Here is a 56,184-nt window from a genome sequence, read left to right on the forward strand (position 1 = left end):
CGCTGGTCACCGCCGACGCCGCGGGGGAGACGGTGGAGACCGGCTCGAAGATGACGCACGCCTGGCTGTTCACCGGCCCGCCGGGCTCCGGGCGTTCCACCGCCGCCCGCGCCTTCGCCGCCGCCCTCCAGTGCACCAGCCCGGACCGCGCCCTGGGCGGGGCGCCCGGCTGCGGCTTCTGCGACGGCTGCCACACCGCCCTCATCGGTACGCACGCCGATGTCGACGTGATCCGTACCGACCTGCTCTCCATCGGTGTGAAGGAGACCCGTGAGCTGGTGCGCCGCGCCCAGCTCTCGCCGGCCGTCGGGCGCTGGCAGGTCATCGTCCTGGAGGACGCCGACCGCCTCACCGAGGGCGCGGGCAACGTCCTCCTGAAGGCGGTCGAGGAACCCGCGCCGCGCACGGTGTGGCTGCTGTGCGCGCCCTCGCTGGAGGATGTGCTGCCGACGATCCGCTCCCGGTGCCGCCACCTCACGCTGCGTACGCCGCCGGTCGACGCGGTCGCCGATGTCCTGATCCGGCGGGACGGCATCGATCCGGAGCGGGCCGAGGCCGCCGCCCGCGCCACGCAGGGGCACATCGGCAGGGCGCGCCGCCTCGCCACCGACGAACGGGCCAGGGCGCGCCGGGCCGCCGTGCTGAAGCTTCCGCTGCGTGTCGAGGACATCGGGGGCTGCCTCAAGGCGGCGCAGGAGCTCATCGACACGGCGACCGACGATGCGAAGCAGGCGTCCGAGGAGACCGATGCGAAGGAGACGGAGGACATGAAGGCGGCGCTGGGCGCCGTCGCGGGTGGCCGCATGCCGCGCGGTACGGCGGGGGTGATGAAGGAGCTGGAGGACAAGCAGAAGCGCCGCAAGACCCGTACCCAGCGCGACAGTCTCGATCTGGCGCTCACCGAGCTGACCGGCTTCTACCGTGACGTGCTCGCCCTGCAGTTCGGCTCGCGGATCGCCATAGCCAACGCCGACGCCCAGGACTCCCTGGACCGGGTCGCCCGCTCGTCCACGCCCGAGCGCACGCTGCGCCGGATCGAGGCGGTGTCCGCCTGCCGCCGGGCCCTGGACCGCAATGTGGCACCGCTGCTGGCGGTGGAGGCGATGACGATGGCCCTGCGCGCGGGCTGAGGCAGGGACGGAGCGGGGGGCCACTCCACTCCCGTCCGATCTGCCGTCGAATCACCCGAAAGAGCGTGGAATCGGGCGGACGGCGGAGCGGCGGCTACGCTCCGGGCATGCACACCAGGCGCCCGTTCCGCACTCTCGCCCTCGCGCTCGGCACTGCCGGCCTGCTCATCTCCGGGTGCAGTAGTGGAAGCTCGTCATCAGGTGCCTCGTCCCCCGCGCAGGCGGCCTCCGTCTCCCCCTCGCCCGTGCCGGCGGCCCTGAAGTCGTACTACGCCCAGCACCTCAGCTGGCGGGACTGCGGGGTGAGCGGATTCCAGTGCACGACGATGAAGGCGCCGCTCGACTACGCGAAGCCGGACGGCGGGGAGATCAAGCTGGCCGTCTCGCGGAAGAAGGCGACCGGCCCCGGCAAGCGGATCGGCTCACTCCTGGTGAACCCGGGCGGCCCCGGCGGATCGGCCATCGGCTATCTCCAGGGCTATGCGGCGATCGGCTATCCCGCCCAGGTGCGCGCCCGCTACGACATGGTGGCCATCGACCCGCGCGGCGTGGCGCGCAGCGAGCCCGTCGAATGCCTGACCGGTCCGCAGATGGACGCCTATACGCAGGTCGACCAGACACCGGACGACGACGCCGAGGTCACAAAGTTGAGCGGGGCCTTCAAGAAGTTCGCCACGGGTTGCGAGAAGCGTTCCGGTGAGGTCCTGCCGCACGTCTCGACGGAGGAGACGGCCCGGGACATGGACATGCTGCGCGCCCTGCTCGGGGACGAGCACCTGAACTACGTCGGGGCGTCGTACGGGACGTTCCTGGGCGCGACGTACGCGGAGCTGTTCCCCGGCCGGACCGGCCGCCTGGTCCTCGACGGGGCGATGGACCCCTCGCTCTCGTCCATCGAGCTGAACCGGGACCAGACGGCGGGGTTCGAGACGGCGTTCCAGTCCTTCGCGCAGGACTGCGTGCGGAAGTCGGACTGCCCGCTCGGCACCACGTCCGCCGACGAAGCGGCGACCCGGCTGAAGAAGCTGTTCACGGAGCTGGACGCCAAGCCGATCCCCACGGGTGAGTCCCGCGACCTCGGTGAGTCCCTCGCTACCACGGGCGTCATCGCAGCCATGTACGACGAGTCGGCCTGGCCCCAGCTCCGCGAGGCCCTGACCGCGGCCGACGCGGGCGACGGCTCCGGCCTGCTCGCCCTGGCGGACAGCTACTACGAACGCGAGCCGAGCGGTGAGTACGCCAACCTGATGTACGCCAACGCCGCGGTGAACTGCCTCGACCTCCCGCCCGCCTTCGCCACCCCCCAGGACGTCACCAAGGCCCTCCCCTCCTTCGAGGAGGCCTCCCCGGTCTTCGGCGAGGGCTTCGCCTGGGCGGCCCTGAACTGCGCCTACTGGCCCGTCCCCGCCACCGGCACCGCCCACCGCATCGAGGCCGAGGGCGCCGCCCCCATCGTCGTGGTCGGCACCACCCGCGACCCGGCGACCCCGTACCACTGGGCCGAGTCCCTGGCCGACCAGCTCTCCTCCGGCACCCTCCTCACCTACGAGGGCGACGGCCACACCGCGTACGGCCGGGGCAGCGACTGCATCGACACGGCCATCAACACGTACCTCCTGGAGGGCACCCCGCCGCCGGCCGGCAAGAAGTGCTCCTGACCCCCATCGGGCCCCTGACCTGCGCCTACGCCACCGCTGAGGGCTGGTGCGGAGCACCCCGGGAAACTGTGTAGACTTGGCTCCGCTGCTGATCGCATCATGGTGCGAACAGGGCGCGCCGCCTTAGCTCAGTTGGCCAGAGCAACGCACTCGTAATGCGTAGGTCTCGGGTTCGAATCCCGAAGGCGGCTCAGTTGAACCCCAGGTCACACACCTCGTGACCTGGGGTTTTCGCGTTCGGTCGATGTGGTCGGGGAAGGGTGGGGTTCCCCGGTTTCGCGGTGTGGCAGGGGCCTCAGGGCATGTCGTGGAGGAATTCCCACAGGGCGGACAGCAGTTCCGCCGGGGCGTCCTCCTGGACGAGGTGGCCGGCGTCGGGAATGGTGCGCAGTCGGGCGCCGGGCAGCGCGTCGGCCAGTTCGTATGCCTTGGTCACCGGGATCCAGGTGTCGTTCTCGCCCCAGCAGACCATAACCGGGATCTCGACGTTCGGGTACAGCGGCTGGACCTCGTCCGTGTACCGCTGGTCGGCCTGGGCGATCTGCCGGTAGAAGGCGGCCTGGCCCACTTCGGTCAGCCAGGGGGCCGCCAGCAGTTCGGCCGTGGCGGGGTGCAGGCCACGGCTGCTGGCCGAGCTCAGGTACTCCCGCAGTAGAGCGGCGTGCAGGGCCGGCGGGAGCTGTTCGAACACGTCGGCGTGCCGGCCGACCAGCCGGAAGAACGGCGAGCCCCATGGTGCCAGTGCGACCGGGTCGACGAGTGCCAGCCCCCCGTAGGGGACGTCGTGCAGCAGATGGGCGCGCAGGGCGACGGCCCCGCCGAAGTCATGGGCGACCACCGTAGGCGCGTCGAGCCCCCAATGCTCCATCAGTCCGGTGAACACCTGGCTCTGCGCGGCCAGTGAGACGTTCTGGCCCTCGTACTGCTCCGATGTCCCGTAGCCGGGCATGTCCCAGACGTACACGGGGTGTTGGTGGGACAGGGCCCGCGCGATGTCGCGCCAGACGAAGGAGGAGAACGGGGTGCCGTGCAGCAGTACCACCGGAATCCCGTGCTCCGGGCCCAGCCGGTCCCAGCGCACCTCGCCGATGTCGCTACGAAATGACTTGGTCAACTTCCAGTCGGTCACGGCTTTCTGATCCTTCATTCGTCCGAGTGCTCGCATCTCGGCAGGGCGGACATTCCGGCAGTCGGGAGCAGTGGGGCGGTGCGCGTGGTTCGGTGCGTTGTTATGGGGAATCCCGCTTGCGGCGGCGGTGTGCCGCCACCCGTGTGCGTGACGCGCAGGTGGTCGAGCAGTAGCGCTGTGCCGCGCCCGGTCCGGTGCCCAGGTAGAGGTTCGCGCAGTTGGGCGCGGCGCATTCGCCCCAGGTCGCGCGGCCGTTCTCACTGATGATCTGCGCGAGGGCCAAGGCGCTCGAAGCGGTGAACCAGTCGTCCCAGCCGGAATCCTCGCCCCGGTCGAGGTGCAGGTGCCAGGAGTGTCCGTCGTGGCGGGAGAGCCGCGGGCGGGCGTCGGAGCCGGCCAGCAACTCGTTGACGGTGAGGGCGGCCCGGTCCGTGTCGGTCAGGGTCAGGATGCGGGCGACTCGTAGGACGGCGGCCCTGAGCCGCTCGGCGTCGGCCGTGGAGAACGCCGTCGCCGTGAGATCCTCCGGGCGCTCCCCGTGCCGGGCCAGCAATTCGGCCAGAGCCTCACGAGGCAGTGCCGGGTCCCCGCGCAGGGCATTCGCCAGGTCGACCAGCCGCTGCGCCGGGTGGAAGCCCGGACGGATCGCCGTGCCGCTCACGGTTTGTCCTTTCCTCGCCTCGTTCACCGGATCCGAGTGGGGATCGATCCATGAAGTCACTGTAACGCGTTTGTATTCTAACCCGTTACGGCCTGGAGGGTGCGTACGCTCATCTCGACGACACCGCGAGGTTTGTTGCCAACACCGGTCTCCTCGTCGGGCTGGGCCCCGAGGCCCTGCTCATCGACGCGGGCTTCGGCCCCGGTCCGGTACCCGACGACCCGTCCGACCCCGCACCCGGCGCGGTGCACGGCGGCCGGCTGCCCGTCGGCCTCGCCCGCCTCGGCCGCCGTCCCGACGCCGCTGCCCGTCGGCGTCGCTCGCCTCGGCCGCCGCCCCGGGACCGTCGGCTTCGGCATCCACTTCGCGGACGTCGTCTTCGGGCGTGTGGTGGGCGACCTCCGGGTCCCCGTGTGAGCGACCGCTCAAGCGGTGTAGCCGAACCAGTCGAAGTGGACGGTGCCGCTCGCGGCGTACAGGCCGATGACGCGGCCGGTGAAGCCGCCGGTGACCTCGGTGGAGAGGTAACGGCCGTCCAGGGTGCCGAGCGTGGTGAAGGTGCCGTCCGGTTCCTCGAAGCCCAGGGCCACCGTGTCCGGTCCGGTGCAGGGGCCGTGGGGCGGTTCGGTACGGGTCACGTCGATGCCGAGGACCAGGGGGCCGGGCGGGGCGGGGTGGGAGGCGACCACGGTGCGCAGGGGGCCGATGCGGGCGATCAGGCGGACCTCGCCGCCGCCCGTCTCGATCGCGTAGTGGTGCAGTTCGTCCAGCCGGACCGCGAGGCCGCCGCAGCCGTCCGCCGCGTCGGCCAGGGTGCGGGCCCGGCACGACAGGTGCTGCTGGCGGCGGCCGACGAACACCGCGTCCGGGTCGTCCAGGGTGCCGCCCCGGCCGTGCAGCGTCAGCCAGCCGGGGCGCTCCTTCGTACCGCACCGGCCGGCCGTCGAGCGGCGGGGCGAGATCCAGTACGGGTACGGCTCGGCGAGGTCGAAGTCGTCCCGGGCGGGGGCGGCGGGCGCGGGGACCAGCGGCCACGGGGGCGCCGGCAGGTCCGGGGACAGCTCGCCGACGACGGGCCAGCCGTCCACCCAGGTCACCGGGGCCAGGAAGGTCTCCCGGCCGAGCACGTGCCAGCCGGGGGAGCCGCCGCCCGGACGCACGCCGAGCAGTACCAGCCACCACGAGCCGTCGGGGCCCTGCACCAGGTCGCCGTGGCCGGTGTTCTGGATGGGGTGTTCGCGGCCGCGGTGGGTGAGGACCGGGTTGTCCGGGCACGGCTCGAACGGGCCGGACGGTGAGGGGCCGCGCGCGATCGAGACGCCGTGGCCGCGTTCGGTGCCGCCTTCGGCGATGAGCAGGTACCAGTGGTCCCCGATCCGGTACAGGTGCGGCGCCTCCGGGGCCTTCGAGCCCGGTGTCCCGGACCAGATGCGGCGGGGTTCGCCCAGCGTCTGGCCGGTCCGCGGGTCGATGCGGACCTGGGAGACCCCCGCCACGGTGCACCAGCAGGTGCCGTCCTCGTCCCAGGCCAGGTCCGGATCGATGCCCGGGACGCCGGGCAGCGGGACCGGATCGGACCAGGGGCCGGCCGGGTCCGTGGCCGTGAACAGCAGGTTGCCTACGACGACGTTGGTGACGATCAGCCAGAAGCGGCCGTCGTGGTGGCGGAGCGTCGGCGCGTAGATGCCGCCGGACGACCGGGTGTCCGCCGGCAGGTGCAGCTGCTCGGGCCGGTCCAGGACGTTGCCGATCTGCGTCCAGTTGACCAGGTCGCGGCTGTGGAAGAGGGGGACGCCGGGGAAGTACTCGAAGCTGGAGCACGCCAGGTAGTAGTCCTCGCCCACGCGGCAGACGCTGGGATCGGGGTGGAACCCGGGGATGACGGGGTTGCTGACCGTCGTGCTCGTCTCGTCTCGGACTGGTGGCATGGCATGACATCCGTTCCTGTACGTCGAGCGCGTGCTGCCGGAGGAGGAGGCGAGCGGCCGAGCGTTGCCTATCGAAGCGCTTCGATCAGTGGCGACAGTAATGACCTCGTGGCTCTGCGACAAGGGGGCGGAAGCGCTTGCGTCCCGGTCCATCGAGACGTCACGCCGTACCTCCGTTGCTCTTGAGCAGCTGGCCGTTGACCCACTGGCCCTGCGGTGAGCAGAGGAAGTCGACCAGGTGCGCGGTGTCCCGTGGAGTGCCCAGGCGGCCGAGCGGGGTCTCGCGCGCGAGGGTGCCCGCCAGCTCCTCGGTCATCCAGCCGGTGTCCACCGGGCCCGGGTTGATGACGTTGGCGGTCACGCCCAGGTGGGCCAGTTCGTGCGCGGCGGCCAGGGTGATGCGGTCCAGGGCGCCCTTGCTCGCCCCGTACGGGAGGTTGCCGACCGTGTGGTCGCTGGTGAGCGCGATGATCCGGCCCGACCCGGCGGGGGAGCGGAAGCGGAGCCCGTACTCCCGGATCAGCAGCCAGGTGGCGCGGGCGTTCACCGCGAAGTGCCGGTCGAAACTCGCGAGGGTGGTGTCGAGCAGCCCCGAGTCCACCGACTCCGCATGGCTCAGTACGAGCGCGGTGACGGGTCCCATGCGGCGCTCCGCCTCGTCGAAGACCCGGGTCGGGGCGTCGGGGTCGATGAGGTCCGCCTCGATGGCCGCGGTGCGGGCACCGTGCTCGGCGAGGGACGCCTCGATGGCGGCTGTCGCGCCGCGCTCCTCGCCCCAGGTCATGCGCCGGTCGTACGGCGTCCAGTAGGTGAAGGCGATGTCCCAGCCGGAGGCGGCCAGTTGGCGCGCGATGCCCGCGCCGATGCCGACCGTGCGGCCGACCCCGGTGATCAGGGCGACCGGGCGGGGCGGGGCGGGCGCCGGGGTGGCGGCGGGGGCGGGCTGTGCGGCCGGCGTGGGTTGTCCGGGGGTGGGCTGTGCGGCTGTTGTGGGCTGTCCGGGTGTGGTCACGGGGGCTGATCCTGCTGGACGAACTCCCCTCCCGGCAACGGAATTCGGGCTGTTCTCCCTCAGGTCGTACGGCTCAGGAACGGCGGCGCAGGACCGCGGTGCGGGCCTTCAGCAGGTTCGGCACCAGGGAGTAGACGACGGCCGGCACGACGATCCCCGTGATGACCAGGGTGCGCAGGAGCACCGGGAAGCCCTTGACGTAGGGGCCGACCAGCAGTTGCACGACGGTCAGGGCGGCGAAGACCGCGATCCAGGTGAGCACGGCGCGCGTGTGCACGGAGGGCGGCGCGGGCGGCTGGGCGGTTGTGGTGGAGGTGATGGATGCGGTGGTGGGGCGGGTGGCGGTGGTCATGTGGAGTCCCATCCGGTGGGGTGGTGTGGAGGCGTGGAGGCGTGCGGAAGGTGGCGCCCGGCTGGTGCCGGGGGCGTCTGTGTGTCGCGATCCACTGTGCCAACCCATCGGTTGGGAGTCAACCATCTAGTTGGTTGGAACCTGTGCGAAGCCGTTCTACGCTGGTCCCATGACCCCGGACACGACCCACACCAAGGAACGGCTCCTCGCTGCGGCGAAGGAGGAATTCGCGGCATACGGAATCGCCGGAGCGCGCGTCGACCGCATCGCCGGACTCGCCGGCGTGAACAAGGAGCGGATCTACGGGTACTTCGGCAACAAGCAGAAGCTGTTCGACGCCGTCGTGGGGCGTGCGCTGGACGAGCTGGCCGAGGCCGTCCCGCTCAAGGGCGGCGACGATCCGGCGGAGTACGTGGGCCGGGTGTACGACTTCCACCGGGACAATCCGGTCCTCGTCCGGCTCTTCTTCTGGGAGGGCCTGCACTACCGCGACGGCGTACTGCCCAACGAGGAGCGGCGCCGCGGTCACTACGAGGAGAAGATCGCCGCCCTGGCCGAGAGCTTCGGGACCGAGGCGTCGCCGCAGGTCGCGGCCTGCCTGCTGAGCCTGATCGGGCTCGCCGCCTGGCCCAACGCGGTGCCGCAGCTCGCGCGCCTCGTCATCGGTACCGAAGCCGGGGCCGACGGTGCTCCCGACCTGCGCGCCCATGTCGTGGCCTTCGCCCGCCAGGCCCTGTCCGGAGTCCAGCCCGCCACGCCGACGGCCTGAGGCGAGCCGCGCGGGTGGGCGGCCCGAGGCGAGCCGCGCCCCGGCCGGGTGCAGGACCCGGACCGGGCGGCTGATGGTCCTGGTCATCGCCCTGGTGCATACGGGGATCGCGCCGGCCAACACGCAGGTGGTGGCGGCATCGGACCGGGTGCGCGACGTCGCCGTACTCCGCCTCGCCGGGGCGAGGGGGCCGCAGGTGCTCCGGCCGGCCGGAGCGGCGGCGCCGGCCGTGGTCGCCGTGGGGGCGCTGCTCGGCGGGGCGGTGGCCGCGCTGAACCTGCTCGGCGTACGCGGGGCGCTCGGCTTGCTCGGCCTGCGCTCCCCGGTCGTCGTCCCGTGGGACGTCATCGGCCCGGTAGTGACGGTGAGCGGGGTTCCGGCGGTGGCCTTCACCGTGCTGTCCGCCTCGCTCTCCCTGCGTACGCGGTCGGTCGGACCGGTGCTTCCCCGGCGGAGTCGGGGGGCTACGTGGCGAGTGAGGCGACCAGCTCCGCCGCCTCGGCGATGAGTCCCGTCTCCGCCGGGCTCATCGTCGGATTGAGGGTGCGGCGGGTGGCCGCGTCGGCGAGGTGGCGGGCCGGGATGCCGTCGTCGGCGGCGGCCAGGAGTGGGACCAGGGTGGTGACCAGCACCCGGGCGTCCACCGCCGCCGGATGGGCCGGATCGACGGCCACCTGCGCCAGGATCAGCGCCGACATGGCCCGGTCCAGGGCCGGCGGGCCCTCCTCGCTGTTGCTCCAGTCGATCACGACCGGGCCGTCCGCCGTCAGTATCACGTTGTCCGGGTGCAGATCGAGGTGCAGGACGCGGTCCTCGGGGTCGGGCGAGAGCCGGGCCGGCACCGTGTGCAGATCCGCGAGCAGACCGGCCAGCAGAGCGGCCCCCTCCTCGGCGCCGACCGCCCCGGACAGCAGCGACTCCAGCATCGTCGGACCGTGCAGGCGTTGCAGGACCAGGTCGCCGGGCCGGGCCGACGGGGGCTGCGGGCCGAGCCGGGGGACCGGGTAGCCGGAGGCCGAGAGGTAGGACATGACGGGCAGTTCGCGGGAGGCGTCCATCCCGGCGCGGTAGCGCCGCAGGACCCACGCCTCGTCCAGCTCGTACACGTCCGCATCGCGTCCGCTGCCCAGCAGTTGGCCTATTCGCATGACAGGAACCTACTTGGGCGCATCGCCCCGGGGGAGTGCGGGCCCGGACCCGTCACTTCGCGTCCGAGTAGCGCTCCACCACGGCCGTGGTGAACGGGAAACGGACCGGCGTCTCACCGAAGGCCGTCCGGCCGGCCAGCTCGGCGGCCTCCCGGATCGCCGTCACCACCGCCCCGGTCTCCTCCAGCGGGCAGTGCACGATCACCTCGTCGTGCTGGAAGAACACCAGCTCCGCCCGGAGCCCGGCGGCCGCCACCGACCGGCGCAGCGCCGCCAGGAGGAGCAGCGCCCAGTCGGCGGCGCTGCCCTGCACCACGAAGTTGCGGGTGAACCGGCCGCGCGCACGGGCGTCGGTGGAGGCGTAGCCCGGCAGGAAGCCGTAGCCCGTGGGCCGTTCGGACCCGGCCGGGTCCGACTCGGCTTCCTCCTGGGGGATTCCGGCTTCGCCGTCCTCCCCGTGGCCGGCCGCGGGCGGGCTGGTGCGGCCCAGCCAGGTGCGTACGAGACGGCCCTCCTCGCCGGCCTTCGCTGCGTCGTCCACATAGGACACCGCGCGCGGGAACCTGCGGCGCAGGGCCGCCAGATTCTTCAGGCCGTCGCCGGAGGTCTGGCCGTAGACGGCACCGAGGAGCGCGACCTTGGCGTGGTCGCGGTCGCCGTGGAAGGCGCGGTCGGACAGCGCGGTGTAGAGGTCGCCGTCGTGTCCCGCCACCTCCATGAGGCCGGGGTCGCGGGAGATCGCGGCCAGCACCCTCGGCTCCATCTGGTCGGCGTCCGCGACGACCAGGCGCCAGCCCGCGTCGGCGACGACGGCCCGCCGGATCACCTTGGGGATCTGGAGCGCCCCGCCGCCGTTGGTCGTCCACCGCCCGCTGACTGTGCCGCCCGGCTGGTACTCGGGGCGGAAGCGGCCGTCGCGGACCCAGTCCTGGAGCCAGCTCCAGCCGTGCGCGGTCCAGATCCGGTACAGCTTCTTGTAGGCGATGAGCGGCGCGACCGCCGGGTGATCCAGCGCCTCCAGCTCCCAGCGGCGCGTCGAGCGCACCTTGATACCGGCCTGCGCGAACGCCTTCACCACATCGGCGGGCAGGTCCGGGCGCACCCGGCGGCCGAACGCGGCGGACACCTCGTCGGCCAGCTCGGCCAGCCGGCGGGGCTCGCCGCCGCCCGCGTACCGCTCGCCGAGCATCTCGTGCAGCACCTCACGGTGGACGTCGGCCCGCCAGGGCAGGCCCGAGCGGTTCATCTCGGCGGCGACCAGCATGCCCGCCGACTCGGCGGCCGTCAGCAGGCGCATCCGGTCCGGCCGGTCCGTGGCGTCATGGCGGGCGAGCTGGGCCGCGTACACCTCGACCAGCGCGTCGAAGGGCAGCTCGGGGCCGGAGGACGGTTCGAACAGGGAGGACTGGGAGCCGGGCACCGCCGACCGGGGCGGCGGATCGGGCGGCACCGGGCCGCCGCGCAGCCGGGCCAGGGCGGCCGCGGCGGAGCGGGGCTCACCGAGCCTGCCCTCGTGGCCCAGCAGCAGGGACTCGGCGACCTCCACGTCGTAACAGCGCTCGACCCGCACCCCGGCGGCGAGCAGGCGCGGATAGACCTCGGGCGTCGAGCGCCACACCCAGCGGGTGACGTCGGGCCGGGAGCGGACGGCCGCGGCCACGTCGGGCTCGGCCAGGACCGGGCCCGCGGGCAGGCCCGCGCGGTCCAGCGGAGCGAGCCGCGCACCCCCGCCCTCCGTGACGGCCAGCGCCCAGCGTTCGGTCATACGGCCGAGTCTGGCACCCGCCACTGACAACGCCGGCCGGACACGGGCGCCGCTCGCGGTCCGCCCGCGCACCAGCCGTGGATCAGCCGCGCACCAGCCGTGGATCAGCCGCGCACCAGCCGGGCACCAGCCGCGCACCAGTCGTGGACCAGCGGTGGATCAGTCGTGCGCCGCCCGCGCGTTCGATATCCACAGGGTGTGGATGAATCCTGTGCATCCCGCCCCGCCTACCCTGACCTCATGGAACCGGTGATCGACCAGGCGTTCGCAGCCACCCTCTATACGGACGACGACGCCGGTCTCGACACCGGTGCCTCGCTGCTCGCCGCCGCCCCCACGGCCGACGCGGAGCTGGTGCGCCGGGGCGAGGAGTTCGTCCGGCGGGCCTGGGAGCGCGGCTGGCTGCCCGCCGATGTCGTCCGCGTCGTCCGCCGCGATCTGGACGAGCACGCGGCGGGGCTGGCAGCCGGGCTGATCGCCGCCGAGGTCCGGCGCTACCCGGAGCTGCCGCCGCGCTGGCGGTCCCAGCTGGACGAGCTGCCCGCCGCACCGCCCTGGGGCCGGCCCGACCGGTTCTCGTACGCCTCCGCACTGCTCGGGCTCTACCGGCTGCTGCTCGCGCTGCCCGTCATCGAACCCGTCGGGCCGCCGCCCGGTGCGGCGCGCGAGGCGCTGTACCGGCCGCCCGTCGCGGGCGAACCCCGCATGCTGACCCGTATCCGCGCGTTGCTGGCGAAGGCGGAGGCGACCGGGTTCCCCGAGGAGGCGGAGGCGCTCTCCGCGAAGGCGCAGGAGCTGATGGCCCGGCACAGCATCGACGAGGCCCTGCTCGCGGCCCGTACCCACGGCGACCGCACGCCGGGCGCGTGCCGGATCGGTGTGGACGCCCCGTACGAGACGGCCAAGGCGATCCTGCTCGACGCGGTGGCCTCGGCGAACCGCTGCCGGGCGGTGTGGAACAGCGACTTCGGCTTCACCACGGTCGTGGGATTCGAGGCGGACCTGGAGGCCGTGGAACTGCTCCACACCTCGCTGCTGGTGCAGGGCACCGCCGCGATGACCCGGGCCGAGGCCGGGCAGCGGGCCGGCGGACGCAAGCGGACCAAGACGTTCCGGCAGTCCTTCCTGATGGCGTACGCCCAGCGCGTCGGTGCCCGGCTGGCCGACGGCACCGCCCGCGCCACGGCCGAGGCCGACGCGGAGGGCGGCGCCGGGGGCGGCGCGGGCGCCGGATCCGGGCTGCTGCCCGTGCTCGCCGCGCGGGACCTTGCGGTCGGCGACACCGCCGAGAAGATGTTCCCCCGGACCACGACCACCCGGGTCAGGGGCGCCACCGACCTGGACGGCTGGAACCACGGCACCCGGGCGGCCGACCGGGCCCGGATGGGCGGGGGGACTCCGGAGATCCGGGGCTGAGCCGGGGGTCGGTGATCCGGGGCTGAACCGGGGGGCCGGAGATCCGGGGGTCGGAGATCCGCGACCGACCCGGGCGTCGGAGAGCCGGAACCGACCCGGGCGCCGGCCGGGAGCCCGGCGGATGTCCGACGGGTTCCTGGGGGTGGCTTCCTGGGCACTTCGGACGGGTTCCTGGAGTGGCTGCCCGGACAGCCCCGGACGGTTCCTGGGGTGGCTGCCTGGGCACCTCGGACGGTTCCCGTAGCGGCTGCCCGGACAGCCCCGGACGGTTCCCGGAGCGGCTGCCCGGAACCCCGGACGGGCCCCCGGGCCGATCGCCCGGACGTTCCTGACGGCCGCCCGGACATCCGGTCCGACAACTCGGGCAAAAGGTGAAATCCGGCTAGGCTCGGGTCATGAGCTGGCTCCGGGCGCTGAGGGAGACCGCCCGCTCCGGCCTGACGATCGAGCGGCGGCGCCTCGAACCGCTGATCGCGCTGCGCGGCGCGGCCGGGCTCGCCCTGGTCATCGGGGTGAGCCTCGCGCTCTTCGGACCCGTGGTCGCCGCCAGCTCCGCGTTCGGCGCGTTCCAGGCGGCCATCGCCACCTTCCAGCGCAGCTGGCGCCCCCGGCCCGTGCTCGCCCTGATCTCCGGCGTGAGCCTCGGCCTGTCCACCTTCATCGGCTACGTCACCGGCTCCCACCTGCCGCTCTTCCTGGTCCTCCTGGTGCTCTGGACCTTCCTCGCCGGGCTGGCCTGGGCGGCGGGCCCGACCGGCGGGATCATCGCCGCGTCCAACGTCGCGATCATGCTGGTCACCATCACCCTGCCCACCTCCGTGGGGCAGGCGGCCCTGCACGCCGCGATGATCATGTTCGGCGGGATCGTCCAGGCGGCCCTGATCGTGCTCCTCCCGATCCGGAGATGGGGCCCGCAGCGCGACGCGCTCGCCGACGCGTTGGCCGCCGAGGCCGACTACGCACGGCGGCTGCGCCACGACCCGGTCGCCCACTTCGACCCGGTGCCGCTGATGCACGCGCGCCGGGCCGCCGCCGTCACCCCGCGCGAGGCCCGGCGCCGCCCCGCCGAACTGCACGGCTCACGCGGGATCGCCGAACGCATCAGGCCGGTGCTCGCCTCGCTCGCCGATCCGGCCATGGGCGTGCCGTCCGAGGGCCCCGAGCGCGACCGCGTCCGCGAACTGCTGGCCGCCGCCGGATCGGTGCTCGACGCGGCGGCCCGCGCCATTCGCAACGGCGATCCGGTGAAACTGCCCGGACCCGCCGTCGCGGTGCTGCGGACCCCGGACACCGGGGCCCTGTTCACCGGCCCGCCGCTGCGCGCCGCCGACCGGCTGGCCGCCCTGCTCTCCGACGTGATCGAGGCGGCCGAGGGCGACGGCACGAGGGAGGAGCGGGCCGGGGCCGAGGAGGCCGCCGACGCGATCAACGCCGGCCGGCCGGCCGCCCCGCACCAGCAGCGCCCCACCCTGCTGCGTCTGGTCCCGGTCGTGATCGGGGCGATGCGCCGCGAGGTGCACCACGGGTCCCCGATCCTGCGGCACGCCGTCCGGATCGCCGCCGTCGCCGCGGTCGGCTATCTGCTGGGCCGCGCCCTGCCGTTCGGGCACGGCTACTGGGCGCCGCTGGCGGCCGTGATGGTGATGCGGCCGGAGTTCTCCCAGACGTACGCGCGCTCGGCCGCCCGGTTCGTCGGCACCGTCGTCGGGGTGTTCCTGGCCACCGCCATCGTCCAGGCCGCACACCCGGGCCCCGGTCTCTCCGCCGTCTTCGCCGTGGCCTGCGCCCTGTTGATGTACTTGCTCATGCGCACCGGCTACGCGGTCGGCCAGGCCTGCGTCGCCGCTTACGTCGTCTTCCTGCTCGGCATGGCCGGCGACGACTGGTCCCAGACCGTCTTCGAACGGGTCCTGCTCACCCTGGTCGGCGGGCTCCTCGCGATGATCTCGTACGCCGTCTATCCGGCCTGGGAGACCCCGCGGCTGCGCGGCCGGCTCAGCGACTGGCTGAAGGCGGGCGGCCGGTACGCCGCCGCGGTCGTCGACCAGTACGCCGACCCGGCCGAGCGTGGCAACGACGAGGTGCGCCGGACCCTGCTGGCCACCCGCGAGGCCCGGGTCGCCTGGCAGGAGGCGGTGGCGGCCGCCCAGCACGAACCGGTGCGCCACCGCGGCCTCTCGCGCGGCGCCGCCGACGCCACCCAGCACGCGCTGGCCCAGCTCGGCCGGGTCGCGATGCTGATGGAGGCGCATCTTCCGGGGCGCGGGGCCACACCCGTACCGGGGGCGGGACCGCTCGCCGAGGCGCTGCGCCGGGCCACCGACCGGGGCGCGAAGGCGGTGCGGGAGCGGCGGGTGCCGGACTGGACGCCGGTGCGCGAGGCGCTGGAGCGCTGGGAAGAGGAGAACCGGGTGGCGGCCGGGGAGTCCGGGGAGGCGGCACGGGAGGGAGGCGGGGCGGAACCGGAGCCTTCTGCCTCGCATGCCGGGGAGCCGAAGCCGCCCGCACCGCATGCCGCGGAACCGGAGCCTCCCGTCCCGCATGCCGCGGAACCGAAGCCTCCCGTCCCGCATGCCGCGGAACCGGAGCCCGCCGCACCGGAGCCCTCCGCCCCGTATCCGCCCGCCTCGCATGCGGCCGATCCCGTCCTGCGCAACAGCACGCGTCTGCTGCTCGAAGCGCTGGAGGACTTCTCCCGGGGGCTGACGCCGTGACGTCATGAGCCCCGTTCGGTCACGGCGTCGGCAGGTCCGGCAGGTCGGGGAGGTTCTTCAGGGCGTCGGCGTCGGTCTTGGCGAGCCGGTCCCGGGCGCCGCCGTCCCAGGAGATGACAACGGTCTTGCCGTCGTTGGACTCGACCGATCCCGCTGTCCGGGCGGTGTCCCCGTCGGCGCACTTCAGCTCCAGCTTCGGCTTGCCGGAATCCGAGACGTTGCCCGAGCAGACGTGGGACTCGGCGACGACGACGGCCTTTCCGGATGCGACGGAGAGCACCACCGCCTTGCCGTCGGTCTGCCCGGCCCACGCGCCCTCCAGGGCCTTGGCGCCGCCGGCGGAGTCGTCGCCGCCGTCCTCCGCGGAGGGCGAGGCGCTGCCGCCGCCCGCCGACGGGGTCGCGGCGGCCCTGGATTCCTTGCCGGATTCGCTCTTGTCGCCGTCGCTTCCGCAACCGGTGAGCGCGAGCGCGGTCAGCAGACCGGTGGCGAGGACTGCGCCGGTACGTGCGATTTTGTACATGTGCATTTCCCCCTGAAAGACGAATGGCCATCCAAGCTACCAGTGGGTCGCACGAGCCCCCGGTGAGTCAACTCCCGGAATCGGGAGCCGAAGAGGCCCTTCGTTCGTCTTCTTCTGACGGAAGCTGTAATCGCGGGAACACCCCGCGTGCACGTGCATCTGCTCATGCATCCGCTCATGCAGCAGAATTTGAACACAGCTATGATCCGAGACAGTTGACACTTGCACCTTGCAACTCGGGGAGCGTCCTGTGCACCACGTGTACAACGGCATGGCGGCCACAGAGCTTCGCGGAGTCGTCTGGCAGAAGAGCAGACACAGCAACTCCCAGGGTTCCTGCGTGGAGTTCGCGAAACTGCCCGACGGAGATGTTGCCATGCGCAATTCGCGCCATCCCGATGGGCCGGCGCTGGTCTACACACCGGCCGAGATAGAGGCGCTGCTGCTCGGCGTGAAGGACGGGGAGTTCGACCACCTCGTGGGCGGTGAGCTCGACCGCCTCGTGGCGGAGGGCTGAACACCACTGCCTCGCAGCGGTGTTCAGCCCTCGCGTGTCACTCCGTTACGGGTGTGCCGGTGCCGTCACACCGGGTCGGACAGCCGGAAGAGCGCCCAGACGACCTTGCCGCGCGGGGTACCGGCGTACGGCGTGCTCTCCGTACTCAGTACGGGGGACGGGTGCCAGCCCCAGCAGTCGCTGAAGGACTCCACGAGGAACAGGCCCCGGCCCGACTCCGCGGAGTCCGCCGCCTCGGAGGCGACCGGGCCCGCGTGGCTCGGGTCGCGCACCGCGCACACCAGGCGTGAGGTCCAGCGCATCAGGTGCAGCCGCACGGGCGGGTCCTGGGGCTCGCGCGCGGCGTCGGCCGGCAACGCGTGCCGCAGGGCGTTGGTGACCAGTTCGGAGACGACCAGCGCGACGTCGTCGAAACGCTCGCTCAGGTCCCAGCCCCCCAGAGTCGCCCGGGTGAACCTCCTGGCGCCGCCGACCGCTTCGTATCGGGCGGGCAGGGTGCAGGTGGCGGATCCGGAGACGGCAGAGGGATCGATGGGGGGAAGCCCCTGCCGTAACGGCTCGATGAGCATCGCCGATCCATTCGTCCCCATGCGAGGCACTCCCGGGAATCGCGGCTGTATCGGTACGGCGTACAGGTACAGCGGCACAACAACACGAACGAGCACGCAGGTGCGCGGGCTCCATGCTTCCGAATGCGCAGGGCAGATGCAAGGGCAGATGCACGTGCACGCGCCGGACCTGTCCGCTCCCGTGCCGGTTCTTGCTCATTTCTTCCCGCTGACAGTTCTGCCGTCATGGAGAAGTCTTCGCCTTTGCGTAATCGAATGAGTACGGGCTGAAGCATTTTGATGGCAGAATCCGGCACTTGGGGTTCAGGGGGGACCTCGGTGCCAGGAAACGATGGGGAGGGTTGGACCAGTGGCGGCAGGCGAGTCGAGTGGGTCCGTGGTGCGGCGCATCCTGCTGGGCTCTCAGCTCAGAAGACTGCGCGACTCGCGCGGTATCACGCGCGAGGCGGCCGGCTACTCGATCCGGGCCTCCGAATCGAAGATCAGCCGCATGGAGTTGGGACGGGTGAGCTTCAAGGCCAGGGACGTCGAGGATCTGCTCACGCTCTACGGCGTCACGGACGAGGCGGAGCGCGACTCCCTGCTCGGCCTGGCCCGTGAGGCCAATGTGGCGGGCTGGTGGCACAGTTACGGCGATGTGCTGCCCGGCTGGTTCCAGACGTACATCGGTCTGGAGGGGGCGGCCTCGCTCATCAGGATCTACGAAGTCCAGTTCGTGCACGGTCTGTTGCAGACCGAGGACTATGCCCACGCGGTCGTCTCGCGGGGCATGCGCGGCGCCCCCGCCGCCGAGATCGACCGCCGGGTCGCGCTGCGTCTGGAGCGGCAGAAGGCCCTCGTCTCCGAGCGCGCGCCCCGCTTCCACGCCGTACTGGACGAGGCGGCGCTGCGCCGGCCGTACGGCGGACGCGAAGTGATGCGTGCGCAACTGAGGCATCTGATCGATATGTCGGAGCAGCCGAACATCACGCTCCAGGTGATGCCGTTCAGTTTCGGCGGACACGCCGGTGAGAGCGGCTCCTTTACGATGCTGCGATTCCCGGAATCCGACCTGTCGGACATTGTCTATTTGGAGCAGCTGACAAGTGCGCTCTATCTGGACAAGGATGAAGAAGTCGCCCAGTACGAAAAGGTGATGACGCGGCTCCATGACGAGAGCCCCGGTCCCGAAGAGAGCCGTGACCTGCTTCGAGGACTTCTCCAACTCTCGTGAAATTTCAGTAGGATGGCGTTCCTACAGGAGTCTGCACCTGAGTTAAGGGATCGCATGTCCTTCTTCCAAGAGCTGGCCGACCAGTACATCGACGGCGAATGGCGGACGGGCACCGGCTCCTGGGACATCATCGATTTCAACCCGTACAACGGGGAGAAGCTCGCCGCGATCACCATCGCCACGGCGGCCGAGGTGGACCTCGCCTACCGCGCCGCCGAGCGCGCCCAGGGCGAGTGGGCCACCGCGAGCCCCTACCGGCGGCGCGATGTCCTGGAGCGGGCGCTGCGCGTCACCGAGGAGCTGGCCGACGAGATCGTCGAGGCGAGCATCGACGAGCTGGGCGGCACGCGTTCCAAGGCCGAGTACGAGCTGGCGCTGACCCAGGAGTTCCTGCGCGAGGCGGCCCGGCAGGCGCTGTCCCCGGACGGACGTATCCTGCCCTCCGCGGTGGACGGCAAGGAGAACCGCCTCTACCGGCTGCCCGTCGGGGTCGTCGGCGTCATCGGCCCGTTCAACTTCCCCTTCCTGGTGACGATGAAGTCGGTCGCACCGGCCCTGGCCCTCGGCAACGCGGTCGTCATCAAGCCCAACCAGAACGCCCCGGTCCTCGGCGGCGGCCTGATCGCGAAGATCTTCGAGGAGGCCGGGCTGCCGGCCGGTCTCGTCAACGTGGTCGTCACCGACATCGCCGAGATAGGTGACGCCTTCATCGTGCACCCCGTCCCCAAGGTGATCTCCTTCACCGGCTCGGACCGGGTGGGCCGCCATGTCGCGGCGACGGCGGGCGGCCTCTTCAAGCGCACCATCCTCGGACTCAGCGGCAACGGCGCCCTGGTGGTCCTGGACGACGCCGACATCGACTACGCGGTCGACGCCGCCGTCCACAGCCGGTTCGTCTACCAGGGCCAGGTCTGCATGGCCGCCAACCGCATCCTGGTGGACCGCAAGGTGGCCGCGGAGTTCACCGAGAGGTTCAGCGCCCGGGTGGCCGCCCTGAAGACCGGCGACCCGCGTGAGGCGGACACCTGTATCGGCCCCGTCATCAACACCTTCCACGCCGACTCGCTGGCCGCCCTGGTCGACCAGGCGCTCGCCGAGGGCGCGCGGGCGACGGTACGCGGACGGGTGCGCGGCAACCTGGTCGAGCCGACCGTGCTCACCGGCCTGCCCGACGACTCCCCGCTGCACGCGCAGGAGATCTTCGGCCCGGTGGCCCTGCTGGTCCCCTTCGACGGCGAGGACGACGCGGTGCGGATCGTCAACGAGAGCCCCTACGGGCTCAGCGGCGCCGTGCACACCGCGAGCACCGAGCGGGGCGTGCGGTTCGCCCAGCGGGTGCACAGCGGGATGTTCCACGTCAACGACTCCACCGTCCAGGACGACCCCGGCATCGCCTTCGGCGGCGAGAAGAACTCCGGCCTCGGCCGGCTCAACGGGGACGCGGCCGTGGAGGCGTTCACCACCCAGAAGTGGATCTCCGTGCAGCACGGCCGCAGCGTCTTCCCCTTCTGACCTCCGCAAACACCCGAGGGCACGTCCCGCTACTCTGGTCAAGCCGACCAGAGAGGTGGAGGGCATGTCCGCGATCCGGCTGCTGGTCCTCGGTGCCGTACGCCACCACGGCCGGGCCCACGGCTACCAGGTCCGCAACGACCTGGAGTTCTGGGGCGCCCACGAGTGGTCCAACGCCAAGCCCGGCTCCGTCTACCACGCGCTGAAGCAGCTGGCGAAGCAGGGCATGCTGCTCGCCCACGAGGTCGCGCCGAGCACCGCGGGCGGCCCGCCGCGCATCGAGTACGAGATCACCGAGCAGGGCACCGAGGAGTACCTCGCCCTGCTGCGCGCCTCGTTGACCTCGTACGACCAGAAGATGGACGTGCTCTCGGCGGGCATCGGCTTCATCGTGGACCTGGAGCGCTCCGAGGCGGTGGCGCTGCTGCGGGAGCGGCTGGCGCACCTGGCCGCCTGGCGCGCGGATGTCGTCGGACGCTATACGCCCGGTGCGGACGGGCACATCGGCGAGATCATGAACATGTGGATCCACTCGGCGGACGCCGGCGCGGAGTGGACGCGGGGGCTGATCGAGCGGATCGAGGGCGGGGCGTACGTCTTCGCGGGCGAGGGCGAGCCGTTCGTGGGAGTGCTCGCCGAGGGCGAGGCGAACCCGTACGCGACGGGCGCCCCGGACCCGGGGGACGCCCGCTGAGGAGCATCGCGCCTCAGTGGTGGAACGAGGTCGCCGCGTTCTCGTTCCGGGTCAGCGGGTGCGGCTGGGCGCGCAGTTCGGGCAGCAGCAGCCGCAGGTCCTCCAGCAGCAGCTCCGCCAGGTCCGACGAGAAGCCGTTGCGGCACACGATCCGGAGCACCGCCAGGTCCTCGCGGTGCGCGGGGAAGGTGTACGCGGGCACCAGCCAGCCGCGTTCGCGCAGCCGCCGCGAGACGTCGAAGACGTCGTACGCCGTCACCTCCGGCTTGGTGGTCAGCGCGAAGACCGGCAGCTGGTCGCCCCGGGTGAGCAGGCGGAAGTCGCCCAGCTCCTCGATCTTCGTCGCCAGTCCGCACGCCACGTCGCGGGCCGCCTGCTGCACGGCCCGGTAGCCGCGCCGGCCCAGCCGCAGGAAGGTGTAGTACTGCGCGACGACCTGGGCACCCGGCCGGGAGAAGTTCAGCGCGAAGGTGGGCATGTCGCCGCCCAGGTAGTTCACCCGGAAGACCAGCTCCTCGGGCAGGTTCTCGGGCGAGCGCCACAGCACCCAGCCGACGCCCGGGTAGACCAGGCCGTACTTGTGGCCCGAGGTGTTGATGGAGGCGACGCGGGGAAGCCGGAAGTCCCACACCAGGTCCTCGTCCAGGAACGGCGCCACCATCGCCCCGGAGGCCCCGTCCACGTGCACGGGGATGTCGAGTCCGGTGCGCTTCTGGAGGTCGTCCAGCGCCGCGCACAGCTCCTCGATGGGCTCGTAGCTGCCGTCGAAGGTGGAGCCGAGGATGCCGACCACACCGATGGTGTTCTCGTCGCAGAGCTCGACGGCGGCCTGCGGGTCGAGGTGGAAGCGGTCGCCCTCCATGGGCACGAGGCGCGGCTCGACCTCCCAGAACGTGCAGAACTTCTCCCAGCAGATCTGGACGTTGACGCCCATGACGAGATTGGGCCGGGCGGTGGCCGGGTAGCGGTCGGCGTTCCTGGCCGACCAGCGCCGTTTGAGGGCCAGCGCGGCGAGCATGCAGGCCTCGCTCGACCCGGTCGTGGAACAGCCCATGGCCGTCGCGGGGTCGGGGGCGTGCCACAGGTCGGCGAGCATCGACACGCAGCGCCGCTCCAGCTCGGCGGTGCGCGGGTACTCGTCCTTGTCGATCATGTTCTTGTCGAGGCACTCGCCCATCAGTACCCCGGCCTCGGGCTCCATCCAGGTGGTGACGAAGGTGGCGAGGTTGAGCCGCGCGTTGCCGTCGAGCATCAGCTCGTCGTGGACCAGCCCGTACGCGGTGTTGGGCGGCAGCGGCCCGTCCGGCATGCGGTGCCTGGGCGGGGCCGCCTCCATGCCGGCGACCGGGTCGGCCACCCCGTAGAAGGGGTTCAGCGCGAGCCTGCGCTGTTCGGGGGAGGGTTCCTTGCTGTGCGCCGAGCCCTGGTGGAGCGGCATCGCAGACCTGCCTTTCTCGGCCCGCGCCCGCGAGGCCGGACGAATCCGACGATACGGACGCCGGCCGGGCCTGCCACCCGTGCGGGGCCGTCCGGTTCAGCGCAGCGCCGTACCGTCCTCGCGCAGCTGCATCTGCGGGCGCCCCGTCACCAGCAGCCAGGCGGGCAGCGAGGCCACGCACAGCACCGGCAGCAGGGACATGTCGGCGGCGAGCACCGCGGCCGTGAACAGGCTCAGCCAGCCCTGCCCGGTGACGGCCAGCAGGACGCCGAGGACCGAGCAGGTCACCGCGAGTGCCACCGGCACCGCGTCGACGAGCGCGTGCGCGCACAGGCCGAGCGCGACACCGGTGAACACCGCGGGAAAGATCCGGCCGCCCCGGAAGCCGCAGGTCGCCGCGATCACCAGGGCCGCCGTCTTCACCACGGCCATCGCCCCGAATTCGGCGGCCGACCGCCCGTCCGGGTCGGCGGCGATCGTCTTCACCTCGTCCAGCCCCTTGAACAGGGTGAGATGCCCGCCCAGCGCCCCGAGCAGGCCGAGCAGCAGCCCGCCCAGGGTCAGCGCCAGGACGGGGTACGGCAGGGCCCGGAAGGCGCGGTGCGCCAGGGGGAAGGCGTACACCGCCGCGAGGCCGAGCACCGCTCCGGCGGACGCGATCACGAGGGCGGCGAGCAGGTCGCCCCAGTGCGGGGGCCCGTACGCGGGCAGGGACAGGTCGAAGCTGGGGTGGGCGGCCAGCGTCATGGTGAGGGACCCGGCGGCGCCGGCCGCGAGCGGTGCGAAGAGCTTGTCCCAGAGCGCGCCCCGGCCGGGGGCGGTGGCCAGTGACTCGGTGAGGATCAGCGCGGCGGCCACCGGGGTGCCGAACAGCGCGCCGATGGTGCCGGCGACGGCGAGCGCGAGCCACAGCTCACCGGGCGCGCCGGGCGCGAGGCGGCGGCCGGCCCAGGCGGCCAGCGCGATGTTGGCGGCGGTGATCGGGTTCTCCGGGCCCAGGCTGACCCCGCCCGCCAGCGCCAGGACGGTCACCACCAGGAGCCCCGGGACCACATGCGGCGGCAGCGGCGGGTCGACCAGCCCCGTGGTCGCCGGGTCCGGACCGGCGCGCCCGGGTACCGCCCGGATGACCAGACCGGTCACCAGGCCGGTCGCGGTGAGCATCACGATCATCCACAGCGAGGAGTACCGCCCGACCGAAAGCGCGTCGGGCAGTGTCTCCCAGAGCACGTCCTGCAACTTCTCCGCGAGCAGGCTGACGCCGAGCAGGACGAGCGCCGAGACCACGCCGACGGCCAGGGCGGGCACGATGAGCACGAGCAGCCGGCGCGCGGGAGCCGGCTCGGCGGCGACGGCGGTATCGGTGGACACGCGCACACCATAGCGACGCAAAAGCCGCAGAAGACTTCAAAAGGCGCGGTTCGTGCCGGCCTTCCGGCTTGCACCTCACGCGACGTCAGGACCCAGGCTCGGACGCGTATCCACACAGGAAGGAGCGGGGAGCCATGGAGCACTCCGTGGGACAGGTCGCCGGATTCGCCGGGGTCACGGTGCGCACGCTGCACCACTACGACTCCATCGGCCTGCTCTCACCGAGCGGGCGCAGCCATGCGGGCCACCGGCGCTACAACGACGCCGACCTCGACCGGTTGCAGCAGATCCTGTTCTACCGGGAGCTCGGCTTCCCGCTCGACGAGATCGCGGCCCTGCTCGACGACCCGGACGCGGACCCGCAGAAGCATCTGCGCAGGCAGCACGCGCTGCTGTCGCACCGGATCGCCGAACTCCAGCGGATGGCCGCCGCCGTCGAGACAGCCATGGAGGCACGCAGGATGGGCATCAACCTCACGCCCGAGGAGAAGTTCGAGGTCTTCGGGGACAAGGACCCGGAGCAGTACGCCGAGGAGGCCGAACGCCGCTGGGGCGGCACCGACACCTACGCCGAGTCGCAGCGCCGGGCCGCCGGTTACACCAAGGAGGACTGGCAGCGGATGAAGGCCGAGGTCGACTCCTGGGCCGAGCGCTACCGGGCGCTGATGGAGGCGGGTGAGCCGGCGACCGGTGAGCGCGCCATGGACATGGCCGAGGAGCACCGGCTCCACATCTCGGGCTGGTTCTACGAGTGCGGCTACGAGATGCACCGGTGCCTCGGCGAGATGTACGTCGCCGACCCGCGGTTCAAGGCGTTCTACGAGTCGATGCGGCCGGGCCTGGCCGAGCACCTGCGCGAGGCGATCGACGCCAACGCGCGGCGCCGGGAGTAGGCGGTACGGGTCTGTCACGGGGGCGGGGAGCCCCGCCCCCGTGGCGCGCGGCTCAGGAGCGGCTGATCACCGCGGCCGTGCCGTACGCGCAGACCTCCGTGCCCACGTCCGCCGCCTCGGTCACGTCGAACCGCATCATCAGCACCGCGTTGGCGCCGCGCGCCCTCGCCTGCTCGACCAGCCGTTCCATGGCCTGGTTGCGGGTCTCGACGAGCGTCTTGGTCAGCCCCTTCAGCTCGCCGCCGATCATGGACTTGAGACCGGCGCCGATCTGGCTGCCGAGGTGACGGGACCTGACCGTCAGGCCGAACACCTCACCGATGACCTGCGTCACCTGGTGGCCGGGGACGTCGTTCGTGGTGACGACCAGCACGTCGGCCTGGGCGGCCTGGCCGCCGCCGTAATCCTCGATACCCATGGATGGCACCTCCTGGGACCGAGTTTTGCCCCGGTTCATCCCCTGTGCATCTCCACAGGGGCCGGTGGAACCCGGAGGCGCCGCGCCGCGTTGATAGCTTTGGGCGGCCACGCAGCCGCTTATCGACCTCATCCTGGAGCCCGGACCCTTGAATACGCTTGCGCTCGGACCGAGCTGGCTGGACCCGGACTATCTCATCGGCCAGTTCGGCCTGGCCGGCGTGCTGGCCATCGTCTTCGCCGAGTCCGGGCTCCTGATCGGTTTCTTCCTGCCCGGCGACTCCCTGCTGTTCACCACGGGCCTGCTGGTGACGACGGACAAGCTGCACACCCCGCTGTGGCTGGTCTGCGTCCTGGTGGCGCTGGCGGCGATCATCGGCGACCAGGTGGGATACCTCTTCGGCCGCAAGGTGGGGCCCTCGCTCTTCAGCCGGCCCGACTCGCGCCTGTTCAAGCAGGAGAACGTCGAGAAGGCCCACGAGTTCTTCGAGAAGCACGGCCCGAAGTCGCTGATCCTGGCCCGCTTCGTGCCCATCGTGCGGACGTTCACCCCGATCATCGCCGGGGTCAGCCGGATGAACTACCGCTCGTTCATCGTGTTCAACGTCATCGGCGGCGTCCTGTGGGGCGTCGGAGTGACGCTCCTCGGCGCGGCCCTCGGCAACGTCGAGTTCGTGCACAAGAACATCGAGGCGATGCTCGTCCTGATCGTGCTGATCTCGGTCGTGCCGATCGCCATCGAGTTCCTGCGCGCCCGCGGCAAGGCGAAGAAGGAGGCGGCGGACGCCGGCGACGGCGAGCTGCCGCCCCAGGACCAGGCCGCCGGCCGCCGCGGCCGGCACGCCAAGCGCTGACCCCCGCCCCGGCCCCCGGCCGGGTCAGAAGCCGCGCGTCCGCTTGGCCGCGCGGCGGTTCGCGCCGCCGACCGCGCCCGGCACCCGCATGAACAGCCGGGAGATCTCGCTCCCCAGGTTCACCCCGATGGCGATGGCCAGGGCCGTCGCCACCGCGGTCGACAGCGAGGCCAGCCCCCGGTCCAGCTCGTTCTGCGCGACGCCCAGCAGCCCGAAGTACGTCGCCGAACCGGGCAGCAGCGGCCCGATCGCGGCCGTGATGAAGGGCAGCGACGAGGTGTAGCGGTAGCGCGAGAACAACTGCCCGAACAGCCCGACGAGCCCGGCGGCCGCAGCCGTCGCGGCCACCGCCGACAGATGGCCCGTCCGGGCCATCGCCCCGAAGACGATCCACGCCACCGCGCCGTTCAGGGTCACCGCGAGCACCGTCGCCCGCTCCTGCTGGAGCAGGATCGCGAACGACAGGGTCAGCACCATCGACGCCAGGATCTGGATCACCGGCCGGTCGTGCGTGATGAACCGCGCCTCCGGGTCCAGCTCCGCACCCAGCTGAAGGCCCCCGTAGAGCGCCAGCAGCACCCCGGTGACGATGGCGATGAAGAAGTACATGACTTCGAGCAGCCGCGCCGCCGCCGTGATGTAGTACCCGGTCAGCCCGTCCTGCACGCCCGCCACCAGCGCCCGCCCCGGCAGCAGGGCGAACAGCCCACCGGTGATCACCGCCGAAGGCCGTACGTCCGACCAGTGGGTCAGCGTCAGCGCCACCCCCATCGCGGCGGGCGGCATCGCCGCCACCACGAACTGGTAGAACTCCGGCAGCCCGCGGCCCGCACACAGCCAGGCCAGCCGGTCGCCGAGCATCGCGCCGAGCGCCGCGATCACGAACACCAGCGGGCCACCGCCGACCAGCACGGACGCCGCACCGGCCAGCCCGCCCGCGGCCAGCGTGAGCACCCAGCCGGGATACGGGTGCCGGTTGCGGCGGATCTCCGCGAGGCGCCGGTAGGCCTCTTCGAGGGAGACCTCGCCCTCGACCGTGGTGATGTCGTCGATGAGCCGGAAGACCGCCGCCAGCCGGGTGTAGTCGGTGCCCCGGCGGCGTACCGTACGGCTCGCCGTCACCGGGTCGTCCACCAGCGACGGCTGGTGCGAGATGGACAGCAGCGTGAACGTCACGGTCGGCTCGCAGCGGTCGAGGCCATAGCTGCGCGTCACCGCGAACATCGCCGCCTCGACGTCCTCGGCGCCCTCACCGCCCGCGAGCAGCAGCTCCCCGATACGCAGCGTCAGGTCGAGCACGCGCGGCACCGCGGGCCCCGCCTCGTCGTGCCGCTGGACCGGCTCCGGCGCCGGGCGCTCGGCGACCGGCATCCGCAGCATCGTGCGCATCCGGTCCTGCCAGGGCGCCTCCTTGGTCAGCCGCACCATCGGAATGCCGTGCGCCGGAGTGAACGCCGGCGGGGAGTCCCGCACGCTGTACGTGCTCGGCAGGGCGAACGCCGAACCGGTCGTCTCCGAACCGGAACCGGAGTCCGGGCCCTGGGGCTCGGGCGTCAGACCGGCCGGAAGCGCGAACTCCGACGTCGGGTGGTCCTCCTCCGACGGTGGCGCGGGACGGTCCGTCCCGGCGGGCACGGAGAAGGCACTGCGCGCCTCGTCGGACTGGGGCTTCTCGTCATCGGGCCCGCCCGGTTCCGCCACCACTCGCCCTCGCTCCTCATCGGCTGCGCGTCCTCGGCTGCGCTCCTGCCCAGTATGGCCACGCCCATGGGAGCGCACACGAAACGGGCGGCACACCCGTGAAGGTGTACCGCCCGTTCAGTGGTCCGTTTCCGCGAGCGGAACGTCAGTGCGCCGTTTCCGCGAGCGGGACGTCAGTGCGCGCCGTGGGACTCAAGACGCTTGCGGGAGGCCTCGATCTCGGCCTCCGCCTCGGCACGGCCGACCCAGTCGGCGCCCTCGACGGACTTGCCCGGCTCCAGGTCCTTGTAGACCTCGAAGAAGTGCTGGATCTCCAGGCGGTCGAACTCCGACACGTGCTGGATGTCCTGCAGGTGCTCCACCCGGGGGTCGGACGCCGGGACGCACAGCAGCTTGTCGTCGCCGCCGGCCTCGTCGGTCATCCGGAACATGCCGATCGCGCGGCACTTGATGAGGCAGCCCGGGAACGTCGGCTCCTCCAGGATGACCAGCGCGTCCAGCGGGTCGCCGTCCTCGCCGAGGGTGTTCTCGACGAAGCCGTAGTCCGCCGGGTAGCTGGTCGAGGTGAAGAGCCGACGGTCCAGACGAATCCGGCCGGTCTCGTGATCCACCTCGTACTTGTTGCGCGAACCCTTCGGGATCTCGATAACGACGTCGAACTCCACGGGTGGCTCCTCCATGATCAACACATACGACTGGTGGTTAAGTGTCCCTCACGCAGATGTGTGCTCGCGAAAGGGGCTGGTCAACGGTGGCCGAGCCGGTGGAAAGACCGTCGATCGACCCGTCCGGCGGGCCGGGCGGATCCCTCGCGGGCCGCCTGGGCGTGCGGGGCGGACTGAACAACTGGCAGTTCACGGCCGTCTCCGCCGTCGCCGGTCTGGCGCTCGCGGCCGGCGCGGTCCTCGCCGCCGGCCCCTGGGACTCGGGTCAGCGTAAGGCCGAGCAGGACTGGGCGGCCGCCCGCGCCCGTACAGGTGGCGCACATCACGTGCCCGGCGACTCCTCGGGCCCCGCCCCCGCCCCCAGCGCCCCGGCCGTCCTCGCCGCCCTCGGCACCACCGTCCAGGACGCCCCGGCCGGCGCGGTGCCCGACCTGCGCGCCGTCCTGGACCCGCTGCTGGAGAACGACGCGCTCGGCGACCGGCGCGCCGCCGTCGTCATCGACACCGCCACCGGCAAGCGGCTGTACGGCAAGGGGGCCGACGCCCCCATGACACCCGCGTCCACCGTCAAGATCGCCACCACCGTCGCCGCCCTGAGCGCGCTCGGCCCCGACCACCGCATCCCCACCACCGTCCGCGCCTCCGCCGACCTGCGCACCGTCACCCTCGTCGGCGGCGGCGACCCCACCCTCGACAAGGCCGCCCTGCGCACCCTGGCCGCCGGCACCGCCCGCGCCCTGAAGGCCGGCAAGGTCACCTCCGTACGGCTCCGCTACGACACCTCCCGCTACACGGGGCCCTCGCACCACCCGATCGGGCCCAACGAGAACATCGCTCCGATGAGCGCCCTGATGCTGAACGAGGGCCGCCAGGACGACTCCTCCAGCGGCCCCGCCCCGCGCAGCGAGGACCCGGCCGGGGACGCCGCCCGCACCTTCGCCGCGCTCCTGGACGACGCCGGGATCACCACCAAGGCCGACCCCGCCGCCGGCCGCGCCGCCAAGACCTCCCGTACGGTCGCCACGCATCTGTCCGCCCCGCTCTCCGGGCTGGTCGAACGGGCACTCACCAACAGCGACAACGACATCGCCGAGGCACTCGCCCGGCAGACCGCCGTCGCCGCCGGCGAACCCGCCGACTTCGACGGCGGCCGACGGGCCGTCACCGCCCAGCTCAAGAAGCTCCGGCTGCCCCTCACGGGCGTGAACGTCGCCGACGGCAGCGGGCTCAACCGCAAGGACAAGGTCACCGCCGCCCTGCTGGCCGGTCTCCTCGCCCGCGCGGCCGATCCCGGCCACCCCGAACTGCGCCCCGTCCTCACCGGCCTCCCGGTGGCCGGATTCAGCGGCACGCTCAGCGGCCGTTACACCACGAAGGCCGGAGGCACCGGCTTCATCCGCGCCAAGACCGGCACCCTGACCGGCGTCAACAGCCTCGCCGGCACGGTGGTCGACACCCGCGGCAGGCTCCTCGCCTTCGCCTTCCTGGCCTCCGGCACCACCGCCCCCTCCGAGGCCCAGGCCGCCCTCGACAAACTCGCCACCGCACTCGCCGCCGGCGAGCGATGACCCCGCCAACGCCTCACCGCGCCAAGGAGCGAGCGGCGCATGGGGGGTACGCGCCCAGCCCTGTGACGCCGCCCCCCATTTGCCGCTCGCCCAAGGGCCCGAGCACGTACGGTTGACGCATGACGAGCATCGGTGGTGCAGGGATGGTCGACTGGAACCTCGCGGTCGCGACCGCGACCCGGCTTGTGCGGCCGGGCCCCGAGATCAGCCGTGAGGAGGCCCGCGAAGTCGTCGCGGAGCTGCGCAGGCACGCGAAGGCCGCGGAGGAGCACGTCCGTTCCTTCACCCGGATGATCCCCGAAGGGACCGAACCGGAGGACACCCCCGTCCTGGTCGTCGACCGCACGGGCTGGATCAAGGCGAACGTCGCGGGCTTCCGCGAACTGCTGCGCCCCCTCCTGGAGAAGATGGAGGAGCGGCGCGGCGGCGGCGGCGCGGGCGGTGCCGTGCTCGGCGCGGTCGGCTCCAAGGTGACCGGCGTCGAGGTCGGGATGCTGCTGTCCTTCCTGGCCTCGCGCGTCCTCGGGCAGTACGAGACCTTCGCCCCCGCCACCCGCGAACTGCCCGCGTCCGCCGACGGCGGCGGCCGGCTCCTGCTGGTGGCGCCGAACATCGTGCACGTCGAGCGCGAGCTCGATGTCGACCCGCACGACTTCCGCCTCTGGGTCGCCCTCCACGAGGAGACCCACCGCACCCAGTTCACCGCGGTGCCCTGGCTCCGCGACCACCTCCAGGGCGAGATCCAGTCCTTCCTGGACGAGACCGACGTCGACCCGATGACCTTCCTGGAACGGCTGCGCGAGGCCGCCCAGTCACTCGCCGGAGGGAGCCCCGAGGGTGAGGAGGGCGAGGACGGCGGCCGCAGTCTGGTCGAGCTCGTCCAGACCCCCGCCCAGCGCGAGATCCTCGGCCGCCTCACCGCCGTGATGTCCCTGCTGGAGGGGCACGCCGACTACGTGATGGACGGCGTCGGCCCCGAGGTGGTGTCCTCCGTCGGCGAGATCCGCGAGAAGTTCCAGCAGCGCAGGGCCCGCGGCGCGAGCCGGCTGGACCAGGCGCTGCGCAAGCTGCTGGGGCTCGACGCCAAGCTGCGCCAGTACCGGGACGGCGAGCGGTTCGTGCGCGCCGTGGTCGACAAGGTCGGCATGGACGGCTTCAACCGCGTGTGGACCTCTCCCAACACCCTCCCGACCAAGGCCGAGATCGCCGCGCCCGAGGACTGGATCGCGCGGGTGCACCGTAAGGCAGAGTCGTGAGCCAGGCCCGTGCGCGGGCCCGGGACCCGAAGGCAACGCGCCGGTAATCACCCATCCGAGGGACCGTGGGGGCATGGGAAGGCGTGCAATGCTCGATGAACGGCATTGCTCTGTCACCATCGACGCACTCTGAGTGACGGCACTCCTTCCCGTCCGGCACTCCGAGCCATCCCCCGAAGAACTTCACGAAGGGCACCGGACATGGGTCCCCATCCTGCGGTCGCGGCGATACGCCTGGCGGTCCGCCGCGTACTCCACGACGTCATCGCCGAACACGCCGAACAGACCGAACGCGCCGGGCACGCCCCGCACCCCGAGCTCGCACAGGCCGGAGCGGGCAGCCGCCGCACCGCCCTCCCCGAACGACCCGATACCCCTCTGGTGCTCGTGGCATGCTCCGGAGGCGCCGATTCCATGGCGCTCGCCTCCGCCCTCGCCTTCGAGGCCCGCAAACTCCCCGTCCGGGCCGGCGGTGTCACCGTCGACCACGGCCTCCAGGACGGCTCCGACATCCGCGCCACCGAGGTCGCCGCCCGGCTCGCCGCCATGGACCTCGGCCCCGCCGAAGCCGTCGCCGTCCGCGTCGGCCGCGAGGGAGGACCCGAGGCCGCCGCCCGCGACGCCCGCTACGCCGCCCTCGACGCCGCCGCCGAACGCCACGGCGCCGCCGCCGTCCTGCTCGGCCACACCCGCGACGACCAGGCCGAGACCGTCCTGCTGGGCCTCGCCCGCGGCTCCGGCATCCGCTCCCTGTCCGGCATGGCAGCCGCCTCGGGCCCGGCCGGCCGCTACCGCCGCCCCTTCCTCCACCTCGACCGCCAGACCGCCCGCACCGCGTGTCTGGCCCAGTCCCTGCCCGTCTGGGACGACCCGCACAACGTCGACCCCGCCTACACCCGTTCCCGGCTGCGCCACGAGGGACTGCCCGCCCTGGAGAAGGCCCTCGGCAAGGGCGTCGTCGAAGCACTCGCCCGTACGGCGCAGCTCTCCCGCGACGACGCCGACGCCCTGGACACCTGGGCCGCCGCCGCCGACCGTGACGTACGCGACGACGCGGGCCGTCTGGAGTGCGCCAAGCTGTACGCGCTGCCCCCCGCCGTCCGCCGCCGGGTGCTGCGCCGGGCCGCCATAGAGGCGGGTTCACCGGCCGGTTCGCTGTTCGCCCGGCACATCGAGGAAATCGACCGCCTCGTCACCGGCTGGCGCGGCCAGCAGGCCATCAACCTCCCCGGCCGCGTCGAAGCCCTGCGCCAGGGTGGCAGACTGGTCATCCGGCAGAGCTGAGCACAAGCGGCTGACATGCAGGGCGATCGCCGCGCAAGGCCCGGGACTCCATCCCGGACCCGGCAGGCACAGAAAGAGACGCGGGTGAACGAGAAGGACATGGGCACCGACCTCCAGTCGGTGCTCCTCACCAAGGAAGAGATCGACGCGAAGCTCACCGAGCTCGCCGCGAAGATCGACGCGGAGTACGCCGGCAGGGACCTGCTCCTCGTCGGAGTCCTCAAGGGCGCGGTCATGGTCATGGCGGACCTGGCGCGCGCGCTGTCCACCCCCGTCACGATGGACTGGATGGCCGTCTCCTCGTACGGCGCGGGCACCCAGTCCTCGGGTGTCGTCCGGATCCTCAAGGACCTGGACACCGACATCAAGGGCAAGCACGTCCTGATCGTCGAGGACATCATCGACTCGGGCCTGACCCTGTCCTGGCTGATGTCGAACCTCGGCTCGCGCGAGCCGGCGTCGCTGGAGATCTGCACCCTGCTGCGCAAGCCGGACGCGGCGAAGGTCGCGCTCGACTGCAAGTGGGTCGGCTTCGACATCCCCAACGAGTTCGTCGTCGGTTACGGGCTGGACTACGCGGAGAAGTACCGCAACCTCCCCTTCGTCGGAACGCTCGCTCCGCACGTCTACGGAGGCTGAGGGCCCGCGGCCCCGCTGCCGCGGTCTCCGGGAACCCTCACCGGCCTCCCGCCGTTGAGCCTTCGAAGGCGGGTTCGCCGGACGTCCGAGGCGGACGCCGGTGCCAATGCTGGGGTACCGTCCGAGGAACAGTCTTTACTCACAGCAGCATTTACCTACGGGCAGGAGGGACGGGGCGACTTCGCTCCGTATGGATGGACGTGAAGCGATACTTCCGTGGGCCGGTCATGTGGATCGTGCTGGCCGTCCTCGCCGTGGTCGTGTTGATGAATGTCGTCGGCTCGGGCGGCGGCTACAAGACGGTGGACACCGGCCAGGTGATCCAGGCGATCAGCAAGAACCAGGTGGAGCAGGCCAAGCTGACCACCGGTGACGATCAAATCCTCAAGATTGAGCTGAAGGACGGCCAGAAGCTGGCCGACGAGTCCGGCAGCAAGTTCCAGGCGAGCTACATCGGCAATCAGGGCGTCCAGCTCGCCGACATGCTGCAGAAGAAGTTCGAGAGCGGTGACATCGAGAAGGGTTACACCGTCTCGCCGTCGAAGCAGTCCCCGTTCCTCTCGATCCTCTTCTCGCTGCTGCCGTTCGTCCTCATCGTGGTCGTCTTCCTGTTCCTGATGAATCAGATGCAGGGTGGCGGCTCCAAGGTCATGCAGTTCGGCAAGTCCAAGGCCAAGCTGATCACCAAGGACACCCCGAAGACGACGTTCGCCGACGTGGCGGGCTCGGACGAGGCGGTCGAGGAGCTCCACGAGATCAAGGAGTTCCTCCAGGAGCCGGCGAAGTTCCAGGCCGTCGGCGCCAAGATCCCCAAGGGTGTGCTGCTGTACGGGCCCCCCGGTACGGGCAAGACGCTGCTCGCGCGCGCCGTCGCAGGTGAGGCGGGCGTCCCGTTCTACTCGATCTCCGGTTCCGACTTCGTCGAGATGTTCGTCGGTGTCGGTGCCTCCCGGGTCCGTGACCTCTTCGAGCAGGCCAAGGCGAACGCCCCGGCGATCGTCTTCGTCGACGAGATCGACGCCGTCGGACGCCACCGAGGCGCCGGCATGGGCGGCGGCCACGACGAGCGCGAGCAGACGCTGAACCAGCTGCTCGTGGAGATGGACGGCTTCGACGTGAAGGGCGGCGTCATCCTGATCGCCGCCACGAACCGGCCGGACATCCTCGACCCGGCGCTGCTGCGTCCGGGCCGCTTCGACCGGCAGATCGCCGTCGACCGCCCGGACATGCAGGGCCGTCTGGAGATCCTCAAGGTCCACCAGAAGGGCAAGCCGGTCGCCCCGGACGTCGACCTCGGCGCCGTCGCCCGCCGCACCCCCGGCTTCACCGGTGCCGACCTGTCGAACGTGCTGAACGAAGCGGCGCTCCTCACGGCGCGCAGCAACAAGAAGCTCATCGACAACGAGATGCTCGACGAGGCCATCGACCGCGTCGTGGCGGGCCCGCAGAAGCGGACCCGGATCATGTCCGAGAAGGAGAAGAAGATCACCGCGTACCACGAGGGCGGACACGCCCTGGTCGCGGCGGCCTCCCCCCAGTCGGACCCGGTCCACAAGATCACGATCCTCTCCCGCGGCCGCGCCCTCGGTTACACGATGGTGCTCCCGGAGGAGGACAAGTACTCCACGACGCGCAACGAGATGCTCGACCAGCTGGCGTACATGCTGGGCGGGCGCGCGGCCGAGGAGCTGGTCTTCCACGACCCGACCACCGGCGCCGCGAACGACATCGAGAAGGCCACGGCAACGGCCCGCGCGATGGTCACGCAGTACGGCATGACGGAGCGGCTCGGCGCGATCAAGTTCGGCGGCGACAACACCGAACCCTTCGTGGGCCGCGAGATGGGCCACCAGCGCGACTACTCGGAAGAGGTCGCCGCGCTGGTCGACGAAGAGGTCAAGAAGCTCATCGAGACCGCGCACAACGACGCGTGGGAGATCCTCGTCGAGAACCGCGACGTGCTGGACGCCCTGGTCCTCCAGCTCCTGGAGAAGGAGACCCTGGGCAAGGCGGAGATCGCCGAGATCTTCGCTCCGATCGTCAAGCGCCCGGCCCGCCCCGCGTGGACCGGTTCCTCCCGGCGTACGCCGTCCACCCGCCCGCCCGTGCTCTCCCCGAAGGAGCTCGCCCTGACCAATGGCGCGAGCACGGCGAACGGCTCGGTCACGGACACCGTTCCGGCCGTCGAGTCGGTCCCCGAGGAGCGGCCCGAGAGCTAGTCACCGACCCGGTGTGTCCCCTGTCACGGGGCTCCCACCGGGCCCGGAATGGATGCCGCGCCCCCCAGGTTCTAGCCTGTTGGGGGCGCGGCTTTTCCGTACACCTGCGCGAATGCCCCCGCGGTGACAGTTCAAGGAACGAGGCACACATGACCGACCCGGTGACGCTGGACGGCCAGGGACCGATCGGCGAGTTCGACGAGAAGCGTGCCGAGGCCGCTGTCCGGGAGCTGCTGCTGGCCGTGGGCGAGGACCCGGACCGCGAGGGCCTGAAGGAGACGCCGGGGCGGGTGGCGCGGGCGTACAAGGAGATCCTCGGCGGTCTGTACCAGGAGCCCGAGGACGTCCTGACGACGACATTCGACCTCGGGCACGACGAGATGGTCCTCGTGAAGGGCATCGAAATCGTGAGCCTCTGCGAGCACCACCTGCTTCCGTTCCACGGCGTAGCACACGTCGGGTACATCCCTGCGGAGAGCGGCAAGATCACGGGACTGTCCAAGCTGGCGCGCCTGGTCGAGGTCTTCGCCCGGCGACCGCAGGTGCAGGAGCGGCTGACCACGCAGGTCGCGGATTCGCTGATGCGGATCCTGGAGGCGCGCGGTGCGATCGTCGTTGTGGAGGCGGAGCACATGTGCATGTCCGTTCGCGGCATCCGGAAGCCGGGTGCCAAGACGACGACGTCAGCGGTGCGCGGACAGCTGCGTGACGCATCCACTCGGGCCGAGGCGATGAGTCTGATACTGGCGCGATAGCCGGATTGTCAGTGCTGCGACGCAACCTCCCGAATCAGGCATGGCATGTGATTTCGGGAGGTTGGTCATGGGGGGATTACCGAGCCGGCAGACGGTGAACGTCGTCGGAGGGCGCGGGCGGGCCGCCGGCGTGAGCGTGGGTTCGCGGTTGTGGACACTGGACGGCGACCGTACGGCTCCGACGGACGTCGTAGGCGTGAGCGCCGTCGAGGGACGTGTCGCGGTGGATGTGGTGACCAGCCACACGACGTTCACCGTGGCGCCGGACCAGCTGCTCCGGACTTCCAAGCCCGAGCGGCATGCCGTCCAGCCCAAGGAAGCGGCGTGGGTGGAAGTGCTCGAAGTACGTGAGCGCACCGCGGTGGGCAAACCGTTCACGTTCTACGGCTACCGGCTGGACCCGTATCCGACCTTCCTGGTCAACGGGCATCCGGCCCGCCAGGCATGGTGACGCGCCAGGCGGACGTCCCGGTCGGCCCTACGCCGCCGCCGCGTCCGGCTTGTTGTCGTCCTTGTCGTCCGGGAGCTTGCAGATGTGCTCCAGGAACAGGGCGGCGGCGATGACGCCGATGCCGGCCAGGACCGAGAAGCCGGCGTAGATCGCCTGGTCGCGGCGGGGCGGGATGTCGAGGGAGCCGAGCAGGAAGACGCCCGTGCCGCCGTACATCCCGGCGACCAGGGCGACGACGAGGGCGCTGGCCTGGGCGAAGACCAGGGCGCGGGCCGCCATCAGCGGCTCGACGCCCTTCGCTCCCGGCCGGCGCTCGCGCTGGGCGCGCAGCCGGGAGCGGATGGACAGGGCCGTGGCCAGCAGGACGACGGCGATCACCGCGAGCACGATGGGCGCGGCCAGCGGCACGCTGGGCAGGGTGCCGTAGGAGTCCCAGAGGCGGGCGGCGCCCCAGGACAGGACGCCGGCGGCGGCGAAGAGGCCGGCCAGGACTCCGAGCCGTAGTTGCTTCACCGGGTGAGCCGCCTTCCGCCGCCTGTGATCGTTCCGCTGTCTTCTGTGAGCCTAACGACTACTCGGGCAGACGGAGTTCCAGGTCGGCCCGGGGGAGGACACCGCTTCGCCCGACACCGGTCAGCAGCTCGGCGACCGGGCCGGAGCCGGGCAGCTGGGCCTCGGGGTCCACGTCGTGCCACGGGGCGAGGACGAAGGCGCGCTCCCGGGCCCGGGGGTGGGGCAGCGTGAGGACGGGGTCGTCGGAGACCACGTCGGCGTACGCGACGATGTCGACGTCGAGGGTGCGCGGGCCCCAGCGCTCCTCGCGGACCCGTTCGAAGGCTTCCTCGATGGCCTGGCCGCGCTCCAGCAGGGAGGACGGGGGCAGCGTCGTCTTCACGACGATCACCGCGTTGAAGTACGAGGGCTGGGAGCCGGGGTCGACGCCCCAGGGCTCCGTCTCGTACACCGGGGAGACCGCCTTGACCCGGAGGCCGGGCGTGTCCTCCAGGGCGTCGATGGCGCCCTGGAGGGTCTCCAGGCGGTTGCCCAGGTTGGAACCGAGGGAGAGCACCGCGAGTTTGGGGTTGGAGAGCGTGATGTCCGCCGCGTCCACCTGCTCGACCACGGAGGCGGGTACCGGCTGTACGGTCGGGTCGCTCTGCCCTTCGGTAGAAAATGCAGTCATGCTCGGCTCCGGGTGATGGTGATGGTGACGTCGTCGAACGGGACGGTGATGGGCGCGTCCGGCTTGTGCACCACGACCTCCACCTCCTCGACGCCGTCGTGCTTGAGGCACTGCTGGGCGATGCGCTCGGCGAGCGTCTCGATCAGGTCGACCGGATCGCCCTGGACCACTTCGACGACCTCTTCCGCGACCACGCCGTAGTGCACGGTCTTCGTCAGGTCGTCGGCGGCTGCCGCGGGGCGGGTGTCGAGGCCCAGCACCAGGTCCACGATGAACGTCTGTCCCTCTTCCCGTTCCCGGGGGAAGACGCCATGGTGTCCTCGGGCCTTGAGGCCGCGCAGCGCGACACGATCCACGCGAATCACTCCTGCTGTCGTTGGTCGTAGGGCTCGGGGCCGCGTGCGGGCGGCCGGGTGCCCGATTTCGAATCTACCTGCGAGCACCGACAGCCTTTCCCCTCGGGGGCCGGGCATGCGGGCGCGGGACAGATAGCCGCTGATACCCCGATGCGGCCGGTTCCAATCCCGGTGGGCCGTCTTTCGTTCCCGATTCGGGCGGGGGCCGTTCAGGACGAGGTCTCTTCGTCCTCTTCCTCACCGGTTTCGGTCAGTACGGGCGAACCGTGGTGCGACCAGAGCTTCCAGCCGTCCGGAGTGCGGCGGAACACATTCGTGGCGACCACGAGCTGTCCGACGAGCGGGCCGAGCGAGCTGCCCTCCTCGGCGGGGCCGCCGCTCAGGATGTTCTCGGTGCACGTCACCAGGGCGGTGTCGCCGGTCATGGAGACGCCGACGTCGGTCAGGAAGAACTGGATGTACTCGGTGTTCGCCATGATCAGCGCGTAGCTGCGCAGCACCTCGCCGCGCCCGCTGAGCACCGGCCAGCCGGGGTGGACGCAGGAGACGGTGAGGTCCTCGCCGGGCAGCCAGAGCGCGGTCAGCGCTTCGAGGTCGCCCTGTTCCAGGGCCTCGTAGAAGGCGGTGTTGGCCCCTTCGACGGCGGCGATGTCGGCGGCCGCCGCCGCGTGGTCGTCCCTCGGCTCGCTCACGCGGCTCCCTCGATGGCGCGGGCGACCCGCACGGCGTCGGCGGTGGCGCGTACCTCGTGGACACGGACGGCCCAGGCGCCGGCGCGGGCGGAGAGCGCGGAGACGGCCGCGGTGGCCGCGTCGCGCTCGCGGGCGGGCGGCGGGGCGCCCTCGCCGGCCAGGACGTGGCCGAGGAACCGCTTGCGGGACGCGGCGACCAGGAGGGGGCGGCCGAGGCCGTGCAGCGCGTCCAGCCGGGCGAGGAGCGCGAGGTCGTGGGCGGCGTCCTTGGCGAAGCCGAGCCCGGGGTCGATGACGAGGCGCTCGGGGGAGACCCCGCCGGCGACCACCGCGTCCATCCGGGCCCGCAGCTCCGCGGTGACCTCGGCGACCACGTCCCCGTACACCGCCCGGCTGTTCATCGACTCGCTGAAGCCGCGCCAGTGCATGACGACGAAGGGGGCGCCGGCCGCGGCGACGACCGGGACCATGTCCGGGTCGGCCTGGCCGCCGCTCACGTCGTTGACCAGGACCGCGCCGGCGGCGATGGCCTGCTCGGCGACGCGGGCCCGCATGGTGTCGACGGAGACCGTGACCCCTTCGGACGCCAGGCCGCGGACCACCGGGATCACCCGGCGCAGCTCCTCGGACTCGTCCACCCGGCTGGCGCCCGGCCGGGTCGACTCGCCGCCGACGTCGACCAGGTCGGCGCCCTCGCCGACCAGGTCGAGGCCGTGCTTGACGGCCGTCGTGGTGTCGAACCAGCGGCCCCCGTCGGAGAAGGAGTCGGGGGTCACATTGACGACGCCCATGACCGCGCAGCGGTCCCACTCCGGCAGACCCTCGACCGTGCCTCGTCCACGCAACGTACTCATACGACCAGCGTAGGCCCGTACGGGCCGCTGTTACGCCGCGCGGTACGGCCGTACGGGCCGCGGCTACGCGGCGCGGGCGCCCCGTCCGCCGGCCGGGGGCGGCACGTGGGCGCAGGGGCGGCGGGGGCCGACGGGGAGGCGGCGGGCCAGGGGGCGGGGCAGCGCGAAGTTCACGAAGCCCTCGGCCTGCATCGCGGCGAGCGAGATGCGGGGCAGGTCGCGGGCGGTGCGGTAGACCACGAAACGGGGCTCCCAGCGGGGGCGGAACTTGGCGTTGAACTTGTACAGCGACTCGATCTGGAACCAGCGCGAGAGGAAGATCAGCAGTCCGCGCCAGACCCGCAGGACCGGGCCCGCGCCCAGTTTCTCGCCGCGGGCCAGGGCGGAGCGGAACATCGCGAAGTTCAGCGAGACCCGGGCGATGCCCAGACGGGGCGCGGCCTGGAGGGAGGCGACGATGAGCAGTTCGTTCATCCCGGGGTCGGCGGACCGGTCGCGGCGCATGAGGTCGAGGGACATGCCGTCGGTGCCCCAGGGCACGAAGTGGAGCACGGCCTTCAGATCGCCGTAGGGGGAGTCGGCGCCGTGCTCGTCGGCCTTGTGGGCGGTGGCGATGAAGCAGTCCTGGTCGGCGCTGTCGCCGATGCGGCCGAGTGCCATGGAGAAGCCGCGCTCGGTGTCGGTGCCGCGCCAGTCGGCGGCAGCGCGGCGGATGCGGGCCAGCTCGGCCTCAGAGATGTCGGCCACGCGCCGGACGCGGGTCTCGTAGCCGCCGCGTTCGATGCGCTTGACCATCTGGCGTACGTTGCGCATCGCGCGTCCGGCGAGGGAGAAATCCGCGACGTCCACCACCGCCTCGTCGCCGAGTTCGAGGGCGGTCAGGCCGGTCTCGCGGGTCCAGACCTCGCCGCCGGTCTCGCTGCACCCCATGACGGCCGGGGCCCAGGAGTGCGCCCGCGCCTCGTCCATGAAGCGTTCGATGGCGCCGGGCCAGGCCTCAACGTCACCGATCGGGTCGCCGCTGGCCAGCATCACGCCGGAGACCACGCGGTAGCAGACGGCGGCCTTGCCGCTGGGCGAGAAGACCACGGCCTTGTCGCGGCGGAGCGCGAAGTGGCCGAGCGAGTCGCGCCCGCCGTGCCGCTCCAGCAGGGCGCGCAGCCCGGCCTCGTCGTCCTCGGTGAGGCGGGCGGCCGGGTGCTCGGGGCGGAAGGCCAGGTAGATGGTGGTGACGGCGGTCAGCAGGCCGAGGGCGCCCAGTGAGTAGGCCACGGTCCAGGAGGTGTCGCCCGCGTAGTCGACGGGCCCCTCGAAGCCGAACAGGCCGTACAGCACGTGCTGGAGGCGGTCGGCGATGCTGGGGCTGCCGACGAGCCGGCGGGGGTGGGCGCTGACGATGACCAGGCCGAGTCCGAGCGAACCGGCTCCGAGCAGCACGAAGTTGGCCAGGGCCCGCCAGCGGCTGCGCGGGTCGGGGAGCGCGGCGAATTCACTCCGGTGGCGCACCAGCAGATAACACAGCGTCAGTGACACGAGGGTGCCGAGGACCGAGTGCCGGTAGGAGAACTGGGCCAGCGCTCCGGCCGGGAGCAGCACGACGGCGGCCCGCCAGGCGCGCCGCTTGCGCCGCTTGAGGCCGTGCGCGAGGAGCAGCAGCAGGACGCCGGCGCTCAGCGAGAGGGCCGCGGCGAAGGGGCCGAGGGCTCCGGGGAGCACCTCGGCCAGGCTGTGCATGCGGCTGTGCCGGAACCGGGGGAACACCCCGGCGGTGACGTCGATCAGCCCGACGGCCGCGCAGGCGGTGCCGACGAGCGCCGGTACGGCTTCGGGCCTCGGTCCGCGCACGAACGTACGTGCGCGATCCGGAACCGATCCCGATTTATCCCCATCTAGCGTGACAGACATCGCTTCCCGTGGTTCCGCGAGAGATTCCTGGAGTCCGGCGGCCGGAGCCCTGCGGACGATGTGCGACCTCTAGGACGAGGCTTCCGGGCCGTGGGTTCACCCACAACCCGGAAATTTCCTTACAGAAAGTTCACCGGTCATGGGCCTTACGGGCAAGGCAGTGCTGATCCTCGCGATCGTGCTGGCCGTCGTGCTGTTCACCCTCACGATCTGGTGCTGGCCGAGGCTCGCCCGGCGCAGCGCCCCCGCGGTGCTCGGGCGGGTGGGGCTGCTGCTGGCCACCCAGGTGGCGGTGTTCGCCACCGTCGGGCTGCTGGCCAACAACTCCTTCCTCTTCTACGGCTCCTGGGCCGACCTGCTCGGTCGCAAGCAGGATCTGGGCGTGGTCACCGACCACGCGGCCGGGACGCTCGCCGCGAAGAACATCGTCCGGGTGGGGACGCAGCGGACGGACGTGCCGGGCGGTGCGCGGCCGGCCGTGGGCGGCCGGATCGACAAGGTCGTGATCGCGGGCCGGCACTCGGGGATCGAGAGCTCGGCGTACGTGTATCTGCCGCCGGAGTACTTCCAGGAGGCCTACGAGCGGCGGAAGTTCCCGGCGGTCGTGGTGCTCACCGGGTACCCGGGCACCTCGGAGAACCTCATCAAGGGGCTGCGCTATCCGCGTACGGCACTCGACCGGGTGCGGGCCGGACGGGCGCAACCGATGATCCTCGTGATGCTGCGGCCCACGCTGGCGCCGCCCCGGGACACCGAGTGCGTGGACATAAAGGGCGGTCCGAAGACGGAGACCTTCTTCGCCCAGGACCTTCCGCAGGCGGTCTCGGCGGAGTACCGGGTCGGCAGGAGCGCCCGCAACTGGGGCATCATCGGCAACTCGACCGGCGGGTACTGCGCCCTGAAGATCGGGCTGCACCACCCGGACAGGTACACCGCGAGCGCGGGGCTCTCCGCGTACTACAAGGCGGCCGAGGACCCGACGACCGGTGACCTCTTCCACGGCGACGAGGCGGCGCGGCACCGGGCCGATCTGCTGTGGACGCTGGACAACCTGCCGCAGCCGGACGCGTCGTTCCTGGTGACCACCTCCCGCCACGGCGAGTCGAACTACCGCGACACACGGCGGTTCCTGGCCAAGGTGAAGCAGCCGGCCCGGGTGTCCTCGATCGTGCTGGACAGCGGCGGGCACAACTTCAACACCTGGCGCCGGGAGATCCCGGCCGCCCTGGAGTGGATGAGCAGCCGGCTCAGCGAGAGCTGACGGGGCGGGCTTACGCCGCGGGGGGACGGCCGAGGGGCTGTCGCCGCGGGTGCGGGGCGCGGGGGCCGGGCGCGCTGGACCCCGCGTCCCGCAGGGCCGGCACGCCGGCCGCGCGGGACGGGTGGCGGCCTCCCGGCGTCGCCTCAGACCGCCGACGTCTCCGTCACGCCCGTCACGCTCTCGACGGCCACCTCGGCGCGGGGGACCGAGCGGCCGTCCGCGCCGACCGAGCGGCGCAGCGCTTCGTGGAGACGGGCGGGGGTGAGCACGCCCAGGAACCGGCCCTCGCCCGCCTCGTCGATGACGGCGATCCAGCCGGCGTCGTGCTGGAGCATGGTGGCGAAGGCCTGTTTCAGCGGGGCGCCGAGGGGAAGCCACGCCTCCATCCGGCGGGCGTGGTCGCGGACGGTGCCCTTGCCCCCGGTGCGCGCGTCGTCGGCGGGAATCCAGCCGTGCAGGTGGTCGTCGCCGTCCAGGACCACCGCCCAGCGGGCACCCTCCGCGCGCAGCCGCTCGGTCGCGGCGGCCAGCGGGTCGTCCAGGTGGACGACCGGCGGATGGTCGAGGTCGCTCTCCTCGACGGGGGTGACCGAGAGCCGCTTGAGGCCGCGGTCCGCGCCGACGAAGTCGGCCACGTAGCCGGTGGCGGGGGCGCCGAGCACGGTGGCGGGGGAGTCGAACTGCTCGATCGAGCCCTGTCCGTAGACGGCGATGCGGTCGCCGAGCCGGACGGCTTCCTCGATGTCGTGCGTGACGAACAGGATGGTTTTGCGGACCTGTTCCTGGAGTTTCAGGAATTCGTTCTGAAGGTGCTCGCGCACGACCGGGTCGACGGCGCCGAAAGGTTCGTCCATCAGCAGGACCGGCGGGTCGGCGGCGAGTGCCCGAGCCACGCCGACCCGCTGGCGCTGGCCACCGGACAGCTGTTCCGGATATCGGTCGCCATAAACGGAAGGATCGAGTCCGACCAGATCGAGGAGTTCGGCGGCGCGGGCCCGGCCCTTTCCGCGTTTCCAGCCGAGGAGATGGGGAACGGTGGCGGTGTTCTCCAGGACCGTCTTGTGCGGGAAGAGGCCGACCTGCTGGATCACATAGCCGATACGGCGGCGCAGTTGGACGGGGTCGATGGCGGATATGTCGTCCCCGTCGAGGAATATCCGGCCCTCGGTCGGTTCGATCAGCCGGTTCACCATCTTCATGGTGGTCGTCTTGCCGCAGCCCGACGGTCCGACGAGCGTGACCAGTTCACCCTCGGCGACCTCGAAGGAAAGGTCGTCGACGGCGGTGGTGCCGTCCGCATACCGCTTGGTGACGTGCTCGAAACGGATCATGGTTCCCCATTGTCGCGCGTGTTCTGTGAAGGACATGTTGCTGGAATACAACGGCCTCGGCGATTGTCAGTGGTCGAGGATAGGCTCGCCCGGCATCGGTACGAGTGGGCAATCGGGAGGTGGGGGGACGGATGGCCGGACAGAACTGCCTGGTGACGAACGACTGGATCTGCGGGGAGTATCTCCGTTCCCGCAGTCAGGAGTTGACGGACGCGACGGTTCAGCACATCTGGATCACCGTCGTCTCGGTCGCGATCGGGGTGGCCGTGGCCTTCCCGCTGGCGCTCCTCGCGCGTCGCAGCCGGCGGTTCGCGGGACCGGTGCTCGGGCTGACCACGGTGCTCTACACCGTCCCGTCCCTCGCGATGTTCTCGCTCCTGCTGCCCGTGTTCGGCCTCTCGGCCGCGCTCGTGGTCACCGGGCTCGTGCTGTATTCGCTGACCATCCTCGTGCGCAACATCCTCGCCGGTCTCGAAGCGGTCCCGCAGGAGGCCAAGGAGGCCGCGCACGGCATGGGGTACGGACCGGCCCGCCTGCTGTGGGAGGTGGAGCTGCCGCTCGCGCTGCCCGCGCTGATGGCGGGCATACGCATCGCGACGGTGTCCACGATCGCGCTGACGACGGTCGGTTCGATCGTCGGCCGGGGCGGCCTGGGCAACCTCATCGAGGACGCGCTGCCCAGCTTCTTCAAGGCCCAGGTGCTGGCCGCTTCGGTGCTCTGCGTACTGCTCGCGATCGTCGCCGACCTGTTGCTGCTCGGCCTCCAGCGGCTGCTGACGCCCTGGACCCGCATACGCGCCGCGCACGGCGGCGCGGGCGCGCCCGGCCCGGTGAAGGCGGTCTGACCATGGGAGTTCTCGGCGAGGCCTGGACCTGGCTCACCACCGGCGCCAACTGGTCGGGGGAGAGCGGGGTCGCCCACCGGCTCGGTGAGCACCTGTACGTCAGTGGGGTGGCGCTCACGCTGTCCTGCGCCATCGCGCTGCCCGTCGCGCTCTACCTGGGCCACCGGGGCAAGGGCGGCGCGCTCGCGGTCAACCTGGCCAATGTGGGGCGGGCGATCCCCGTCTTCGCGGTCCTGGCCCTCTTCATGGTCTCGCCGCTGCGCAACGCGGGATACATACCGACGATCATCGCCCTCGTGCTGTTCGCCGTGCCGCCGCTGCTGACCAACGCCTACGTCGGGATGACCGAGGTGGACCGTTCGGTGGCGGAGGCCGCGCGCGGGATGGGGATGTCGGGCGGGCAGCTCTTTCTGCGCGTCGAGCTTCCGCTGGCCTACCCGCTCATCATGACCGGGCTGCGGTCGGCCGCGGTCCAGGTGGTGGCCACGGCGACGATCGCCGCCATGGTCGGTCAGGGCGGCCTCGGCCGCATCATCACCGCCGGTTTCAACACGTACGACACCCCGCAGGTGGTCGCGGGGGCGCTGCTGGTCGCCGTGCTCGCCCTGCTGGTGGAAGCGGTCCTGGTGGGCGTCGACCGCCTGCTGTCCCCGCTGCGCCGCCGCAGGCCGGCATGAGTGCCCGGCCGGCCCACCCAACCCATAACCCTTGTCGCATACGGCCTCGCCGCCGTGGACGGAGAAGAACATGAGCAGGACCTCACGTATGGCCGGCGCGGTCATCGGCGTCATCGCGCTGGCGGGCTCGCTCGCCGCCTGCGGCGGAGACAGCCTGGAGAACGACAAGGGCGCCCCCGCCGGGGACAAGGACTCCGGCAAGAAGGGCTCGCTCGTCGTCGGCGCCGCGGCCTTCACCGAGTCCAAGGTGCTCGCGGAGCTGTACGCGCAGATACTCGGCGACGCCGGGTACAGCACCTCGGTCACCACGGTGAAGAACCGTGAACTCTACGAACCTTCGTTGGAGAAGGGCGAGATCGACGTCGTACCGGAATATGCCGCGACGATCGCCGAATTCCTCAACGCCAAGGTGAACGGGGCGAAGGCCGCCGAGTCGAAGCCGGTCGCCTCGGGCGACACCGCAGCCACCGTCGCCGCGCTGAAGAAGCTCGCGGAGCCGCGCGGGCTGAAGGTGCTGCCGGCCGGGAAGGCCGTCGACCAGAACGCCTTCGCGGTCACCAGGGAATTCGCCGAGAAGAACAAGCTGACGACCCTTTCGGATCTCGGCGCCGCCAAGATCGCGGTCAAGGTCGCGGCGGGCGACGAGTGCGAGGTGCGGCCGTTCTGCGCACCCGGGCTGAAGAAGACGTACGGCATCGACGTCACCGGGATCGACCCCAAGGGCGTCGGTACCCCGCAGTCCAAGCAGGCGGTCAAGGACGGCAAGGACCAGCTCGTTCTCACCACCACGACCGACGCGGTGCTGGACACCTACGACCTGGTGTTCCTGGAGGACGACAAGAAGCTCCAGAACGCGGACAACGTCCTTCCGGTCCTCAACGCCAAGGACGCCGGAGCGCAGGACATCGCCGACGCACTCGGCAGGCTCACCGGCGCACTCACCACCGAGGACCTCGCACAACTGAACCGCAAGGTCGACGCCGAGCGCGCCAAGCCCGCCGATGTGGCCCGGGAATACCTGCAGTCGAAGGGTCTGATCAAGAAGTAGCGAAGGTCCCCGGAAGGGGATTTCGGGGGCCGCCAGGTAACTTGCGGGGCACAGATTGCCGGGCGGCTCCCCAAGTCCGCCGTACACACGGTAAATTTCGGGCCATGCCACGTGGACGCCATCGCCATTCGCCACCACTGCACAGAATCCTTCCGCCTTCGGCAGTCGCCGGAGCCTCGGTCGTATGTGCCGCGGGCGCCTGGCTGCTCGCCGAACCCCTGGTCCTGCGCACGCTGGTCGCCGCCGCAGCGGCCGCCGCCTGCACCGGCGCGGTCCTGATGCGCGGCTGGGACCGCGAGGCGGGCCGCCGGGTCGCGGAGCTGACGCGCGCCCGCGCCAGCGACGAGTGGCGTGCCGAGGAACGCGTGGCGGAGCTCGAAGCCGAGCTGGAGGAGTCGCGCGAGCTGCGCGCCCGCCTGGAGACGAAACTGCGCCGCAAGCGCGTGGAGCTCGCCGGGCTGCGGGGCGAACACGCCGCGCTGCTGCGGCGGTACGCCAACGCGGAGACCGAGCGGGCCAGCGTTCTGGAGAGCCGTCGCCGGCTCGCCATCGAGGCGGCTGCCCCGGCCCGCGAACTGCCCGCGGCGCGCAGCACCCCGACCCCGGACGCGTACGCCCGCGCCGCCCGCGCGCTGGCCGACCTCACGCGCAACGCCGCGCTCCAGAAGGCCCGGCGCACCGCCGAGAGCACCCGGGAGCGGGTCCTCGCGGAGCGCGCCCGGCAGGGCCGGGAGCCGCAGGGGCAGGAGCCGCAGGGCCGGCAGCCGCGGGGGAAGCACGCCGCGGCCGAGGAGCCCGGCGCCGGGGACGGTCAGGAGCACCGCACGCCCGCCGCCCTGCCCGCGTCCCGGCCCGCCGGTGAACTGACGGCCCCGCGCCCGGTGCCGGCCGCCAGCGCGGTCGTGCCGTACTCCGCGGCCCGCCGTCATCTGGTGCCGCAGGGCAGCTTCGACTTCTTCGGCACGCAGAAGGCGAACGCCGCCATCGAGTCCGTGCAGAACGAGGACCTGGCCGACGTGGTGGGCGAGGAGGCCCTCGCCGCACACCGCTCGGGCACGGCGGAGAACCGGGCCGTCGGCAAGGTCATCGACCTGACCGCGCACGACGAGACGGAGCAGCTGGACGTGGCCCAGCTGCGCAGCGCGATCTCGTAACGCCTGCGGCGGACGCGGCGGTTACTTGTCGATGTCGCCGACGACGAAGAACAGCGAGCCCAGGATCGCCACCATGTCGGCGACCAGCGTGCCCGGCAGCAGTTCGGTGAGCGCCTGGATGTTGTTGAACGACGCGGAGCGCAGCTTCAGCCGGTACGGGGTCTTCTCGCCCTTGGACACCAGGTAGTAGCCGTTGACGCCGAGCGGGTTCTCGGTCCAGGCGTAGGTGTGGCCCTCGGGGGCCTTGAGGACCTTGGGCAGCCGCTGGTTGACCGGTCCGGGCGCCAGCTCCGCCATCCGGTCCAGGCAGGCGTCCGCGAGGTCCAGGGCGTTGTGCGTCTGCTCCAGCAGGCACTCGAACCGGGCCAGGCAGTCGCCCTCGGTCCGGGTGACGACCTTCAGGGTGTCCTGGAGCTCCCCGTACGCGAGATACGGCTCGTCGCGCCGCAGGTCGAAGTCGACGCCCGAGGCGCGGGCGATCGGCCCCGACACCCCGTACGCGTGCACCGCCCCGGCCGACAGCACGCCCACCGAGCGGGTGCGGGCCCGGAAGATCTCGTTGCCGAGGACCAGCCCGTCGTAGATGTCCATCCGGGAACGGACCGAGGCGACGGCGTCCCGGGCACGGCCGAGCCAGCCCGCCGGAAGGTCCTCCTTGAGGCCGCCCACCCGGTTGAACATGTAGTGCATCCGGCCGCCGGAGACCTCCTCCATCACGGCCTGGAGCTCCTCGCGCTCGCGGAACGCGTGGAACACCGGGGTGATCCCGCCGAGTTCCAGCGGGTAGGAGCCGAGGAACATCAGGTGGTTGAGGACCCGGTTCAGCTCGGCGAGCAGCGTGCGGGTCCAGACCGCGCGCTCGGGGACCTCCATGCCGAGCATGCGCTCGACGGCCATCACGACGCCCAGTTCGTTGGAGAACGCGGACAGCCAGTCGTGGCGGTTGGCGAGCATGATGATCTGGCGGTAGTCGCGGGCCTCGAAGAGCTTCTCCGCGCCGCGGTGCATGTAGCCGATGACCGGTTCGGCGTGCTGGATGCGCTCGCCGTCCAGGACGATGCGCAGGCGGAGCACGCCGTGCGTGGAGGGGTGCTGCGGGCCGATGTTGAGCACCATGTCGGTGCTTTCCGCCGCGCCGCCGATGCCGACTGTCGTCTCCGTCATGCGGCGATTATTGCGTGCCGCGCCGTTGCCCGGGGCGCTGCCCCACAACCCGCTCCTCAATCGCCGGAGGCGCTGGAACGCGCGCCGGAGGGGCCGATCCTGTGGCTCAGCCAGCCGAAGTCGCCCAGGCCGCCCCGGGCCGTGAGCTCCGCCGCCTCGCCCGCCGAGGCCAGGGCGCGGAGGTAGGCGGCCGGGTCCGTCGACGCCAGGGACAGCGGCGGGCGTCCCCCGCTGATGCCGAGGTCCGCCAGCGCCTCGCGCTGGGTGCGCAGCTCCGCGTCCGGGCCGGCCGCCGCCGCGCAGGCGTCCAGGGCCACATGGGCGGTGAGGTCGCAGCTGCCGTCCGGCACCGGCCGCAGCTCGCGCCCGGCCCGGAAGCCGGTCAGCGTCCCGTACGGCGGGCGTTCCCCGCGTACGTGGGTGTAGTCCACCGCCACCGCGAGCCCGGCGGAGACGGTGGACACCGCGTCCGCCCACGCCTCGTCGCGGGGGCGGCCGATCTCCGCCCGGCTGCCGGGGCCCGCCGAGGGCCACCAGCGCCGCAGCCACGCCGCGTCCGCCCCGGCCACCGGGCCGCCCAGCCGCTCCGCGCCGTCCGAGGTCCGCACCTCGACGTACCGGTCGGTGCCGTCGGCGTCCGTCTCGGCGACCGGCAGCGGCACGTTGTCCAGCCACTCGTTGGCGAACAGCAGCCCCCGCACCCCGCGCGGCGGCTTCGCGCACCACTCCACGCGCGGGTCCAGGCCCTCGGGGCGGGCGGCGATCTCGACGGCGTACGCCCGTACGGTGAGGTCCGCGCCGCCCTCGGCCGGCAGCGCGGCGAGCACGCCCGTCACCAGCTCGCCGCGCCCCGCGCCCAGGTCGACCAGGTCCACGTCCGGGGTGCCGAGATCCGCCGCCGTCGCGACCAGCAGCCGGGCGACGGCGGATGCGAACAGGGGGGAGGCGTGCACCGAGGTACGGAAGTGGCCCGCGGGGCCCTCGGGGCGCCGGTAGAAGCCCTCGTCGCCGTACAGAGCGGTCTCGGCCGCCTCCTGCCACCCACGCCACTCATCCGTCACGCGCCCCAGTCTCCACCTTGGGGAGTACGGTCCCAGGACCCGGATCGACCCTTCGGCTGACCCGGCACCCCTCGGGCTTCCCTACGCTGGGTTACGTGCAGCGCCTCTACGATTTCATCCGCAGACACCCGACGGGCGTCGACAGCTTCTGGGCTGTCTTCCTCCTCGGGCTCTCCGGCATGACCATCGTGGTGGGCGACACCGGCCGCGGCGGTCCGATGGAGCGCATCGCCATCGCGCCGGTCGTCATCGGCCTGTGCGTTGTCGTCGCCCTGCGGCGGCGCGCTCCCGAGAAGATGCTGCTGCTCGCCATCGCGATGGGGGTGGCCCAGCTGCTCTTCGGCGTCCGGCCGACCGTCGCGAACTTCGCGATGCTGGTGATCACCTACACGGTGGCCACCGTCGGGGAGCGCTGGGCCTCCCGGCTCGCCCTGGCGTGCAGCCTGGTCGCGGCCACGCTCTCCCAGCTCCGCTGGCCGAACCAGGACGAGGCGTCGAGCAGCTGGGCGCAGGCGGTGTTCGTGGCCGTCGTGATGACGGTGCCGTTCGTACTGGCCTGGGTGCTCGGTGACTCGATGCGGACCCGCCGGGCCTACTTCGACCAGCTGGAGGAGCGGGCGGCCCGCCTGGAGCGGGAGCGCGAGGCCCAGTCGAAGGTGGCGGTGGCCGCCGAGCGGGCCCGTATCGCCCGCGAGCTCCACGACGTCGTCGCGCACAACGTCTCGGTGATGGTGGTGCAGGCCGACGGCGCCGCTTATGTCATGGACGCGGCGCCCGACCAGGCCCGGCAGGCGCTGGAGACCATCTCCGGCACCGGCAGGCAGGCCCTCGCGGAGATGCGGCGGCTGCTCGGCGTGCTGCGGACGGGCGACGCGCAGGAGAGCGGGGAGTACGTCCCGCAGCCCGACGTCGAACAGATCGAGGAGCTGATCGGCCAGGTCAGGAAGGCCGGTCTGGCGGTGGACTTCAAGGTCGAGGGGACCGCCCGCCCGCTGCCCAGCAGCGTCGAGCTGACCGCGTACCGCATCGTGCAGGAGGCCCTGACCAACACGCGCAAGCACGGCGGCCCGCACGCCGGGGCCAGCGTGCGGCTGGTCTATTTCGACGACGGGCTCGGCCTGCTCGTCGAGGACGACGGCCGGGGCGCCGCGCACGAGCTGTACGAGGACGGCGGGGCCGACGGAGCCGGGCACGGCATGATCGGCATGCGCGAACGGGTCGGCATGGTGGGCGGCACACTGGACGCCGGGCCGCGCCCCGGCGGAGGCTTCCGGATCAGCGCACTGCTGCCGCTCAAGGCCGCCGACTAGCGTGTTTCGTTTGGCTCGGGCTGGATCAGGGAGCGGGGTGTGGTGCGTGCGGCTGCAAGGCAGAGGAGGGCGACAACGCCGCAGACGTGCGTGCCACACCCCGCGAGCCCAGCCTGAGCCAAACGAAACACCCTGGATCGTTCCGGCTGCCCACCGAAGGCTGCCCACCGAAGAAGGAGACAAGGACCCCCATGGCGATCCGCGTGATGCTCGTCGACGACCAGGCGCTGCTGCGCACCGGCTTCCGGATGGTGCTCGCGGCGCAGCCCGACATGGAGGTGGTCGCCGAGGCCGGTGACGGCGCGGAGGCGATCGAGGTCCTGCGCTCCACCGCGGTGGACGTGGTGCTGATGGACGTACGCATGCCGAAGCTGGACGGGGTCGAGGCCACCAGCCGGATCTGCGCGCAGCCCGATCCGCCGAAGGTGCTGATCCTGACGACGTTCGACCTCGACGAGTACGCGTTCTCCGGGCTGAAGGCCGGGGCCAGCGGCTTCATGCTGAAGGACGTGCCGCCGGGCGAGCTGCTCGCCGCGATCCGCTCCGTGCACAGCGGGGACGCGGTCGTCGCCCCGTCCACCACCCGCCGGCTGCTCGACCGGTTCTCGCCGATGCTGCCCAGCGGCAACCCCGAACCGCAGCACAAGGACGTCGCCAGGCTCACCGAACGCGAACGCGAGGTGATGCTGCTGGTCGCCCAGGGCCTGTCGAACGGCGAGATCGCCGGGCGTCTGGTGCTCTCCGAGGCGACGGTGAAGACACACGTCGGCCGCATCCTGACCAAGCTGTCCCTGCGCGACCGGGTGCAGGTCGTCGTCCTCGCCTACGAGACGGGGCTCGTGCGCGCCGGCGGCGGCGCGGGCTGAGGCGCGGGCCGGCTCAGCGCAGGATCCCCTCCAGGAAGTCGCTGCCGAGCCGGGCCACCACCGTCAGGTCCAGCTGGTGCAGGACGTACCGGCCCCGGCGCCGGGTCGTGACCAGACCGGCCCTCTTGAGCACCGCGAGATGGCGGGAGACCTCGGGCGAGGTGATGCCGTTGGTGTCGGCCAGTTCGCCCGTCGTGTACGGGGAACGGGCGATGCTCCGGCACAGCCGCATGCGCAACGGGTGCGCCAGGGCCTCCATCCGCAGCTGGAGCAGTTCGACGGAGGCGGGCGAGGGCAGCTCGGGACGGTGCACCGGGTAGTGGAGCACCGGGCGCCAGCCCGGGGCGTAGAGCACCATCAGGTGGGGCCGGCCGAAGCTGGTGGGGATGAGGGTGAGCCCCGGCCCGACGGCGGGGTCGGTCGCGTCGGTCGCCCCCTCGCTCAGCTTGTCGACGCTGATCCGGCCCCCGTCCTCGGACACCGCGAGCGCGGGGGAGACCGCCCGTACCGCCTCGGCGAGCCCCTTGTGCCGCAGCAGGTCCGTCTTGTGCCGCGCGTCGGCCACGAGCTGGACCCGGACCCGCTGCCAGGTGTCCGCGAAGAACGCCTGGTCGCAGTCCTCGAACAGGCGGCGCAGCCGGCGCCGTACGAGGTCGGGGTCGGCCAGCAGCCGCTGGGTGAACTCCACCTGCGGCCGGCCGCGCGCCGCCGCCATCTCCAGGGCCCGCGCACGCGTCCCGGCGTCGCGGAGCGGGGAGGCCGCGCCGGTCCCGTGGAACGCCCCGCAGTTGAACTCCAAGGCCGCGGCGACGAACCGCTCGTCGTCCAGCCGGTCCAGCAGGTCCAGGTCGGCGGCGAGGTCGGCGCCCGTCCTGCCGTCGCCGCCGCGCACCCCGGCGAACGGCATGAAGATGTCCGAGAAGGTGTTCCGCCACAGGAACTCCGCCTCGTGCAGCCGGTCGGCGAGGTCGGGCTCCAGGGCCGTGGCGGTGGCCGTCGCCCAGCCGTGCACGCCCGGGTGGTGCCCCGGCTCGGAAAGCGCGTGCAGGGCGACCCCCAGCTCGACGAGCGGAGAGGTCTCGAAGACGATGCGGGCGGGGTCGAGGCCCGCGATGTCGATGGTCACGCTCACCCGTCCATGGTGCCGGGTGGGTGTGACAGTCCGGACGCCGTTTGACGGACGGTGTCAATCAGCGTCCGGACCCGGGCCGGCTCACCCCTTCCGGGGCACCCGCTCCAGGAAGCCGGCCAGTGCCTCCCGGACGTCGTCGGCCGTCCACTCCAGACCCGCCTGCCCCACGGTCACCTCGGTGAACGCCACCCCGGGCGCACCGGTGTCCGGCGTGAACCAGCGGCGGAACAGCGCCACGCCGGTCTCCTCGGCCTGCCGCACCGACGCCGCGGTCAGCTCGTCCGCGCCGTACGGCAGCCACACCTGGAACTGGTGGGTGTGCGGGGGCTCCGGCTGTACCCGGAACCAGCCCGTGCCGGCCTGCGCGAACCCCTCGGTCAGCGCCGCGGCGACCGTCTTCGCGTGCGCCACGTACGCGGGCAGGTTCGGCAGCTCCCGGTCCAGGCCGGCCAGGGCCGCGACCGCCGCCGGGAACTGCTGGAAGAGCTGGCCGCCGTAGCGGTGCCGCCAGACCCGGGCCTCCTCGACCAGCGAGGCGGAACCGGCCAGCGCCGCCCCGGAGATGCCGCCGACGGACTTGTAGAACGACACGTACACGCTGTCCGCGAGCGCGGCGATCTCCGGCAGCCCGCGCCCGAAACGGGTGGCGCACTCCCACAGCCGGGCCCCGTCGAAGTGGACCACCGCGTCCCGCTCACGGGCGGCGGCCACCACGGCCTCCAGCTCCTCCCAGGTGGGCAGCACGAAGCCGGCGTCGCGCAGCGGCAGCTCCAGCATCAGCGTGCCGAACGGCTCCGGGAAGTCACGGATCTCCTCGGCGGTGGGCAGCCTCGGATCGGACGTGGGGTGGACGGTACGCAGCCCGCTCACCGCGCCCAGGGCGCCGCCCTCGTGCATCTCCGGGTGGGCGAGCGGGTGCAGCGCGACGGTCGGGTTGCCGGTGCGCGCGGCCCAGCAGCGCAGCGCGACCTGCTGCGCCATCGTCCCGGTCGGGAAGAACGCCGCGGCCTCCGTGCCCAGCAGCCCGGCGACCCGCTGCTCCAGCTCGGCGACGACACCGTCCCCGTAGATGTCCGCGGGCAGGGCGAGGTCGGTGACCGTCGCCGCGTCCGCCGTGAGGGAGGCCAGCTGTTCGCCGAGCGTGCGGTCCTGCGGGATGCGGGAGAGGATGCGCTGGGCCTGCCGCCACGCGGTGAGGCGGCGCAGCCGCCAGGCCTCGTCGTCCCCGGCCGCCCCTTCGTCCGCCGCCCCGTCCGTCACCTGCGCGTTCGTGTCTGCCATGGGACGATCATCACGCACAACGCCGTGTCCGCCCACAGGTTTCCGCAGCCCCGGAGCCGTGCGAGCGAGGTTTCCACAGGCTGTGGACAGCCGGGAGGGCGGACCGGGTGCTGGCGTAGCATGCAGAGGAATCGTCCGGTACCCCCCGCGGACTGGAACGGAAGGCCATCGCAGCGTGAACGCAACAGCTCCCAAGGACCCCCTCGACGCGAGGGACCGCCCCGCCCGGCTCACCGTCGGCGTGGTGGGGGCGGGCCGCGTCGGCCCCGCCCTGGCCGCGTCCCTGGCCCTCGCCGGACACCGCCCGGTCGCCGTGTCGGGGGTCTCCGACGCCTCGGTGCGCCGCGCCGCGGCCCTCCTGCCCGACGTCCCCCTCGTGACGCCCGCCGAGGTCCTCGCGCGCGCCGACCTCGTCCTGCTGACCGTCCCCGACGACGCCCTCCCCGGGCTCGTCGAGGGCCTCGCCGAGACCGGCGCGGTCCGGCCGGGCCAGCTCCTCGTCCACACCTCGGGGCGGTACGGGACGAAGGTGCTGGACCCCGCGCTGCGGGCCGGCGCCCTGCCGCTCGCGCTGCATCCGGCGATGACGTTCACCGGCACGTCCGTGGACGTCCAGCGGCTGGCCGGCTGCTCCTTCGGGGTCACCGCCCCCGAGCAGCTGAGGCTCGCCGCCGAGGCGCTGGTCATCGAGATGGGCGGCGAGCCGGAGTGGGTCGCGGAGGAGTCCCGTCCGCTCTACCACGCGGCGCTCGCCCTCGGCGCGAACCACCTGGTCACGCTGGTCGCCCAGTCGATGGAGCTGCTGCGCACGGCCGGGGTCAGCGCCCCGGACCGGATGCTCGGCCCCCTGCTCGGCGCCGCTCTGGACAACGCCCTGCGCTCCGGCGACGCGGCGCTCACCGGCCCGGTCGCGCGCGGCGACGCCGGCACGGTCGCCGCGCACATCGGGGAGCTGCGCACCCACGCCCCGCAGACGGTCGCCGGATACGTGGCGATGGCCCGCGCCACCGCCGACCGCGCCCTCGCCCACGGCCTGCTGAAGCCGGAGCTCGCCGAGGACCTGCTCGGCGTCCTGGCGGACGGCGGCGGAGCGGCGGGCGGTCGCGGCGGCCCGGGTGGTCCCGGCGGCCGTGGCGCCCCGGACGGCCCCGGCGGAGCGGACGGCAGTACCGGCACCGGACCGGAGGAGACCCGATGACCGCGTCCGTCTCCGCCCCGGCGCTGCTGGACACCGCCGCCGAACTGGACGCGTACGCCCCCGGCGGCAAGCGGGCCGTCGTCATGACGATGGGCGCCCTGCACGAGGGGCACGCGTCGCTGATCCGCGCCGCCCGCGCGCTCGCCGGCCCGGCCGGGCAGGTCGTCGTCACGGTCTTCGTCAACCCGCTCCAGTTCGGCGAGGCCGCCGACCTCGACCGCTACCCCCGCACGCTCGACGCCGACCTCGCCGTGGCCGGTGCGGCGGGCGCGGACGTGGTCTTCGCCCCGTCCGTCGACGAGGTCTACCCGGGCGGCGAACCGCAGGTCCGGATCTCGGCGGGACCGATGGGGGAGCGCCTGGAGGGGGCCTCGCGCCCCGGCCACTTCGACGGCATGCTCACCGTCGTCGCCAAGCTGCTCCACCTGACCCGGCCGGGCGTCGCGCTGTTCGGGCAGAAGGACGCCCAGCAGCTGGCGCTGATCCGGCGCATGGTGCGCGATCTGAACTTCCCCGTGGAGATCGCCGGAGTGGAGACGGCCCGGGAGCCCGACGGCCTCGCGCTCTCCAGCCGCAACCGCTTCCTCGACCCGCACGAGCGCCGTACCGCGCTCGCCCTGTCCCGGGCCCTGTTCGCCGCCCGTG

54 protein-coding genes and 1 tRNA gene (2 of these 55 only partly in view) are annotated in these 56,184 nt (G+C 72.2%); 29 read left to right on the forward strand and 26 right to left on the reverse strand.

Translation table 11 applies throughout. The features are described 5' to 3' along the window. The 3 genes from B082_RS0107385 to B082_RS0107395 all read left to right on the forward strand — a co-directional run. Window positions 1-1,130: the 3' portion of a DNA polymerase III subunit delta' gene (locus B082_RS0107385; protein WP_018551172.1), read on the forward strand. It extends 76 nt beyond the left edge of the window; 1,130 of the gene's 1,206 nt are visible here — the last part of the coding sequence; its start codon lies beyond the left edge, outside the window; the stop codon is at window positions 1,128-1,130. A gap of 107 nt (window positions 1,131-1,237) precedes the next feature. Then, a complete protein-coding gene (locus B082_RS0107390; RefSeq protein WP_026249525.1) occupies window positions 1,238-2,788 on the forward strand; it encodes an alpha/beta hydrolase in 1,551 nt (516 codons plus the stop codon). A 117-nt stretch (window positions 2,789-2,905) separates the two neighbouring features. Next, window positions 2,906-2,979, forward strand: a tRNA-Thr gene (locus tag B082_RS0107395). 104 nt (window positions 2,980-3,083) lie between these two features. Here B082_RS0107395 and B082_RS0107400 read toward each other — a convergent pair. The 6 genes from B082_RS0107400 to B082_RS0107425 form a co-directional block, all read right to left on the reverse strand. Then, entirely contained in the window at window positions 3,084-3,917 is an 834-nt protein-coding gene (locus B082_RS0107400) for an alpha/beta fold hydrolase (RefSeq protein ID WP_026249526.1), read from the reverse strand. A 100-nt stretch (window positions 3,918-4,017) separates the two neighbouring features. After that, entirely contained in the window at window positions 4,018-4,578 is a 561-nt protein-coding gene (locus B082_RS0107405) for a CGNR zinc finger domain-containing protein (RefSeq protein ID WP_018551175.1), read from the reverse strand. Between the two features lie 77 nt (window positions 4,579-4,655). Continuing rightward, complete coding sequence (locus B082_RS0107410; RefSeq protein ID WP_018551176.1) at window positions 4,656-4,937, reverse strand: hypothetical protein; 282 nt, start codon at window positions 4,935-4,937, stop codon at window positions 4,656-4,658. Between the two features lie 66 nt (window positions 4,938-5,003). After that, a complete protein-coding gene (locus B082_RS0107415) occupies window positions 5,004-6,506 on the reverse strand; it encodes a glycoside hydrolase family 43 protein (protein ID WP_018551177.1) in 1,503 nt (500 codons plus the stop codon). 160 nt (window positions 6,507-6,666) lie between these two features. Then, a complete protein-coding gene (locus tag B082_RS0107420; protein ID WP_018551178.1) occupies window positions 6,667-7,518 on the reverse strand; it encodes an SDR family oxidoreductase in 852 nt (283 codons plus the stop codon). A gap of 73 nt (window positions 7,519-7,591) precedes the next feature. Next, window positions 7,592-7,870 carry a hypothetical protein gene (locus B082_RS0107425; protein ID WP_018551179.1) on the reverse strand — a complete coding sequence of 93 codons (279 nt, stop codon included), beginning with the start codon at window positions 7,868-7,870 and terminating at the stop codon, window positions 7,592-7,594. Between the two features lie 169 nt (window positions 7,871-8,039). Between B082_RS0107425 and B082_RS0107430 the strand changes: the two genes are divergently transcribed. Further along, complete coding sequence (locus tag B082_RS0107430; protein WP_018551180.1) at window positions 8,040-8,639, forward strand: TetR family transcriptional regulator; 600 nt, start codon at window positions 8,040-8,042, stop codon at window positions 8,637-8,639. A 73-nt stretch (window positions 8,640-8,712) separates the two neighbouring features. Beyond that, the gene (locus tag B082_RS0107435; protein ID WP_018551181.1) at window positions 8,713-9,147 is read left to right on the forward strand and encodes a hypothetical protein; all 435 of its coding nucleotides are present in this window, start codon (window positions 8,713-8,715) and stop codon (window positions 9,145-9,147) included. Here the strand turns inward: B082_RS0107435 and B082_RS0107440 are convergent. Continuing rightward, on the reverse strand, window positions 9,104-9,787 hold the full coding sequence (locus tag B082_RS0107440) for a phosphotransferase (RefSeq protein ID WP_026249527.1): 684 nt from the start codon (window positions 9,785-9,787) through the stop codon (window positions 9,104-9,106). The genes B082_RS0107435 and B082_RS0107440 overlap by 44 nt on opposite strands. Window positions 9,788-9,839: 52 nt before the next feature. Further along, window positions 9,840-11,552, reverse strand: a complete 1,713-nt coding sequence (locus B082_RS0107445) for a bifunctional 3'-5' exonuclease/DNA polymerase (protein ID WP_018551183.1) — start codon at window positions 11,550-11,552, stop codon at window positions 9,840-9,842. 240 nt (window positions 11,553-11,792) lie between these two features. Here B082_RS0107445 and B082_RS0107450 point away from each other — a divergent pair, with 240 nt between their 5' ends. Both B082_RS0107450 and B082_RS0107455 read left to right on the forward strand, forming a co-directional pair. Then, entirely contained in the window at window positions 11,793-12,968 is a 1,176-nt protein-coding gene (locus tag B082_RS0107450; RefSeq protein ID WP_018551184.1) for a DUF2786 domain-containing protein, read from the forward strand. A gap of 395 nt (window positions 12,969-13,363) precedes the next feature. After that, window positions 13,364-15,682 (forward strand): FUSC family protein, encoded by a 2,319-nt coding sequence (locus tag B082_RS0107455; RefSeq protein ID WP_018551185.1) that lies wholly within the window; start codon window positions 13,364-13,366, stop codon window positions 15,680-15,682. A gap of 19 nt (window positions 15,683-15,701) precedes the next feature. On the opposite strand, the gene B082_RS0107460 is transcribed toward B082_RS0107455, so the two are convergent. Continuing rightward, window positions 15,702-16,205, reverse strand: coding sequence for a hypothetical protein (locus tag B082_RS0107460; RefSeq protein ID WP_018551186.1), 504 nt, complete (start codon window positions 16,203-16,205; stop codon window positions 15,702-15,704). 250 nt (window positions 16,206-16,455) lie between these two features. Here B082_RS0107460 and B082_RS0107465 point away from each other — a divergent pair, with 250 nt between their 5' ends. Continuing rightward, the gene (locus B082_RS0107465) at window positions 16,456-16,722 is read left to right on the forward strand and encodes a DUF397 domain-containing protein (RefSeq protein WP_018551187.1); all 267 of its coding nucleotides are present in this window, start codon (window positions 16,456-16,458) and stop codon (window positions 16,720-16,722) included. Window positions 16,723-16,787: 65 nt separating this feature from the next. Here the strand turns inward: B082_RS0107465 and B082_RS0107470 are convergent, their stop codons facing one another. Then, window positions 16,788-17,312, reverse strand: coding sequence for an ATP-binding protein (locus B082_RS0107470; protein ID WP_026249528.1), 525 nt, complete (start codon window positions 17,310-17,312; stop codon window positions 16,788-16,790). A 310-nt stretch (window positions 17,313-17,622) separates the two neighbouring features. Here B082_RS0107470 and B082_RS0107475 point away from each other — a divergent pair, with 310 nt between their 5' ends. The 3 genes from B082_RS0107475 (at window position 17,623) to B082_RS0107485 (ending at window position 20,710) form a co-directional block, all read left to right on the forward strand. Next, window positions 17,623-18,504, forward strand: a complete 882-nt coding sequence (locus B082_RS0107475; RefSeq protein WP_051094593.1) for a helix-turn-helix domain-containing protein — start codon at window positions 17,623-17,625, stop codon at window positions 18,502-18,504. Window positions 18,505-18,558: 54 nt separating this feature from the next. After that, window positions 18,559-20,016: an aldehyde dehydrogenase family protein gene (locus B082_RS0107480; RefSeq protein ID WP_018551190.1), complete on the forward strand. Its 1,458-nt coding sequence runs from the start codon at window positions 18,559-18,561 to the stop codon at window positions 20,014-20,016. A gap of 64 nt (window positions 20,017-20,080) precedes the next feature. Continuing rightward, a complete protein-coding gene (locus tag B082_RS0107485; protein ID WP_018551191.1) occupies window positions 20,081-20,710 on the forward strand; it encodes a PadR family transcriptional regulator in 630 nt (209 codons plus the stop codon). 13 nt (window positions 20,711-20,723) lie between these two features. Here the strand turns inward: B082_RS0107485 and B082_RS0107490 are convergent, their stop codons facing one another. Together B082_RS0107490 and B082_RS0107495 are read right to left on the reverse strand one after the other, a co-directional pair. Beyond that, window positions 20,724-22,148 carry a glutamate decarboxylase gene (locus tag B082_RS0107490; protein WP_018551192.1) on the reverse strand — a complete coding sequence of 475 codons (1,425 nt, stop codon included), beginning with the start codon at window positions 22,146-22,148 and terminating at the stop codon, window positions 20,724-20,726. A gap of 96 nt (window positions 22,149-22,244) precedes the next feature. Next, entirely contained in the window at window positions 22,245-23,519 is a 1,275-nt protein-coding gene (locus B082_RS0107495; RefSeq protein ID WP_018551193.1) for an ion channel protein, read from the reverse strand. Between the two features lie 134 nt (window positions 23,520-23,653). Here B082_RS0107495 and B082_RS0107500 point away from each other — a divergent pair, with 134 nt between their 5' ends. Further along, window positions 23,654-24,412, forward strand: a complete 759-nt coding sequence (locus tag B082_RS0107500) for a MerR family transcriptional regulator (RefSeq protein ID WP_018551194.1) — start codon at window positions 23,654-23,656, stop codon at window positions 24,410-24,412. Window positions 24,413-24,464: 52 nt separating this feature from the next. Here B082_RS0107500 and B082_RS0107505 read toward each other — a convergent pair whose 3' ends face one another. Beyond that, window positions 24,465-24,830, reverse strand: coding sequence for a YbjQ family protein (locus B082_RS0107505; protein ID WP_018551195.1), 366 nt, complete (start codon window positions 24,828-24,830; stop codon window positions 24,465-24,467). 148 nt (window positions 24,831-24,978) lie between these two features. Between B082_RS0107505 and B082_RS0107510 the strand changes: the two genes are divergently transcribed. After that, window positions 24,979-25,683, forward strand: coding sequence for a DedA family protein (locus B082_RS0107510; RefSeq protein WP_018551196.1), 705 nt, complete (start codon window positions 24,979-24,981; stop codon window positions 25,681-25,683). Window positions 25,684-25,707: 24 nt separating this feature from the next. Here the strand turns inward: B082_RS0107510 and B082_RS0107515 are convergent, their stop codons facing one another. Then, window positions 25,708-27,387, reverse strand: coding sequence for a threonine/serine ThrE exporter family protein (locus B082_RS0107515; RefSeq protein WP_018551197.1), 1,680 nt, complete (start codon window positions 27,385-27,387; stop codon window positions 25,708-25,710). A gap of 170 nt (window positions 27,388-27,557) precedes the next feature. Next, window positions 27,558-28,049, reverse strand: coding sequence for an inorganic diphosphatase (locus B082_RS0107520; RefSeq protein WP_018551198.1), 492 nt, complete (start codon window positions 28,047-28,049; stop codon window positions 27,558-27,560). 86 nt (window positions 28,050-28,135) lie between these two features. Here B082_RS0107520 and dacB point away from each other — a divergent pair, with 86 nt between their 5' ends. From dacB to B082_RS0107555, 7 genes are all read left to right on the forward strand, one after another. Beyond that, a complete protein-coding gene (gene dacB / locus B082_RS0107525; RefSeq protein ID WP_018551199.1) occupies window positions 28,136-29,617 on the forward strand; it encodes a D-alanyl-D-alanine carboxypeptidase/D-alanyl-D-alanine-endopeptidase in 1,482 nt (493 codons plus the stop codon). Window positions 29,618-29,736: 119 nt separating this feature from the next. Then, complete coding sequence (locus tag B082_RS0107530; protein WP_037709635.1) at window positions 29,737-30,873, forward strand: zinc-dependent metalloprotease; 1,137 nt, start codon at window positions 29,737-29,739, stop codon at window positions 30,871-30,873. Between the two features lie 201 nt (window positions 30,874-31,074). After that, on the forward strand, window positions 31,075-32,157 hold the full coding sequence (gene tilS / locus B082_RS0107535) for a tRNA lysidine(34) synthetase TilS (RefSeq protein ID WP_018551201.1): 1,083 nt from the start codon (window positions 31,075-31,077) through the stop codon (window positions 32,155-32,157). Between the two features lie 99 nt (window positions 32,158-32,256). Beyond that, a complete protein-coding gene (gene hpt / locus B082_RS0107540; RefSeq protein ID WP_037709666.1) occupies window positions 32,257-32,796 on the forward strand; it encodes a hypoxanthine phosphoribosyltransferase in 540 nt (179 codons plus the stop codon). Window positions 32,797-32,990: 194 nt separating this feature from the next. Then, window positions 32,991-35,015 (forward strand): ATP-dependent zinc metalloprotease FtsH, encoded by a 2,025-nt coding sequence (ftsH, locus tag B082_RS0107545; RefSeq protein ID WP_018551203.1) that lies wholly within the window; start codon window positions 32,991-32,993, stop codon window positions 35,013-35,015. 149 nt (window positions 35,016-35,164) lie between these two features. Next, window positions 35,165-35,770 (forward strand): GTP cyclohydrolase I FolE, encoded by a 606-nt coding sequence (gene folE / locus B082_RS0107550; protein ID WP_018551204.1) that lies wholly within the window; start codon window positions 35,165-35,167, stop codon window positions 35,768-35,770. Window positions 35,771-35,966: 196 nt separating this feature from the next. Beyond that, entirely contained in the window at window positions 35,967-36,221 is a 255-nt protein-coding gene (locus B082_RS0107555) for a hypothetical protein (RefSeq protein WP_018551205.1), read from the forward strand. 27 nt (window positions 36,222-36,248) lie between these two features. Here B082_RS0107555 and B082_RS0107560 read toward each other — a convergent pair whose 3' ends face one another. From B082_RS0107560 to B082_RS0107585, 6 genes are all read right to left on the reverse strand, one after another. Then, window positions 36,249-36,734, reverse strand: a complete 486-nt coding sequence (locus tag B082_RS0107560; protein WP_018551206.1) for a DUF3180 domain-containing protein — start codon at window positions 36,732-36,734, stop codon at window positions 36,249-36,251. 58 nt (window positions 36,735-36,792) lie between these two features. Next, window positions 36,793-37,404: a 2-amino-4-hydroxy-6-hydroxymethyldihydropteridine diphosphokinase gene (gene folK / locus B082_RS0107565; RefSeq protein WP_026249529.1), complete on the reverse strand. Its 612-nt coding sequence runs from the start codon at window positions 37,402-37,404 to the stop codon at window positions 36,793-36,795. Then, entirely contained in the window at window positions 37,401-37,760 is a 360-nt protein-coding gene (gene folB, locus B082_RS0107570) for a dihydroneopterin aldolase (protein WP_018551208.1), read from the reverse strand. Before folB ends, folK begins: the two co-directional genes overlap by 4 nt. 209 nt (window positions 37,761-37,969) lie before the next feature. After that, window positions 37,970-38,452 carry a nuclear transport factor 2 family protein gene (locus B082_RS0107575; RefSeq protein ID WP_018551209.1) on the reverse strand — a complete coding sequence of 161 codons (483 nt, stop codon included), beginning with the start codon at window positions 38,450-38,452 and terminating at the stop codon, window positions 37,970-37,972. After that, a complete protein-coding gene (folP, locus tag B082_RS0107580) occupies window positions 38,449-39,306 on the reverse strand; it encodes a dihydropteroate synthase (RefSeq protein ID WP_026249530.1) in 858 nt (285 codons plus the stop codon). The genes B082_RS0107575 and folP overlap by 4 nt, the downstream gene beginning before the upstream one ends. A 63-nt stretch (window positions 39,307-39,369) precedes the next feature. Further along, window positions 39,370-41,211 carry a phosphatidylglycerol lysyltransferase domain-containing protein gene (locus B082_RS0107585; RefSeq protein WP_199783772.1) on the reverse strand — a complete coding sequence of 614 codons (1,842 nt, stop codon included), beginning with the start codon at window positions 41,209-41,211 and terminating at the stop codon, window positions 39,370-39,372. A 139-nt stretch (window positions 41,212-41,350) separates the two neighbouring features. Between B082_RS0107585 and B082_RS0107590 the strand changes: the two genes are divergently transcribed. After that, a complete protein-coding gene (locus tag B082_RS0107590; protein WP_018551212.1) occupies window positions 41,351-42,472 on the forward strand; it encodes an alpha/beta hydrolase in 1,122 nt (373 codons plus the stop codon). A 143-nt stretch (window positions 42,473-42,615) separates the two neighbouring features. Here B082_RS0107590 and B082_RS0107595 read toward each other — a convergent pair whose 3' ends face one another. Then, window positions 42,616-43,803, reverse strand: coding sequence for a betaine/proline/choline family ABC transporter ATP-binding protein (locus tag B082_RS0107595; RefSeq protein WP_018551213.1), 1,188 nt, complete (start codon window positions 43,801-43,803; stop codon window positions 42,616-42,618). Window positions 43,804-43,934: 131 nt separating this feature from the next. On the opposite strand from B082_RS0107595, the gene B082_RS0107600 reads away from it, so the two are divergent. The 4 genes from B082_RS0107600 (at window position 43,935) to B082_RS0107615 (ending at window position 47,527) form a co-directional block, all read left to right on the forward strand. Next, window positions 43,935-44,648, forward strand: a complete 714-nt coding sequence (locus tag B082_RS0107600) for an ABC transporter permease (RefSeq protein ID WP_018551214.1) — start codon at window positions 43,935-43,937, stop codon at window positions 44,646-44,648. Between the two features lie 2 nt (window positions 44,649-44,650). After that, window positions 44,651-45,325, forward strand: coding sequence for an ABC transporter permease (locus tag B082_RS0107605; RefSeq protein ID WP_018551215.1), 675 nt, complete (start codon window positions 44,651-44,653; stop codon window positions 45,323-45,325). A 70-nt stretch (window positions 45,326-45,395) separates the two neighbouring features. Beyond that, complete coding sequence (locus B082_RS0107610; protein ID WP_026249531.1) at window positions 45,396-46,373, forward strand: ABC transporter substrate-binding protein; 978 nt, start codon at window positions 45,396-45,398, stop codon at window positions 46,371-46,373. 104 nt (window positions 46,374-46,477) lie between these two features. Next, window positions 46,478-47,527, forward strand: a complete 1,050-nt coding sequence (locus B082_RS0107615; RefSeq protein WP_026249532.1) for a hypothetical protein — start codon at window positions 46,478-46,480, stop codon at window positions 47,525-47,527. 21 nt (window positions 47,528-47,548) lie between these two features. Here the strand turns inward: B082_RS0107615 and B082_RS0107620 are convergent, their stop codons facing one another. Beyond that, window positions 47,549-48,691 (reverse strand): NADH-quinone oxidoreductase subunit D, encoded by a 1,143-nt coding sequence (locus tag B082_RS0107620; protein WP_018551218.1) that lies wholly within the window; start codon window positions 48,689-48,691, stop codon window positions 47,549-47,551. 56 nt (window positions 48,692-48,747) lie between these two features. Then, entirely contained in the window at window positions 48,748-49,752 is a 1,005-nt protein-coding gene (locus B082_RS0107625) for an SAM-dependent methyltransferase (protein ID WP_018551219.1), read from the reverse strand. A gap of 95 nt (window positions 49,753-49,847) precedes the next feature. Between B082_RS0107625 and B082_RS0107630 the strand changes: the two genes are divergently transcribed. Together B082_RS0107630 and B082_RS0107635 are read left to right on the forward strand one after the other, a co-directional pair. Then, a complete protein-coding gene (locus B082_RS0107630) occupies window positions 49,848-51,062 on the forward strand; it encodes a sensor histidine kinase (RefSeq protein ID WP_018551220.1) in 1,215 nt (404 codons plus the stop codon). Window positions 51,063-51,253: 191 nt separating this feature from the next. Beyond that, window positions 51,254-51,928, forward strand: coding sequence for a response regulator (locus B082_RS0107635; RefSeq protein ID WP_018551221.1), 675 nt, complete (start codon window positions 51,254-51,256; stop codon window positions 51,926-51,928). Between the two features lie 13 nt (window positions 51,929-51,941). Here the strand turns inward: B082_RS0107635 and B082_RS0107640 are convergent, their stop codons facing one another. Then, window positions 51,942-53,054, reverse strand: coding sequence for a DUF5937 family protein (locus tag B082_RS0107640; RefSeq protein ID WP_018551222.1), 1,113 nt, complete (start codon window positions 53,052-53,054; stop codon window positions 51,942-51,944). An 87-nt stretch (window positions 53,055-53,141) separates the two neighbouring features. After that, the gene (locus B082_RS0107645) at window positions 53,142-54,341 is read right to left on the reverse strand and encodes a threonine aldolase family protein (RefSeq protein ID WP_018551223.1); all 1,200 of its coding nucleotides are present in this window, start codon (window positions 54,339-54,341) and stop codon (window positions 53,142-53,144) included. A gap of 175 nt (window positions 54,342-54,516) precedes the next feature. Between B082_RS0107645 and B082_RS0107650 the strand changes: the two genes are divergently transcribed. Both B082_RS0107650 and panC read left to right on the forward strand, forming a co-directional pair. Further along, window positions 54,517-55,539, forward strand: a complete 1,023-nt coding sequence (locus tag B082_RS0107650; RefSeq protein ID WP_018551224.1) for a Rossmann-like and DUF2520 domain-containing protein — start codon at window positions 54,517-54,519, stop codon at window positions 55,537-55,539. After that, on the forward strand, window positions 55,536-56,184 hold the 5' portion of the coding sequence (gene panC, locus B082_RS0107655) for a pantoate--beta-alanine ligase (protein WP_018551225.1). 365 nt of this gene lie beyond the right edge of the window; only the first 649 of its 1,014 coding nucleotides appear in the window; it begins with the start codon at window positions 55,536-55,538; its stop codon lies off the right edge, out of view. Before B082_RS0107650 ends, panC begins: the two co-directional genes overlap by 4 nt.

The organism is Streptomyces sp. ATexAB-D23 (genome assembly GCF_000373645.1).
Classification (GTDB): Bacteria; Actinomycetota; Actinomycetes; order Streptomycetales; family Streptomycetaceae; genus Streptomyces; species Streptomyces castrisilvae.

Bases quoted from the DNA above. Each gene is read 5' to 3' on its own strand.
- B082_RS0107390 (WP_026249525.1), top strand. From the start codon at position 1,238: ATGCACACCAGGCGCCCGTTCCGCACTCTCGCCCTCGCGCTCGGCACT.
- B082_RS0107410 (WP_018551176.1), bottom strand. From the start codon at position 4,937: ATGCCGAAGCCGACGGTCCCGGGGCGGCGGCCGAGGCGAGCGACGCCG.
- B082_RS0107415 (WP_018551177.1), bottom strand. From the start codon at position 6,506: ATGCCACCAGTCCGAGACGAGACGAGCACGACGGTCAGCAACCCCGTC.
- B082_RS0107425 (WP_018551179.1), bottom strand. From the start codon at position 7,870: ATGACCACCGCCACCCGCCCCACCACCGCATCCATCACCTCCACCACA.
- B082_RS0107430 (WP_018551180.1), top strand. From the start codon at position 8,040: ATGACCCCGGACACGACCCACACCAAGGAACGGCTCCTCGCTGCGGCG.
- B082_RS0107435 (WP_018551181.1), top strand. From the start codon at position 8,713: ATGGTCCTGGTCATCGCCCTGGTGCATACGGGGATCGCGCCGGCCAAC.
- B082_RS0107440 (WP_026249527.1), bottom strand. From the start codon at position 9,787: ATGCGAATAGGCCAACTGCTGGGCAGCGGACGCGATGCGGACGTGTAC.
- B082_RS0107445 (WP_018551183.1), bottom strand. From the start codon at position 11,552: ATGACCGAACGCTGGGCGCTGGCCGTCACGGAGGGCGGGGGTGCGCGG.
- B082_RS0107450 (WP_018551184.1), top strand. From the start codon at position 11,793: ATGGAACCGGTGATCGACCAGGCGTTCGCAGCCACCCTCTATACGGAC.
- B082_RS0107455 (WP_018551185.1), top strand. From the start codon at position 13,364: ATGAGCTGGCTCCGGGCGCTGAGGGAGACCGCCCGCTCCGGCCTGACG.
- B082_RS0107460 (WP_018551186.1), bottom strand. From the start codon at position 16,205: ATGTACAAAATCGCACGTACCGGCGCAGTCCTCGCCACCGGTCTGCTG.
- B082_RS0107470 (WP_026249528.1), bottom strand. From the start codon at position 17,312: ATGGGGACGAATGGATCGGCGATGCTCATCGAGCCGTTACGGCAGGGG.
- B082_RS0107475 (WP_051094593.1), top strand. From the start codon at position 17,623: ATGGGGAGGGTTGGACCAGTGGCGGCAGGCGAGTCGAGTGGGTCCGTG.
- B082_RS0107480 (WP_018551190.1), top strand. From the start codon at position 18,559: ATGTCCTTCTTCCAAGAGCTGGCCGACCAGTACATCGACGGCGAATGG.
- B082_RS0107485 (WP_018551191.1), top strand. From the start codon at position 20,081: ATGTCCGCGATCCGGCTGCTGGTCCTCGGTGCCGTACGCCACCACGGC.
- B082_RS0107490 (WP_018551192.1), bottom strand. From the start codon at position 22,148: ATGCCGCTCCACCAGGGCTCGGCGCACAGCAAGGAACCCTCCCCCGAA.
- B082_RS0107500 (WP_018551194.1), top strand. From the start codon at position 23,654: ATGGAGCACTCCGTGGGACAGGTCGCCGGATTCGCCGGGGTCACGGTG.
- B082_RS0107505 (WP_018551195.1), bottom strand. From the start codon at position 24,830: ATGGGTATCGAGGATTACGGCGGCGGCCAGGCCGCCCAGGCCGACGTG.
- B082_RS0107530 (WP_037709635.1), top strand. From the start codon at position 29,737: ATGACGAGCATCGGTGGTGCAGGGATGGTCGACTGGAACCTCGCGGTC.
- tilS (WP_018551201.1), top strand. From the start codon at position 31,075: ATGGGTCCCCATCCTGCGGTCGCGGCGATACGCCTGGCGGTCCGCCGC.
- hpt (WP_037709666.1), top strand. From the start codon at position 32,257: ATGGGCACCGACCTCCAGTCGGTGCTCCTCACCAAGGAAGAGATCGAC.
- ftsH (WP_018551203.1), top strand. From the start codon at position 32,991: ATGGACGTGAAGCGATACTTCCGTGGGCCGGTCATGTGGATCGTGCTG.
- folE (WP_018551204.1), top strand. From the start codon at position 35,165: ATGACCGACCCGGTGACGCTGGACGGCCAGGGACCGATCGGCGAGTTC.
- folK (WP_026249529.1), bottom strand. From the start codon at position 37,404: ATGACTGCATTTTCTACCGAAGGGCAGAGCGACCCGACCGTACAGCCG.
- folP (WP_026249530.1), bottom strand. From the start codon at position 39,306: ATGAGTACGTTGCGTGGACGAGGCACGGTCGAGGGTCTGCCGGAGTGG.
- B082_RS0107585 (WP_199783772.1), bottom strand. From the start codon at position 41,211: ATGTCTGTCACGCTAGATGGGGATAAATCGGGATCGGTTCCGGATCGC.
- B082_RS0107590 (WP_018551212.1), top strand. From the start codon at position 41,351: ATGGGCCTTACGGGCAAGGCAGTGCTGATCCTCGCGATCGTGCTGGCC.
- B082_RS0107595 (WP_018551213.1), bottom strand. From the start codon at position 43,803: ATGATCCGTTTCGAGCACGTCACCAAGCGGTATGCGGACGGCACCACC.
- B082_RS0107600 (WP_018551214.1), top strand. From the start codon at position 43,935: ATGGCCGGACAGAACTGCCTGGTGACGAACGACTGGATCTGCGGGGAG.
- B082_RS0107605 (WP_018551215.1), top strand. From the start codon at position 44,651: ATGGGAGTTCTCGGCGAGGCCTGGACCTGGCTCACCACCGGCGCCAAC.
- B082_RS0107610 (WP_026249531.1), top strand. From the start codon at position 45,396: ATGAGCAGGACCTCACGTATGGCCGGCGCGGTCATCGGCGTCATCGCG.
- B082_RS0107615 (WP_026249532.1), top strand. From the start codon at position 46,478: ATGCCACGTGGACGCCATCGCCATTCGCCACCACTGCACAGAATCCTT.
- B082_RS0107620 (WP_018551218.1), bottom strand. From the start codon at position 48,691: ATGACGGAGACGACAGTCGGCATCGGCGGCGCGGCGGAAAGCACCGAC.
- B082_RS0107635 (WP_018551221.1), top strand. From the start codon at position 51,254: ATGGCGATCCGCGTGATGCTCGTCGACGACCAGGCGCTGCTGCGCACC.
- B082_RS0107645 (WP_018551223.1), bottom strand. From the start codon at position 54,341: ATGGCAGACACGAACGCGCAGGTGACGGACGGGGCGGCGGACGAAGGG.